Annotated in this window: 60 protein-coding genes (2 of these 60 running past the window's edge); 17 read left to right on the forward strand and 43 right to left on the reverse strand. The window is 53.4% G+C overall.

The features are described 5' to 3' along the window. The 6 genes in view from OMQ46_RS10980 to bioB are tightly spaced (at most 9 nt apart) and all read right to left on the reverse strand, a layout consistent with a single transcriptional unit that may run on beyond the window. Positions 1–228, reverse strand: partial view of a transglutaminase-like cysteine peptidase gene (locus tag OMQ46_RS10980; protein WP_266236921.1) — the beginning only. 453 nt of this gene lie to the left of the window's left edge; the window shows 228 of its 681 coding nt (coding positions 1–228); the start codon lies at positions 226–228; its stop codon lies off the left edge, out of view. 3 nt (positions 229–231) lie between these two features. Continuing rightward, a complete protein-coding gene (bioD, locus tag OMQ46_RS10985) occupies positions 232–897 on the reverse strand; it encodes a dethiobiotin synthase (RefSeq protein ID WP_266236923.1) in 666 nt (221 codons plus the stop codon). Continuing rightward, a complete protein-coding gene (gene bioC / locus OMQ46_RS10990; protein ID WP_266236924.1) occupies positions 894–1790 on the reverse strand; it encodes a malonyl-ACP O-methyltransferase BioC in 897 nt (298 codons plus the stop codon). The genes bioD and bioC overlap by 4 nt, the downstream gene beginning before the upstream one ends. Next, positions 1783–2544 (reverse strand): pimeloyl-ACP methyl ester esterase BioH, encoded by a 762-nt coding sequence (bioH, locus tag OMQ46_RS10995; RefSeq protein ID WP_266236925.1) that lies wholly within the window; start codon positions 2542–2544, stop codon positions 1783–1785. The genes bioC and bioH overlap by 8 nt, the downstream gene beginning before the upstream one ends. Then, the gene (bioF, locus tag OMQ46_RS11000; protein WP_266236926.1) at positions 2534–3709 is read right to left on the reverse strand and encodes an 8-amino-7-oxononanoate synthase; all 1176 of its coding nucleotides are present in this window, start codon (positions 3707–3709) and stop codon (positions 2534–2536) included. Before bioF ends, bioH begins: the two co-directional genes overlap by 11 nt. 9 nt (positions 3710–3718) lie before the next feature. Further along, on the reverse strand, positions 3719–4729 hold the full coding sequence (gene bioB / locus OMQ46_RS11005; RefSeq protein ID WP_266236928.1) for a biotin synthase BioB: 1011 nt from the start codon (positions 4727–4729) through the stop codon (positions 3719–3721). 43 nt (positions 4730–4772) lie between these two features. Here bioB and OMQ46_RS11010 point away from each other — a divergent pair, with 43 nt between their 5' ends. From OMQ46_RS11010 to OMQ46_RS11020, 3 genes are all read left to right on the forward strand, one after another. Next, complete coding sequence (locus OMQ46_RS11010) at positions 4773–5486, forward strand: ComF family protein (protein ID WP_266236929.1); 714 nt, start codon at positions 4773–4775, stop codon at positions 5484–5486. 167 nt (positions 5487–5653) lie between these two features. After that, positions 5654–6718, forward strand: a complete 1065-nt coding sequence (locus OMQ46_RS11015) for a DUF484 family protein (protein ID WP_266236932.1) — start codon at positions 5654–5656, stop codon at positions 6716–6718. After that, positions 6715–7146 carry an ion channel gene (locus OMQ46_RS11020; RefSeq protein ID WP_266236934.1) on the forward strand — a complete coding sequence of 144 codons (432 nt, stop codon included), beginning with the start codon at positions 6715–6717 and terminating at the stop codon, positions 7144–7146. Before OMQ46_RS11015 ends, OMQ46_RS11020 begins: the two co-directional genes overlap by 4 nt. 60 nt (positions 7147–7206) lie before the next feature. Here the strand turns inward: OMQ46_RS11020 and OMQ46_RS11025 are convergent, their stop codons facing one another. The 10 genes from OMQ46_RS11025 to OMQ46_RS11070 form a co-directional block, all read right to left on the reverse strand. Continuing rightward, entirely contained in the window at positions 7207–8028 is an 822-nt protein-coding gene (locus OMQ46_RS11025; RefSeq protein WP_266236935.1) for a thermonuclease family protein, read from the reverse strand. A 22-nt stretch (positions 8029–8050) separates the two neighbouring features. Further along, complete coding sequence (locus OMQ46_RS11030) at positions 8051–8551, reverse strand: hypothetical protein (RefSeq protein WP_266236936.1); 501 nt, start codon at positions 8549–8551, stop codon at positions 8051–8053. Beyond that, positions 8551–9423, reverse strand: coding sequence for a 4-hydroxybenzoate octaprenyltransferase (ubiA, locus tag OMQ46_RS11035; RefSeq protein WP_266236937.1), 873 nt, complete (start codon positions 9421–9423; stop codon positions 8551–8553). Before ubiA ends, OMQ46_RS11030 begins: the two co-directional genes overlap by 1 nt. After that, on the reverse strand, positions 9424–9963 hold the full coding sequence (locus OMQ46_RS11040) for a chorismate--pyruvate lyase family protein (RefSeq protein ID WP_266236939.1): 540 nt from the start codon (positions 9961–9963) through the stop codon (positions 9424–9426). Positions 9964–9977: 14 nt separating this feature from the next. Then, entirely contained in the window at positions 9978–12080 is a 2103-nt protein-coding gene (gene recG, locus OMQ46_RS11045) for an ATP-dependent DNA helicase RecG (RefSeq protein ID WP_266236940.1), read from the reverse strand. An 11-nt stretch (positions 12081–12091) separates the two neighbouring features. Beyond that, entirely contained in the window at positions 12092–12478 is a 387-nt protein-coding gene (locus tag OMQ46_RS11050; protein ID WP_266236941.1) for a RidA family protein, read from the reverse strand. A 36-nt stretch (positions 12479–12514) separates the two neighbouring features. Continuing rightward, positions 12515–14632: a RelA/SpoT family protein gene (locus tag OMQ46_RS11055; protein WP_323135160.1), complete on the reverse strand. Its 2118-nt coding sequence runs from the start codon at positions 14630–14632 to the stop codon at positions 12515–12517. 42 nt (positions 14633–14674) lie between these two features. After that, on the reverse strand, positions 14675–14935 hold the full coding sequence (gene rpoZ / locus OMQ46_RS11060) for a DNA-directed RNA polymerase subunit omega (RefSeq protein WP_266236944.1): 261 nt from the start codon (positions 14933–14935) through the stop codon (positions 14675–14677). A 96-nt stretch (positions 14936–15031) separates the two neighbouring features. Then, on the reverse strand, positions 15032–15643 hold the full coding sequence (gmk, locus tag OMQ46_RS11065; protein ID WP_266236945.1) for a guanylate kinase: 612 nt from the start codon (positions 15641–15643) through the stop codon (positions 15032–15034). Between the two features lie 258 nt (positions 15644–15901). Continuing rightward, entirely contained in the window at positions 15902–16768 is an 867-nt protein-coding gene (locus tag OMQ46_RS11070) for a YicC/YloC family endoribonuclease (RefSeq protein WP_323135157.1), read from the reverse strand. Positions 16769–16875: 107 nt separating this feature from the next. Here OMQ46_RS11070 and rph point away from each other — a divergent pair, with 107 nt between their 5' ends. From rph to OMQ46_RS11100, 6 genes are read left to right on the forward strand one after another with little or no spacing between them, the layout of a single operon-like run. Beyond that, complete coding sequence (rph, locus tag OMQ46_RS11075) at positions 16876–17595, forward strand: ribonuclease PH (RefSeq protein WP_266236946.1); 720 nt, start codon at positions 16876–16878, stop codon at positions 17593–17595. Continuing rightward, positions 17592–18197, forward strand: coding sequence for an RdgB/HAM1 family non-canonical purine NTP pyrophosphatase (gene rdgB / locus OMQ46_RS11080; RefSeq protein ID WP_266236947.1), 606 nt, complete (start codon positions 17592–17594; stop codon positions 18195–18197). Before rph ends, rdgB begins: the two co-directional genes overlap by 4 nt. A gap of 11 nt (positions 18198–18208) precedes the next feature. Next, positions 18209–18883: a hypothetical protein gene (locus tag OMQ46_RS11085; protein ID WP_266236948.1), complete on the forward strand. Its 675-nt coding sequence runs from the start codon at positions 18209–18211 to the stop codon at positions 18881–18883. Next, positions 18883–20043: a radical SAM family heme chaperone HemW gene (hemW, locus tag OMQ46_RS11090; RefSeq protein ID WP_266236949.1), complete on the forward strand. Its 1161-nt coding sequence runs from the start codon at positions 18883–18885 to the stop codon at positions 20041–20043. The genes OMQ46_RS11085 and hemW overlap by 1 nt, the downstream gene beginning before the upstream one ends. A gap of 33 nt (positions 20044–20076) precedes the next feature. Further along, on the forward strand, positions 20077–20376 hold the full coding sequence (locus OMQ46_RS11095) for a hypothetical protein (RefSeq protein ID WP_266236950.1): 300 nt from the start codon (positions 20077–20079) through the stop codon (positions 20374–20376). Between the two features lie 6 nt (positions 20377–20382). Beyond that, entirely contained in the window at positions 20383–21030 is a 648-nt protein-coding gene (locus OMQ46_RS11100) for an MOSC domain-containing protein (RefSeq protein ID WP_266236951.1), read from the forward strand. Here OMQ46_RS11100 and OMQ46_RS11105 read toward each other — a convergent pair. The 4 genes from OMQ46_RS11105 to alaC are packed head-to-tail and all read right to left on the reverse strand — an operon-like array spanning position 21027 to position 25235. Next, a complete protein-coding gene (locus OMQ46_RS11105) occupies positions 21027–21545 on the reverse strand; it encodes a hypothetical protein (protein WP_266236952.1) in 519 nt (172 codons plus the stop codon). The genes OMQ46_RS11100 and OMQ46_RS11105 overlap by 4 nt on opposite strands. A gap of 4 nt (positions 21546–21549) precedes the next feature. Then, positions 21550–22695: a threonine synthase gene (gene thrC, locus OMQ46_RS11110; protein WP_266236953.1), complete on the reverse strand. Its 1146-nt coding sequence runs from the start codon at positions 22693–22695 to the stop codon at positions 21550–21552. A 39-nt stretch (positions 22696–22734) separates the two neighbouring features. Further along, positions 22735–24048: a homoserine dehydrogenase gene (locus OMQ46_RS11115; protein ID WP_266236954.1), complete on the reverse strand. Its 1314-nt coding sequence runs from the start codon at positions 24046–24048 to the stop codon at positions 22735–22737. 8 nt (positions 24049–24056) lie between these two features. Beyond that, the gene (alaC, locus tag OMQ46_RS11120; RefSeq protein ID WP_266236955.1) at positions 24057–25235 is read right to left on the reverse strand and encodes an alanine transaminase; all 1179 of its coding nucleotides are present in this window, start codon (positions 25233–25235) and stop codon (positions 24057–24059) included. A 94-nt stretch (positions 25236–25329) separates the two neighbouring features. Between alaC and OMQ46_RS11125 the strand changes: the two genes are divergently transcribed. The 3 genes from OMQ46_RS11125 to OMQ46_RS11135 all read left to right on the forward strand — a co-directional run bounded on the left by OMQ46_RS11125 (position 25330) and on the right by OMQ46_RS11135 (position 27468). Further along, the gene (locus OMQ46_RS11125; protein WP_266236956.1) at positions 25330–26175 is read left to right on the forward strand and encodes an HDOD domain-containing protein; all 846 of its coding nucleotides are present in this window, start codon (positions 25330–25332) and stop codon (positions 26173–26175) included. Between the two features lie 166 nt (positions 26176–26341). Then, positions 26342–26875, forward strand: coding sequence for a recombinase family protein (locus OMQ46_RS11130; protein WP_266236957.1), 534 nt, complete (start codon positions 26342–26344; stop codon positions 26873–26875). Between the two features lie 50 nt (positions 26876–26925). Beyond that, positions 26926–27468, forward strand: a complete 543-nt coding sequence (locus OMQ46_RS11135) for an NlpC/P60 family protein (RefSeq protein WP_266236958.1) — start codon at positions 26926–26928, stop codon at positions 27466–27468. 13 nt (positions 27469–27481) lie between these two features. Here OMQ46_RS11135 and OMQ46_RS16645 read toward each other — a convergent pair whose 3' ends face one another. The 23 genes from OMQ46_RS16645 to parE form a co-directional block, all read right to left on the reverse strand. Beyond that, positions 27482–27766, reverse strand: coding sequence for a hydroxyisourate hydrolase (locus tag OMQ46_RS16645; protein ID WP_416234840.1), 285 nt, complete (start codon positions 27764–27766; stop codon positions 27482–27484). A 122-nt stretch (positions 27767–27888) separates the two neighbouring features. Further along, positions 27889–28209 (reverse strand): hypothetical protein, encoded by a 321-nt coding sequence (locus OMQ46_RS11140; protein WP_266236959.1) that lies wholly within the window; start codon positions 28207–28209, stop codon positions 27889–27891. A gap of 96 nt (positions 28210–28305) precedes the next feature. Beyond that, positions 28306–29337 carry a sodium:calcium antiporter gene (locus OMQ46_RS11145; RefSeq protein WP_266236960.1) on the reverse strand — a complete coding sequence of 344 codons (1032 nt, stop codon included), beginning with the start codon at positions 29335–29337 and terminating at the stop codon, positions 28306–28308. 488 nt (positions 29338–29825) lie between these two features. Beyond that, positions 29826–30005 carry a hypothetical protein gene (locus OMQ46_RS11150; protein ID WP_266236963.1) on the reverse strand — a complete coding sequence of 60 codons (180 nt, stop codon included), beginning with the start codon at positions 30003–30005 and terminating at the stop codon, positions 29826–29828. Then, a complete protein-coding gene (gene lysS / locus OMQ46_RS11155; RefSeq protein WP_266236964.1) occupies positions 30002–31495 on the reverse strand; it encodes a lysine--tRNA ligase in 1494 nt (497 codons plus the stop codon). The genes OMQ46_RS11150 and lysS overlap by 4 nt, the downstream gene beginning before the upstream one ends. 2 nt (positions 31496–31497) lie before the next feature. Then, a protein-coding gene (gene prfB / locus OMQ46_RS11160) for a peptide chain release factor 2 (protein ID WP_266236965.1) occupies positions 31498–32593 on the reverse strand; the annotation gives its coding sequence in 2 pieces (ribosomal slippage) (positions 31498–32520 and positions 32522–32593; 1095 coding nt in all). 90 nt (positions 32594–32683) lie between these two features. Further along, positions 32684–33496 (reverse strand): peptidoglycan DD-metalloendopeptidase family protein, encoded by an 813-nt coding sequence (locus OMQ46_RS11165; RefSeq protein WP_266236967.1) that lies wholly within the window; start codon positions 33494–33496, stop codon positions 32684–32686. A gap of 2 nt (positions 33497–33498) precedes the next feature. Then, positions 33499–34074 carry a YqaA family protein gene (locus tag OMQ46_RS11170; RefSeq protein ID WP_266236968.1) on the reverse strand — a complete coding sequence of 192 codons (576 nt, stop codon included), beginning with the start codon at positions 34072–34074 and terminating at the stop codon, positions 33499–33501. Further along, on the reverse strand, positions 34074–34736 hold the full coding sequence (locus tag OMQ46_RS11175; RefSeq protein WP_266236970.1) for a protein-L-isoaspartate(D-aspartate) O-methyltransferase: 663 nt from the start codon (positions 34734–34736) through the stop codon (positions 34074–34076). Before OMQ46_RS11175 ends, OMQ46_RS11170 begins: the two co-directional genes overlap by 1 nt. Position 34737: 1 nt before the next feature. Beyond that, the gene (surE, locus tag OMQ46_RS11180; RefSeq protein ID WP_266236972.1) at positions 34738–35484 is read right to left on the reverse strand and encodes a 5'/3'-nucleotidase SurE; all 747 of its coding nucleotides are present in this window, start codon (positions 35482–35484) and stop codon (positions 34738–34740) included. Positions 35485–35598: 114 nt separating this feature from the next. Then, the gene (fdhF, locus tag OMQ46_RS11185; protein WP_266236975.1) at positions 35599–38397 is read right to left on the reverse strand and encodes a formate dehydrogenase subunit alpha; all 2799 of its coding nucleotides are present in this window, start codon (positions 38395–38397) and stop codon (positions 35599–35601) included. Then, the gene (locus OMQ46_RS11190; protein WP_266236977.1) at positions 38397–40094 is read right to left on the reverse strand and encodes an NAD(P)H-dependent oxidoreductase subunit E; all 1698 of its coding nucleotides are present in this window, start codon (positions 40092–40094) and stop codon (positions 38397–38399) included. Before OMQ46_RS11190 ends, fdhF begins: the two co-directional genes overlap by 1 nt. 368 nt (positions 40095–40462) lie before the next feature. Next, on the reverse strand, positions 40463–41485 hold the full coding sequence (locus OMQ46_RS11195) for a formate dehydrogenase subunit gamma (RefSeq protein ID WP_266236978.1): 1023 nt from the start codon (positions 41483–41485) through the stop codon (positions 40463–40465). Positions 41486–41495: 10 nt separating this feature from the next. Then, positions 41496–41675: a hypothetical protein gene (locus OMQ46_RS11200; protein ID WP_266236980.1), complete on the reverse strand. Its 180-nt coding sequence runs from the start codon at positions 41673–41675 to the stop codon at positions 41496–41498. Then, positions 41672–42265, reverse strand: a complete 594-nt coding sequence (fdh3B, locus tag OMQ46_RS11205; protein ID WP_266236982.1) for a formate dehydrogenase FDH3 subunit beta — start codon at positions 42263–42265, stop codon at positions 41672–41674. The genes OMQ46_RS11200 and fdh3B overlap by 4 nt, the downstream gene beginning before the upstream one ends. A gap of 17 nt (positions 42266–42282) precedes the next feature. Beyond that, the gene (locus OMQ46_RS11210) at positions 42283–45177 is read right to left on the reverse strand and encodes a formate dehydrogenase subunit alpha (RefSeq protein WP_266236984.1); all 2895 of its coding nucleotides are present in this window, start codon (positions 45175–45177) and stop codon (positions 42283–42285) included. 16 nt (positions 45178–45193) lie between these two features. Further along, positions 45194–45406, reverse strand: coding sequence for a twin-arginine translocation signal domain-containing protein (locus tag OMQ46_RS11215; protein ID WP_266236985.1), 213 nt, complete (start codon positions 45404–45406; stop codon positions 45194–45196). 152 nt (positions 45407–45558) lie between these two features. Next, positions 45559–46122, reverse strand: a complete 564-nt coding sequence (locus OMQ46_RS11220) for a TorD/DmsD family molecular chaperone (protein ID WP_266236987.1) — start codon at positions 46120–46122, stop codon at positions 45559–45561. Between the two features lie 19 nt (positions 46123–46141). Then, positions 46142–47689, reverse strand: a complete 1548-nt coding sequence (locus tag OMQ46_RS11225; protein ID WP_266236988.1) for a 4Fe-4S binding protein — start codon at positions 47687–47689, stop codon at positions 46142–46144. After that, positions 47682–48128: a DUF3306 domain-containing protein gene (locus OMQ46_RS11230; RefSeq protein ID WP_266236989.1), complete on the reverse strand. Its 447-nt coding sequence runs from the start codon at positions 48126–48128 to the stop codon at positions 47682–47684. Before OMQ46_RS11230 ends, OMQ46_RS11225 begins: the two co-directional genes overlap by 8 nt. After that, on the reverse strand, positions 48125–48598 hold the full coding sequence (locus tag OMQ46_RS11235; protein ID WP_266236990.1) for a DUF3305 domain-containing protein: 474 nt from the start codon (positions 48596–48598) through the stop codon (positions 48125–48127). Before OMQ46_RS11235 ends, OMQ46_RS11230 begins: the two co-directional genes overlap by 4 nt. A gap of 31 nt (positions 48599–48629) precedes the next feature. Beyond that, on the reverse strand, positions 48630–50873 hold the full coding sequence (gene parC, locus OMQ46_RS11240) for a DNA topoisomerase IV subunit A (RefSeq protein WP_266236991.1): 2244 nt from the start codon (positions 50871–50873) through the stop codon (positions 48630–48632). 18 nt (positions 50874–50891) lie between these two features. After that, on the reverse strand, positions 50892–52793 hold the full coding sequence (gene parE / locus OMQ46_RS11245; protein WP_266236992.1) for a DNA topoisomerase IV subunit B: 1902 nt from the start codon (positions 52791–52793) through the stop codon (positions 50892–50894). A gap of 153 nt (positions 52794–52946) precedes the next feature. On the opposite strand from parE, the gene OMQ46_RS11250 reads away from it, so the two are divergent. The 5 genes from OMQ46_RS11250 to cydX form a co-directional block, all read left to right on the forward strand. Continuing rightward, the gene (locus tag OMQ46_RS11250) at positions 52947–53153 is read left to right on the forward strand and encodes a DUF2892 domain-containing protein (RefSeq protein WP_266236995.1); all 207 of its coding nucleotides are present in this window, start codon (positions 52947–52949) and stop codon (positions 53151–53153) included. A gap of 135 nt (positions 53154–53288) precedes the next feature. After that, positions 53289–53474 carry a cytochrome oxidase putative small subunit CydP gene (gene cydP / locus OMQ46_RS11255; protein ID WP_266236997.1) on the forward strand — a complete coding sequence of 62 codons (186 nt, stop codon included), beginning with the start codon at positions 53289–53291 and terminating at the stop codon, positions 53472–53474. After that, entirely contained in the window at positions 53467–55029 is a 1563-nt protein-coding gene (locus OMQ46_RS11260; RefSeq protein ID WP_266236998.1) for a cytochrome ubiquinol oxidase subunit I, read from the forward strand. The genes cydP and OMQ46_RS11260 overlap by 8 nt, the downstream gene beginning before the upstream one ends. 1 nt (position 55030) lies before the next feature. Beyond that, positions 55031–56170 carry a cytochrome d ubiquinol oxidase subunit II gene (gene cydB / locus OMQ46_RS11265; RefSeq protein WP_266237000.1) on the forward strand — a complete coding sequence of 380 codons (1140 nt, stop codon included), beginning with the start codon at positions 55031–55033 and terminating at the stop codon, positions 56168–56170. Between the two features lie 9 nt (positions 56171–56179). Then, positions 56180–56267, forward strand: the 5' portion of a protein-coding gene (gene cydX, locus OMQ46_RS11270; RefSeq protein WP_266237001.1) for a cytochrome bd-I oxidase subunit CydX. Its footprint extends 17 nt past the window's final position; 88 of the gene's 105 nt are visible here — the first part of the coding sequence; the start codon lies at positions 56180–56182; its stop codon lies off the right edge, out of view.

The raw sequence follows: 56267 nt of genomic DNA on the forward strand, positions 1-56267 counted from the left end.
GTAATCCTGCTGTTTCCAGTGCTTGATATCGTCGACAAACACCAGCTGATTAACAAAATCATTGGCCGCTTTCAGGCGGCGCGCATCCGACCAGCGCTTACCCTCATCAATCAGCTGATTCCAACTGGCGACACGGGCCTCAATCTCGGGGCTGATCCCGGATTCTTTTTTGGGGGAAGATGAACAGCCGGCTAATAGTGCCAGCATCAAAACGATCAGCCATTTCATTTTTCAGTCCTCCCGGCAAAGGAAATCGGCAGCGGATTGACCGTCGAGGAGTTTTGGAACCACACCCAGACAGGGTGCGGAGATATGCTGTTTGAGTGTGTCAATAATTTCTGCCGACTCATGCTGCGCGTCAAGGTGATTGGCGACCCAGCCCGCGATTCGAAGGCCACGCTGCTGAATCGATTCAATACTGAGCAAAGCATGATTAATACAGCCCAGTTTGATTGCCACCACCAGCACCACTGGCAGATCCAGTACCACAGCGAGATCGGCCATGGTTTCGGTCTGATTCAGTGGCACCAGCCAGCCACCGGCGCCTTCCACTACCACGGCATCTGCCTCAGTTTTGATTTGTTCAAAGTGCTGCTTTATTTCACTGATATCAATCCGTGTATTGACCCGACTGGCGGCAATGTGAGGGGCTATGGCCGGTTCAAAAGCATAGGGGTTGATCAGCCGATACGGCAGTGACACATGACTCTGGGCAATCATGGCCAGTGCATCCTCGTTCTGCCACTGACCGTCGATCCAGTCACAACCACTCGCAACCGGTTTCATCCCGGCCGCTTTCAGTCCCTGCTTTTGCAGAACAGCGATTAAGCCCGTGCTGATTCGGGTTTTACCGACTTCAGTATCGGTACCGGTTACAAAAATATGTTTAGGTATCATCGACGTTGAATCTCGCTCAGGGGAACATGCACACTGCCATCAGCAGCCGGACGCTGACCTGCCTGCGGCAGTTTCCAGCCATGGCCGAACACGACTTCATAACTCGCCGGTATCAGTCCTTCGATGCGAAACTGTTCATACTCGGCAATAACCTGACGCATCAGCTTTTTGCCAGTGAGACCACGGCGGCGGCCTTCATTGACATTGCGTGCCCCCAACATTTTGAGGTCACGCATCATTGCCATCGGTGTCGGATAGGTCAACACATAAGGCTCGACATCGAGCACGCAGTCCGCTAAACCGCAGGATGTCATGGCATCGCCCACGTCATGCATATCGTAAAACACATTCACATGCGGATAGGCATCTACCGCGGCCCAGGCCTGTCTTAATTCGGTCAGGGTATCGGGTCCCAGTGAGCTGAACAGCAGTAATCCATCCGGTCTCAGCACCCGCTGAATTTCAGTGAAACTGACAGACGGCTCACACCATTGCAGGGCCAGATTGGCGAAAACCAGATCAACACTGTTATCAGCCAGCGGAATCGACTCGGCGTCGCCGGCCAGTAATTGCAGTTTCTGACTGCTGCCGGGCAACCAGCGCTTGAGTCCGAGATCCTGACGGTAGCGTTTGCGCGCCTGTTGCAGCATATCGGGGGCGATATCCATGGCAAACAACCTTGCCTGCGGAAAATGTTTTTGCAGCAGTGAAAGATTTCGACCGGTCCCCGCGCCCAGATCCAGTATCGACTGCGGTGCAATCTTCATCAGGCTCAGGCGATCCAGTAATTCATCCGCCGTCTGCCGCTGCAGAATCGCCACATCATCATATTTCGCGGCGGCAGCTGCAAAGGAACGGGCCACTTTGGCTTTGTCGGGACGATATTCAATCATCTATAAACTGTTCTATCTGTTGCTGACATGCCGCTGGTTGAGCAATAAACGGGGCATGCCCAAGTCCTTCCAGCATCGCCACCTGTAATGAAGGCTGAAGCTGGCGGGCATAGTCAGGCATGGCGACAGGTATCAAAGTGTCGCGACTACCCAACAACATTTGCACCGGGCAGTTCAAACCCGCCAGCGCCTCACGTAGATCCCATTTCAACAGGCAATCCAGGCCGGCGTGTAATGCTTCAGGTTCCGGTGCGTGCTGCGTCGCCAGCCGCTCGCTTAACTCACGGATGGTTGCGCGGCTCCGATCCGCACCTTTCGCCTGCAACATCAGAAAACGCTGCAGCGTCTGCTGTTGATTGACATCAAGACTCGCTGCAAAATTCTCAAACACTTCGCTTTGCATCGCGCATGGCCAGTCATGGGTCTCGATAAAGCGTGGTGTTACTGCCATCAGGCTCAGTTTGCTGACCCGTTCGGGATAACGCTGGGCAAAAGCCAGACTAATCAAACCACCGAGTGACCAGCCCAGCCATAGCGCTGTTTGGGGTAGCTTGTTTGCCAGCGCCGGTAATAGGTTGTCTGGGTCAAACCCCTGCTTCTGCCAGTCGCTGCGTCCGTGTCCCGGTAAGTCCAGCAGGTGCAGCGTAAAGCGTTTCGCCAGACGCTCTGCCAACTCGTGCCAGACACCACTATGCATGCTCCAACCATGCAACATCACCAGATCCGGTCCGTTACCCCGCTGTTCAATGTGCAATGGCCTGCTCCAGCGCACTGAGTAATTTGTTGACGTCCTGTTCGCTATGCGAGGCAGAAAAGGTAATTCTCAACCGCGCTGTCTTTTTAGGCACAGTGGGAGGACGAATCACACCGACCAGGATACCGGCCTGTTCCAGATGCTGACCGACAGCCAGGGCAGTTTTATCATCGCCTATCAATACCGGTTGAATCGGTGTTTCTGACGGCATCAGATTCAGGCCCAGTTGCTGCGCTCCCTGTCTGAACTGCTTTATCAATGTATTCAGCTTGTCACGGCGCCAGTCTTCCTGTTCCACCAGTTTCAAACTGGCCAGGGTTGCCGCCGCGACGGCGGGTGGCTGCGCCGTGGTGTAGACATAGCTGCGGGCCTGCTGAATCAGGGTTTCGATCACGGTTTCATTCGACGCGACAAAAGCACCGCCGGTGCCAAAGGCCTTACCCAGGGTACCGACCTGGATCGGGGCCTGATCCGGGGCCAGCGCAAAGTGTGACACCGTACCGCGACCGCCTTTACCAATGACCCCGAAGCCATGGGCATCATCAATCAGTACAGCAGCACGATGCTGTCTGGCCTGCGTCATAATCTCCGGCAACGGTGCAATATCACCATCCATGCTGAAGACGCCGTCAGAGACGATAAGGCGATGTTTGGCCGTGGCTGCGTTATGCAGACGTTTATGCAGCAATGCCATATCCGCATGAGGATAACGTAGTTGATCGGCTTCAGTCAGTCGGCCGCCATCAAGCAACGAGGCATGATTCAATTTATCCTGAATCACCGCATCGCCACGCTTCAGCAAACCATCAATGGTACCGAGGTTGGCCATGTATCCCGTGGAGAACAGCAATACTCGCGGCTGGCCGGTAAACTCCGCCAGGGCCTCTTCCAGCGCCTGATGATAATAACTGTGACCAGTCAGCAGATGTGCAGCACCACTACCGACCCCTTCCCTGTCAATAGCCTGTTTGAAGGCCTGTTTAATATCGGGATGGGCGGCCAGACCGAGGTAATCGTTACTGCAGAATGACAGCATGGCTTTGCCGTCAACAGTGATAGTCACGCCCTGGTCACCCAGTCGCAGGCGAGGCTGGCGGTAACGACCCGCCGCTTTACGATCGGCTAAAGCGGCGGTTAATTCCTCATGCCAGGGGAGTTGTGACACTCTTGGCTATCAGGCCGCCGAACACTGTTTTTTTTCGGCTTTGTCGTCACCGACCCAGGGTGTAATGCCCAGACGTTTGAACAGTTGCTGATCATGGTTGGTGTCCGGGTTGTCCGTGGTCAGCAGTTTTTCGCCGTAAAAAATCGAGTTGGCGCCGGCCAGGAAACACATCGCCTGCATTTCATCGCTCATATTTTCGCGACCGGCAGACAGGCGCACGAAGGATTTGGGCATCATGATGCGGGCCACAGCAATGGTGCGGACAAACTCCAGGGCATCGAGGTTATCTGTGCCGTTAAGCGGTGTACCTTCAACTTGCACCAGCAGGTTAATCGGCACGCTCTGAGGCTGGCTCGGCAGATTGGCCAGGCTGATTAACAGCCCGGCACGATCGGTGCGGGTTTCGCCCATGCCGACAATACCGCCGCTGCAGACATTGATCCCGGCATCACGCACATGGCTCAGGGTATTCAGGCGGTCTTCGTAGGTACGGGTAGAGATAATTTCACCGTAAAATTCAGGCGAGGTATCGAGGTTGTGATTGTAGTAGTCAAGGCCGGCATCCTTGAGACGCTTGGCCTGGTGCTCTTCCAGCATGCCTAATGTGACACAGGTTTCCAGCCCCAGGCTTTTGACGCCCTCGACCATTGCGGCAACCCGCTCCAGATCACGGTCTTTCAGGTTACGCCAGGCGGCGCCCATACAGAAACGGCTGGCGCCGGCATCTTTAGCATCATTGGCCGATTTCATCACTTCTTCCAGCGGCATCAATGGCTCGGCTTTCACCGCTGAGGGATGGTGAGCGCTTTGCGGGCAATAACCACAGTCTTCAGCGCAACCACCGGTTTTTATGCTGAGCAGGGTACTGATTTGTACCGCATTCGCATCAAAGTGCTCACGGTGAACGGTTTGAGCTTGATACAGCAGATCATTGAAAGGTAGAGCGAACAGGGCTTCAACCTCTTCCTGCTTCCAGTCTTGACGAATCGTCGCTTGGGTTTCTGCTACATTCTCAGGCATGATGACTCTTCACTGATTTAAAGGATTAAATAGGGTGACGGTCATGGCTGGCTTTAGCGCGCTGACACATCGAATTGGAGAATTATACAGGAAACTGTTTCCAATACCTTGCCTGCTCTGTGGCCTGCCCGGTGATCGGGAACCGCTTTGTCAGGCCTGTGCCGCGGAATTGCCTCTGCTGGGCCCAGCCTGTCCACGCTGTGCCAAACCGCTGGAATCTGCGCAAATCTGCGGTCAATGTCTGCAACAGCCTCCGGCAGCCGATCTGAGTTTTAGCCTGTTTCGATATCAGGATGCCGTTAAACGTTGCATCACTGGCTTTAAATTTCACCAGCAACTGCAGTTTGCCGATTTTTTTGCCGCCCGAATGCAGTCATCTCTGGCGTCCAGGTCGACACTGCCGGACTGCCTGGTGCCCATCCCTCTGCATCCTCTGCGGCTACGTCAGCGGGGATTTAATCAGGCGCAGGAAATCGCCCGTAGACTGGCAAAGGGCTTGGGTATCCAGTGCTGTCCCGAGTTATTGCAAAGAGTCAGGTTCACCCGCTCTCAAAGCCAGCTATCTTTTAAACAACGACGCAGTAATGTGCGCCGGGCATTTCGTTGTACTGATGCGGTCCCAGCACCTCACGTCGCGATTATCGATGATGTAATGACCTCCGGGCACACGACAGCAGAAGCCGCTGAAGTATTACAGCAAAATGGGGCTAGGACGATTGAAGTATGGACAATCGCACGTGCAATAAGCCATTATTAATGTTAGGGCTTGTTGCTTTTTCATATCCACCACTGCTGGCGACTATTTTTATGTCCGGCAAGGCGGGAAAGCGCACGGCGTAGCTGTTCTACATAAGCGATTGATATCGCAGCCGGGCGCAAAAATAGCCCTAGCCCTGGACAAAATACCGCTCATAAGGCGCCTGGATGCACGATATCGCCACCTTACAAGCCCGACTGGATGAATTGCTTCGTATCGCCAAAAGTAATGAGCGGAAACAAGAGAATTTCCAGCAATACGAGCTGGCTCTGCTCAACAGCACCAGTCTGCATGAACTTCTGAGCATTATTCTGGATCAACACAAAGAACGATTTCAGCTAACCGAAGTCACCCTGATGCTGTATGACCCTGAGTACGAAATCCAGCGACTGGTGGAATCCAAGATCGCCCAAAATGCCTGGGCAGGCAGGCTGTTATTCACCGATGCGGCACATCGGGTCAATCAGCACTTCAGTCCACTGAGAAAGCCACGGTTGCTAAAATACTCTCCACATCAACATGCCTATCTGTTTCCGGAACAGGAAGAGTTGGGCTCAGTTGCCTTGCTGCCACTGGCACGCCAGAATCATCTGTTCGGCAGCCTCAATCTCGGCAGCCGTAACCCCTCCCGATTTCAGGGCCAGATAGGCACCCTGTTTCTGGAGCATCTGGCCGCCGTGGTCTCAGCCTGTATTGAAAATGCCCGTCTCCATGAACACATTAAACTCGTGGGCCTCAGAGACGCACTGACCGGCATTAACAACCGGCGCTTTTTTGACCAGCGCCTGAGTGAGGAAGTCAGCCGGGCACAGCGTTCAGGTTCTCCCCTGTCCTGCCTGTTTATCGATCTGGATCATTTCAAACGGGTTAATGACCAGCATGGGCACCAGGCAGGTGATGCGGTACTTAAGCAGGTCTCAAAACTGCTATCAGATCGATTACGTCAGACCGACGTGCTGGCCCGTTATGGCGGCGAAGAATTCATAATCCTGCTGGCTGATACAGCGCAGGAAGATGCCACATTGATTGCCGAACAAATCCGTGATCGTGTTGCTAAAGCCTTGTTTGCTATCCCCCCGGGGAAATCTCTGCATGTCACCCTATCTATCGGTGTTGCAACCATGGCGGTACCTGGTTCCATCAAGGATGGCAGACAGCTAATCGCGCTGGCCGATCAGGCCGTTTATGCCGCCAAACTATCCGGACGCAACCGGGTAAAAACCGCGCGATGATGTTACTGGCGACCCTGATCATTAACAGCATTATTGTGCTAACCACAATACTGATCCACTATCAGACCCTGTTCCTGTTGGCGAGAAAACTGCCCAAATTGCGGCTCATCCACCATTACCGTGTATTACTGGCCGTCATTGTGATTGTGCTGGCCCATATCATCGAAATCTGGTTGTTCGCTATCGGCTACTATCTGATGATCCACACTGGTGATTTCGGCACCTTGAGCGGTAATATCAATTTAAGCCTGCTAGATTGCAGCTATTTTTCTTTCACCACTTACACCACCCTGGGTTATGGCGATATTGAACCTTCCGGATATCTTCGTTTTCTCAGCGGCCTGGAGTCACTGGCGGGACTGGTCATGATCACCTGGTCTGCTTCGTTTGTATTCCTGGAAATGCAAAAATACTGGCCTAAACGCTAGCTTGTCTGATCGCTGCTCCCAGCCTCTGTTGTGACCGGCCGCCACGGCATGCATAAGGCCTCAGCGTTGTTGAATCGCAGAAGGGTGCTGAACAATCATGAAATACTTATTGCCCCGTCGGCGTAGCCAACCCCGCACTTCCAGCGGCTGTTTCAGATAGGTCGTCAGCGACGGAAAATAGGATTGATGGGACTTGGCAATTTTGATCACAAAGTGGTCAGACACGACCAGATTCATATACTTGCGGGTCTCGTTAATACGGCTGGGGGTGACCAGCCAGCGCTGCCAGCCGCGATAATCACGACCAGGTTCTAAATCGGCCAGTTTTTTGAGCGCAAATTCGGTTCTTTGCCAAATCCCCTTATTCGCAGTCTGCGCCTGCTGCTGGGCTGTAATCAGTGATTGGCTGTAACGCAGGTTAGGCGGGGTTAAGGTCAGCATAGCCAATCCCTGTGCCAGCAGACTGGCATTGAGGTATTCGCCGGATGCCAGGAAAAGGTGGGCCAGTTTCCGGTCATATTTATCCAGTTGCTCGGCATCGTACTCCAACCAGACTTCCGCAGAATGCAGCCGGTTTTGCAGCCAGCTACGGGCAAGCTCACCACCCGCTTCAGCGCGGGTGAAGCGGCTCTCAACCTCGGGCGTGTTGATCCCGATCAATCGGATTTTGTCACCGTTTTCCAGCACCACCGTGTCACCGTCAATGATATGTGTGACATGGACTTTATAACGGTAAGGGGCCGTATCCAGCTCGATCTCTTCTGCACCACGCGAAGGCCTGTCACTGAAAGTGGTGCGCCCAAAACGGTCCTCACTGCGGTAGATATCTGCCTGTGAGTTGAAAGCCAACAACAGCAGGACCATGCCAATCCATGAGCACATATCATCTCTCCCTGAGCTGCGATTAGTTTGCGGTTAACAGACGTTCAAGACACTCCTGCTGCTGAGTCACCTGATGGCGGCAATCCTCGACCAATTGCTTGAGCATGGTAGCCACCGCATCAAAACTACCACCATGTTCGCTGGCATGGGCTGCTTCCACCGCGCAGCAAATCGCCAGATATTCACCTTTTTTGACCGATTGCGGCATATCCGAGAGCGACAGCGCCAGCTTTTTGAGTAATTGCTCTGCCTCATCCCAGTTGTCCGTTTGCAGAATGCCTGTCAGCCAGCTTTGCGCCTGCTGGCAATCCTGGTTAATCCCCTGGCCTAACTCCTGAATGCTCTGGGTCAGCACCCGAAAGGCATCTCCCTCGCTACCAGCCCGGGCCGCAGCGCTGACTGCGTTGGATGACAATAAGTGCATCTGCCGCAGCAAGGGTTGCATCGCTGTCAGTTGCTGTTCCAGCAGTTCGAGTTGCGGTTTGATCTGTTGCAGCCGGTTTTGCCCTATCTGCCCGGTCATCACTCAGCCCAGAATAAGTAATGCAGAACCAGACTGGCGAAAATCACCAGGCCGACCCAGTTATTATTAAGAAAGGCACGCAAACACGCCTTTGGCGCTCGATGGTGGCTGAGAAACTGCTGATAAACAAATAAACCGGCCGCGATGGCAAGTCCCAGATAATAGACCGTACTCAGTTGCAGTTGCTGGCCGATCAGGACCATCACGATCAGGTAAGCGACCTGCAGAATCCCCTGAATCACCAAATCATCATCCCCGAACAGAATGGCCGTGGATTTCACGCCGATTTTCAAATCATCCTCTCGATCAGCCATCGCATAAAAGGTGTCATAGACGGTTGTCCAGATAATATTAGCCATGAACAGCAGCCAGGCGATGATAGGCAGACTCCCGGTCTGCGCGGTAAAAGCCATCGGGATCGCCCAGCCGAAGGCCATCCCCAGATAAATCTGCGGCAGATAGGTGTAGCGTTTCATAAAGGGATAGGTTGCGGCCAGAAATACCGCCACCAGCGACAGCATGATGGTCATGATATTCAGTAGCAGTACCAGCCCCAACGCTGTCAGGGCCAGTACAACAAAGACCATGATAGCGTCACGCGCCTGCAATTCACCGGTCGCCAGCGGTCGGCCCTCGGTGCGCCAGACATCGCCATCAACCTCACGATCGGCAAAATCATTAATCGCACAACCGGCACTGCGCATGATAATGACGCCCAGAATAAAGACGGTTAACACCGTTAAATCCGGCAGGCCTTCGGCCGCAATCCATAAAGCGCTCAGTGTCGGCCACATCAGAAGCAAAATGCCGATGGGTCGATCCAGGCGGGTCAGGCGCAGATAGGGTTGCAAACGGAGATGTTTGACACTCACTTAATCACTCCACTTGTCCGAGGGCAAAAAGATTTCATTCACCAGCAAGCCTTTGTCCTCCAGATAAAAACAGGAACGGCGTGCCCACAATCTATCAGGACGTTGCGTTAAATGCCGGGTAGCCATTTTAAACAGACTGTCCTGTGGCTGCAGACAGGCGACCTCGATCTCACCTCGGCGCAGCGAGGGGTCATTAAATAACAGTTGCCCCAGCGAACGGTTTCCCAGGGTTTCAAAGCGGGCCTGCATTGCCTGATAGGTGCGCATAGGCACCATGGTGCGGGCATAGACTTCAGCTTTATTGCCGTCGAGCAGATGCACTTCACGACTGAACATCAGCTGCCCCAGGGGTTGTTCCAGCAACAACGACTCATCAGCCAGCGGTCGCTGCCAGCCACTGTGCAGCAGTTTGACGGAAAACGACTGTTCACAGGCTTTGGTTAACTGCTGTGTCAGTGATCCACTATCGGTCAACCAATCGCGTAAAGCCGGTGGCAAAGATTGAACGATCGGGGGTTGCCAGTGGCTACGAAAATTCATTAAAGGTCCATTCATCACACATTGCCGAAATCGAGTTTATGCGCGAACCAGCGGTTAACCAGTGCCTCCGCATGCTCTGGCGCGTCTTTGAGTATCGCTCTGGCCGCCCGGTCCATCACGGCCAGCAGGTCCTGATCCTCGATTAAGTCAGCAACCCGGAATTGTGGCAGCCCGGTCTGGCGGGTACCAAGCACTTCGCCGGGACCACGGATTTCAAGATCACGCTGGGCAATCACAAACCCATCATTGGTCTCACGTAAACATTTCAGTCTAGCCTGACCATTTTCGGATAAAGGCGGATGGTACATCAACACACAATGACTCTCGATCTGGCCTCGCCCCACCCGACCGCGCAACTGGTGCAACTGCGCCAGACCCAGTCGTTCAGCATTTTCAATCACCATCAGACTGGCATTGGGCACATCGACACCGACTTCGATGACCGTGGTCGCCACCAGCATATCCAAAGCACCGGTTTTGAAAGCATTCATCACGGTATCTTTATCCACCGTTTTCATCCGACCATGCACCAGACCGATTTTGAGGTCCGGCAGGCTGTCCTGCAATAGGGTGGCTGTGTCTTCTGCCGCCTGACATTGCAGATGCTCTGACTCCTCAATCAGCGTGCAGACCCAGTAAACCTGACGCTGCTGCTGACAGGCGGCATGCACCCGGTCGATGACATCCTGTCGACGGTTATCGGGCACGACCACGGTGGTAACCGGGGTGCGACCCGGTGGCATTTCATCGATGATCGAAACATTCAAATCGGCATAGGCCGTCATTGCCAGCGTGCGTGGAATCGGTGTCGCTGTCATCACCAACTGATGCGGCATCGAGTTCACATCGCGACCCTTGTCCCTCAAGGCCAGACGTTGATGTACGCCAAAGCGGTGCTGCTCATCGATAATCACCAGACCCAGGTTATTGAATACCACTTCATCCTGAAACAGGGCATGGGTGCCGACCGCCACTTTAATCTCGCCAGACTCCAGTTCAGCCAGGACCTGTTTGCGTTGTGAGGCGGTCTGTTTACCGGCACACCAGCCGACCTGAATGCCCAGTGGGGTCAGCCAGTTGGCAAAGGTACGGTAATGCTGTTCAGCCAGTAACTCTGTGGGCGCCATCATCACCGCCTGACAGCCGGCAGAGACCGCTTCAATCGCCGCCAGCGCCGCGACCACCGTCTTACCTGAACCGACATCGCCCTGCACCAGCCGCTGCATCGGATGCGGCTCGGCCATATCCTGCAGGATCTCATCAATGACGCTTTGCTGCGCGCCGGTCAATGGAAACGGCAAAGCGCTGAGTAATTGCTGACGATACTGCTTATCCCCTCTCAGGATGGGCGCGGTGTGATGCTGGGTCTGGGCACGTAGTTTTTTCATTGTGAGTTGCTGTGCCAGTAATTCTTCATAAGCCAGCCGTTTCTGAGCCGGGTGTTTACGTTCCAATAACTCGTCGACAGCCGCGTCCGGTGGCGGCTGATGCACATATTTCAGCGCATCGACCAATGAAAAGTCGGCTGCCTGGTGCAGTCTGGAAGAAACAGGCAGCAGCTCTGGCATTGAGTCCTGATCCAAAATCGCCAACGCCTGTTTCATCAATTTACGCAGGGACAGTTGATGCAGCCCTTCCGTGGTGGGATAAACCGGGGTCAGTTCGTTATCGACCGGCACAATGCCCTCTGCGGCGATAAGCTGATATTCAGGGTGGACCATCTCCAGAGAGGACGGGCCATTTCGGACCTCGGCAAAACAGCGGATCCGGCGACCTTTGGCGAGCTGTTCCTGCTGAGCTTTGGAAAAGTGGAAAAAGCGCAGTACCACCGCGCCGGTGCCATCAGAGATATGGCATAAGAGCGATCGGCGGCGGCCGAACTTGACCTGGGACAACTGGATAGTACCTTCTATCAGCACTTCCTGCCCTGGCCTCAATGCCCCCAGCGGCATCAGCCGGGTACGATCCTGATAACGCAGGGGTAAATGGAATAGCAGATCCTGAACCTGCTCAATGCCGATTTTACTGAGGCGCTCGGCGACTTTGCCGCCGACGCCTTTCAATGAGGTAACCGGCTGTGATAACCATTCACCCGCCATCACAGCCGTTGATTCCATGACTGATTGGTTTATGCGCCCAGGTGCAGCACCGCGTCCATTTCAACCGGCACATCCTTGGGCAGAGAAGCGACACCAATCGCGGCACGCGCCGGATACGGCTGTTCAAAATACTCAGTCATGATCTCGTTGACCGTACCGAAATGGCTGAGATCGGTCAGAAAAATATTCAATTTGACTACATCCTGCAAACTGCCACCAGCGGCTTTGGCAACAGCAGAAAGATTGTCGAACACACGACGTACCTGGGCAGAAAAATCACCATCCAGCACCGTCATCGTTTCCGGTACCAGCGGAATCTGGCCAGACAGATAGACAATATCGCCAACCTTGACTGCCTGTGAGTATGGACCGATAGCTTCAGGCGCATCAGCGGTATGAATAATTTCGCGGGTCATTGAGTTCTCCATTTAAAGCCGCCTGCGCGGCATCAATTAATTAATACGGGAAATTCTCTCCACCATATCGAGCAGACGCAGACGACGAATCACGCGTGCCAAGTGCTGACGGCTCTGCACCTCAATAGTGAGCCTGAGATCGGAATAGCCGCCGTCACGCTCATCCACGACCACATTGTCGATATTGGAGTCGGCCTCAGACACCACGGCTGCCACCGTTGCCAGCACACCACGCTGATTTTTGACATGAACCATAATATCAACCGGAAATTCACGATCGACATCCGGCGCCCAGGTAACATCCAGCCATTTCTCGTTCTGTACACGAAGGTGGGAAGTATTCTTACAACTACGCTGGTGAATGATAATGCCACGGCCGGTGCTGACATAACCATGAATCGGATCGCCTGGAATCGGATGACAACAACGGCCAAAACTGACTACCATGCCTTCAGTTCCGGCGATCATCAGTGCCTGCGGCTCTTTGTTCGGCGTCGATTCATTGACCAGTTTCTGGGCAATTAACAGGGCTGAATGGTTACCCAGACCAATATCCTCCAGCAAATCATCGAACTGTCTGAGTTCAAACTCGTTGACCAGTTCATTGATCCGTTCTGCCGGAATATCATCCAGATGCGTCGAAAAAGCCGTCAGATGTTTGTTGAGCAAGCGCCGTCCCAGCAGCGTCGCTTCTTCAGTTTGCAGATGACGCAAATAGTGACGGATGCTGGTACGCGCCTTGGCTGTCACGACAAAGTTGAGCCAGGCCGGATTCGGATGCGAATTGGGAGAGGTAATGATTTCGACCGACTCACCGGTTTCCAGTTGTGTGCTGAGCGGCACCAGATGCCGGCCGACACGGGCAGCGACACAGTTGTTACCGACATCGGTATGCACTGCGTAGGCAAAATCGACGGCAGTGGCGCCGCGCGGCAGGGTCAGGATTTCGCCTTTTGGCGTAGAAACGTAAATTTCATCCGGGAACAAATCGATGCGCAGGTTTTCCAGGAACTCCATCGAGTCACCGGAGCCTTTCTGCATCTCCAGAATGCCTTGCAGCCATTGGCGCGCCTTGCGGTGGGCCAGATTATCGCCTCCGGATTCACCGGTTTTATATAACCAATGGGCGGCGACACCGGCTTCCGCCATGTGATCCATATCGCGGGAGCGGATCTGTACCTCTATCGGCACACCATAAGGACCGAATAAAACGGTATGCAGCGATTGGTATCCATTGGCCTTGGGAATCGCAATGTAATCTTTAAACTTACCCTGCACCGGTTTGTAGAGGTTATGTACTACACCCAGCATCCGGTAGCAGGCATCAACATCATCGACAATGATGCGGAAGGCATAGACATCCATGACTTCGGAAAACGACAGCTGCTTGCTGGACATTTTCTTGTAGAGGCTATAAAGGTTCTTTTCACGCCCCTGAATATCAGCACTCAGCCCTTCCTGTTCCATCCGGTTGAGAATAGAGGCCGTAATCTGACTGACAATTTCCTTGCGATTACCGCGTGCCTTTCTGACCGCATCCTGTAACACCCGGTAACGAATCGGATACAACACGTGGAAGCCCAGATCTTCCAGCTCACAACGCATCAGGTTCATCCCCAGACGCTGGGCAATCGGCGCGTAGATATCCAGCGTTTCATGGGCGATACGACGGCGTTTCTCCGGTCGCAGATGGCCGAGCGTACGCATGTTGTGCAGGCGATCAGCCAGCTTGACGATGATGACACGGATATCACGTGACATCGCCAGTAACATCTTGCGCAGGTTTTCCGCCTGCGCATGTTTGGTGGTTTCAAAAGCGGCCTTGGCCAGTTTGGTGACACCTTCCACCAGTTCAGCCACTTCTTCACCGAACTCAGCCGCGAGATCATCGCGGCTCAGCGCCGTGTCTTCAATCACATCATGCAGCAACCCGGCCATGATGCATTCATAATCCATATGCATCATCGCCAGCACATGGGCTACCGCCAACGGGTGTGTAATGTAGCGTTCGCCGCTGCGGCGGGTCTGGCCTTCATGTGCATTATCCGCAAAATGATAGGCACGCCGAATCGCATCCACCTGTCTGGCATCCAGATAATTGGATGTCGCAAAACACAGATCGTCAATCGTGAGCTTTGGCTCAGACTCCTGGATGAAATCCAGTTCGGAGGCGACTGAAGGCTTGGCGCTCACGGCTTATTCTTGGCTTTGCAGCTCTTCATCAGCCACGATGCTTTCTTCAGCATGCTGGCGGGCACTGGTTTTGGTCAGGATATCGGGGCCGACCAGACCTTCTGCGATTTCACGCAACGCCAGTACCGTTGGTTTGTCGTTATCAACATCAACCATCGGGTCGTCACCCAGTGCGATCTCGCGCGCGCGTTTGGCAGCGACCAAAACCAGTTGGAAGCGGTTATCAACATTTTCTAAACAATCTTCTACAGTAGTGCGAGCCATCTGTGTTTTCCCGTGAGTTAAAAGAAGTAATTCTACGTAATATCAGCGTTTTAAGCTAGGTAAATGGCTTTACGCCATTATCGTTAATGCGACGTATCAGCCCAGTAATTCGCTGATCAAGCCGGCCTGTTTCTGCTTTTGCATGGACAGTGTATGTCGTTTGGCCATGATGATCGCGGTCAGACTGTCCAGCGCCTGGCTGAAATCATCATTGACAATGAGATAGTCGAATTCGACGTAATGGGAAATCTCGTTTTCGGCATCCCGCATGCGGCGCGCGATAATCTCTTCATTATCCTGACCGCGATTGCGTAAACGTTGTTCCAGTGTGGTTTTCGACGGCGGCAGAATAAAAATGCCTGTGGCATCTTTCAGATTATTGCGAACCTGCTGCGCGCCCTGCCAGTCGATTTCCAGGATGACATCCAGTCCCTGCGCCAGCATCTCCTGTACCGCCACAGAGGAAGTGCCGTAGCTGTTGTCAAACACGGTGGCGGACTCAAGAAAATCACCTTTGTCACGCATATCGGCAAAGGTTTCCTGACTCACAAAGTGATAATCGCGGCCATCAACCTCACCTTCGCGCGGCGGCCGCGTAGTATGAGACACGGACAAACGAATATCATCGTGACGAGCGACCAGCGCATTCACCAAACTGGTTTTTCCTGCACCTGACGGAGCGGCGACGATAAATAAACTTCCTATCATGCAAGCAGACCCTGGACTCAACTGTTTTACCGGCAGGCTGCCGGTGACAATTCAAGCTGACATTATACTGATGCTGACTCATTCTGCAGTGAATTGCTCCCCAATTGCGTGAGAGGCTAATCACCATCAGTCAGATCAATTTGCCTTCATCAGCGTTTGAGGGTAAACGGCGTATGCTCAACACCATAGCACTCATTGCTTTTATAGCAGATATTCTGGCTATAAGAATGAAGTCATTCAAAGGCTTGCTGACCGCCTTTATTCGATATTCTGAATCTGTTCGCGCATCTGTTCGATAAGGACTTTCAGATCGACCGAAAAACGGGTGGTATCAGTATCGATTGATTTTGAGCCCAGCGTGTTGGCTTCACGATTCAGTTCCTGCATCAGAAAGTCCAGGCGGCGACCAATCGGCTCATCGCGCTGTAACACTGATTCTACTTCCCTGACATGGTTTTGAAGGCGATCCAGTTCTTCGGCAACATCGCTTTTCTGCGCCAGTAAGACCATTTCCTGTTCCAGCCTTTCCGGCTCCAGATTCACGGCCAGGTCCTGTACTCTTTCCCGTAATTTCTGACGCTGTGTCTGCAGGATTTCCGGCATGCGTGCGCGAACCGCTTCAGCAATCTGGTGGATTTGCTGGCAACGCTGTTCAATCATATTCTGCAGGGCCGCCCCCTCACGCTCACGGGTGTCGACAAGATCAATCAAGGCTTTTTGCAGTGAGGCCATCACCCGCTCGCTGAGGGCCTCCTGATCGAGGCTTGGGGATTCAATCACACCCGGCCATTGCATGACTTTCATCAAATCCAGTGCTGCGGCATTCTCACTGAGCGCAGCCAACTGCTGATAACGGCTGATCACACGCTCGGCCAGCGCTTCGTTGATTTCCAGGCTTTCCTGTTGTTGCTCGGGCGATTTGTAGCGCAATGTCACTTCCACTTTGCCCCGTCCCAGTGCATCACTGATAAATTTGCGCATCGCCATTTCCAGCGGCCGGAAGCTATCGTCGAGGCGGAACCCCACCTCGAGATAACGGTGATTCACCGAGCGAATTTCCCAGCTCAGGGTACCCAGGTCTGTTTGCTCCTCATAGCGGGCAAACGCGGTCATGCTTCGTGTCACAGATTGATTCCAGCGTTAGATAAAACCCTAATCTTACCCAAATCGCTCTGCGGCCGACAGTCACGATCAGTATAATGAGCCAAATTTGATTGGGAGAAATACCGGTTATGCGTCCAAGTGGTCGTCAAGCGAATGAATTAAGACAAATCAACATCACCCGCAATTACACCAAACATGCCGAGGGCTCGGTGCTGGTCGAATTCGGTGACACCAAGGTGCTGTGTACCGCTTCTGTTGAAGAGCGCATCCCTCCCTTTCTGCGCGGCACCGGTGAGGGCTGGGTAACCGCTGAGTATGGCATGCTGCCGCGTTCGACCGGTTCGCGCATGCAGCGGGAAGCGGCCCGCGGCAAACAGGGTGGCCGCACCATGGAGATTCAGCGTCTGATTGGCCGCTCTTTACGTGCTGCGATTGATCTGAAATCACTGGGTGAACGTACTATTACCATCGACTGTGACGTGATTCAGGCAGATGGTGGCACCCGCACTGCATCCATCACCGGTGCCTTCGTTGCCCTGCAGGATGCCATTAACTACCTGCTCAAAAACAAGAAGATTAAATCCAGCCCGCTCTACGGACAGGTGGCATCCATTTCGGTTGGTATCTTCCAGGGTACACCGGTACTGGACCTGGACTATGCTGAAGACTCTTCTGCCGAAACCGATATGAATGTGGTCATGAATGAAGCCGGGGCGTATATTGAGTTACAGGGCACCGCTGAGGGTCATGCCTTCCGTGCCGATGAACTGCAATCCATGCTGGAACTGGCCAAAAAAGGGATTGAAGAACTGATGGAAAAACAACGGGAAGCACTGGCAGTATCATGAGCCAAATCGTACTGGCCACCGGGAACCAGGGTAAGCTGCGCGAATTCGTGCAGCTACTGGCCCCGCTCAATATCGACGTGGTGACCCAGTCTGAAATGGGCGTCAGCGAAGTGGCCGAAACTGGTCTGAGCTTCGTCGAGAATGCCATTCTCAAAGCCCGTAACGCCTGTGCCCAGACCGGACTGCCGGCCATTGCTGATGACTCGGGCCTGGAAGTAGATGCCCTCCTGGGTGCGCCCGGCATCTATTCTTCCCGTTATGCCGGTGAAAATGCCAGTGACGCTGACAATATTGAGGCTTTACTCACTGCATTGCAGGATGTGCCGGATACAGAACGTCAGGCTCGCTTTCAGTGTGTACTGGTATTTATGCGCCATGCCGACGATCCAACACCACTGATTTGTCAGGGGACCTGGCATGGTCAGATCCTGAGTGCCCCGGCCGGTGATGGTGGATTCGGCTATGACCCGGTATTTTTTGTCGCGGAAACCGATTGCAGCGCGGCTGAACTGAGTGCCCAGCAGAAACATGCGATCAGCCACCGTGGCCAGGCCATGCGTCGGTTTATCGAGGAGTTTCAGTATGCGAGGCATTTGCCCTGAGGCACACCGGTTTGAAAAGCCTGTTCGGTTTGCCCCTGCTGACTTTTCTGTTGGGCCTGCTGTTAGCCGGATGCGGTCACAAACCTTATCAGGATCAGCCGATTAAACCTATCTGGCTGCAACAGAACGTGCATGAAAGCTGGCAGCTATCACACCGCTATTTTATCGGGTTTCCCAAACCCGATGCGTTTTCGGTCTGTCATGATTTGAGTTGTCGTAGTGTGACCGATACCCAGCTTTCCAGCAGCGAATGGCAACAGATTCAACAACTTTTCGCAGACACCAGCGGCTCCCCTGAACAGGAACGAAAACAGATTCAGCAAGCAGTCGCATTGATGGAAAAACTGGTCGGGGAAAAGGTGGGTACCAGTCAGGATCTGCCTCAGAATGCGCTGCGCGGCAGTCGCATCGGCCAATTGGATTGCATTGATGAAGCGACCAACACCTCGGTGTATCTGCGCATACTGGAAAACCAGGGGTTACTGCAGTGGCACCGCACTGCACCGCGCACGTCACGCGGCATTTTTATCGGCCGAGCACCACACAATACGGCCACCATTGTCGATTTGGACACCGAGATTCGTTATGCCGTCGATGCCTGGTATTTTGATAACGGGGAACCACCCGCCATTGTGCCGCTCACAGCCTGGAAACAAGGCTGGCGGCCGGAATCTGTTGACGACTGATGTTTAATTTTACTGCCCTGCCACCGCTGAGCCTTTATATCCACGTGCCCTGGTGTGTTCGTAAATGCCCTTACTGCGACTTTAACTCGCATAAGAGTCCACAGGAGATTCCGGAGCAGGCTTATGTCGATGCACTGATCCGCGATCTGGAACAGGAAGTCCCGCTGATCTGGGGCCGCTCTGTGCAAAGCATTTTTATTGGTGGCGGCACCCCCAGCCTGCTGTCGGCAGAGGCTTATGACCGTCTGTTCTCGGCCATTCGTGCCCTACTGCCTCTACAGCACAATGCTGAAATCACACTGGAAGCCAACCCGGGTACGGTCGAAGCCGGCCGCTTTGAGGCCTATCGAAATATCGGCATCAACCGGCTTTCCATCGGCATCCAGAGTTTTGATAATGAGGCACTGAAAGCCCTGGGCCGGATTCATGACAGTCAGCAGGCCATCGCTGCAGTGGAAACTGCTCGCCAGGCCGGCTTTGATAATTTTAATCTGGATCTGATGTTCGGTTTACCGGGTCAGGATGAAGCTAAAGCCCGTCATGACGTCGAAACCGCCATTGCACTCAACCCGGCTCATATTTCCTATTACCAGTTGACCATCGAGCCCAACACCCTGTTTTACAGCCAGCCGCCGGTATTACCGGAAGATGATCCGATTTATGACTGGCAATTAGCCAACCAAGCCAGACTGGCTGCAGCCGGTTACCAGCAATATGAAACCTCAGCTTATGCCCGTAAAGGCAAACAATGCCGGCATAACCTCAATTATTGGCAATTCGGCGACTATATCGGGATTGGCGCCGGTGCCCACGGCAAAATAAGCAGTGCTTCACCGCAGCAGATTGAGCGCCGGGTCAAACAGAAACAGCCACAGACCTATCTGGATACCGCCGGCAGCGACAACTGTCTGCTGGAACGAAGCTGGGTCGATGAAAAAGAAGTCGGCTTTGAGTTTATGCTCAATGCCATGCGCCTGCTCGATGGTGTGCCCACCCCTTTATTCCAGCAACACACCGGGGTGCCCATATCACTCATCAAAAAACCCCTCGCCGAAGCAGAACAGCTGGGCCTGATTGAGCACGACATCCATCGCCTTCGCCCCACAGAAAAAGGACAGCGTTATCTCAATACGCTGATTGAGCAATTTCTGGGCGCGTAGTATTCTGTTGATAATCACCCAAGGAGTCTATTGATGCGGAACATCAGCCTAATGCTAGCAGCGTTTTTTCTGAGTTTGACGGCGTCGGTTCAGGCAGAAGTTATTTCCATCGCCGACCCGCGTTATGACGTGCCTAACAGCGATGCTGGTGTCATGCGGCCGACTCAGGGCATGAATATGACCCAGGTTGAGCAGAAATTCGGCACACCCGGCACTAAAATGCCGGCAGTCGGAGAGCCTCCTATCAGCCGCTGGATTTACAGTGAATTCGAAGTCTTTTTTGAATACGACAAGGTGATTCACTCCGTCGTCAAACGCACCGAACAACCTTAAACCATCGTGCTCATCCGTTCCGTTAACGTTTCTCTGCCGAAACAGGTTCAGCACAAAAACAAAACCGTCTCCACCGGTATCTTCAAGCAGCCGGTGACAGGCCGCATAAAAATTAATCCACTCAATCTGGACGGTGATAAGCAGGTCGATTTGGTCAATCACGGTGGCGAGCATAAGGCCGTTTATGGATTTGCTGCTGAGCACTATTTATTCTGGCAACAGAAGCTGGGCCTGGCCACATTGCCCTTTGGCAAATTCGGTGAAAACCTGACTGTTGAGGGCCTCGACGAAGCCGAGCTGTGTATCGGTGACCGGCTCAAAGTCGGTCAGAGTCTGCTGGAGATTTCCCAGCCCCGGGTTCCCTGCTTCAAGCTGGGCATGGCCTTTGAGCGACATGACATGCCGAGACTATTCGTAGAACAGGCAGCAACGGGTATTTACTTCAGAGTCATAGAAACCGGCTTAGTCGCCGCTGGCGATGTGGTCACCCTGGCTGAGCCTCATCCGGCCAAACTCAGCGTCCAGCGTTTATTCCGCGCCTATTTCGATAAAAGCCTGCCGCTAAACGAAAAAACGCCTGTTTTGGAACAGGCGCTTAAGATTGGCGCGCTTTCGCACGAGTGGCGCGAGAAACTGGAAAAACGCCTCGCCTAGTCCTCAACCGGTGACGGCTCAACACCCAGAAAACGGCGTAAGGCCCAGCCTGGAAGCGTGCCAACGCGGGCATGATGCAGTGAATCAGACTCAATCACGATCAGCACCAGCACCGACACCAATGTAGGCAACAGGCTAAGGCCACCCACCATGCCGTATACCATTTCTTTCATCATGCCCAGATAGGTTTTACCCACCCAGCCCAGAATGGCAACGCTGGTGACGACCGACAGTACAATCAGAAAGACCTTACTCCAGCGACGGGCAATCTGCCAGTGAGCCCAGACAAACTCACTGTCCTCGCGTCGGATATGACCCGAGCGGAAGTAGGTATAACCCAGCGCAGCGAAAGAGAGCAGTGGTACCAGCAGAAGATACTTGATATAAGCCGGTCCAAACGTCGAAATCGCGGTAAAAATGAGAATATGATTACCGATGAGATTACTCAGAAAAATATCATGCGGCCGCTTGGCCAGCAGTCTTTCTGTTTCGCTTGGTTCCGGCAGATTGCTCATGACGCTACTGTGCCATATTTTGAATGATCGCGTCACGCACTGATTCAAGGTTGGCATCAACGGTGACGACCGCTGACGTGCTTTGCTTGATGGCGGTATCGGGATCTTTCAGACCATGGCCGGTCAGGGTACAGACAATCGTGCTGCCTTCCGGAATCTTGCCATTTTTAACATCACGCAGGGCGCCGGCCAGTGAAGTCGCTGAAGCCGGTTCGCAGAATACGCCCTCTTTTTCCGCCAGTAGTTTCTGTGCTGCCAGAATTTCTTCATCGCTGCACTCATCGAACCAGCCACCGGATTCTTCCTTAACCTGCCAGGCTTTATCCCAGCTCTGTGGGTGACCGATGCGAATGGCAGTGGCCACAGTTTCCGGATCGTCCACCATGTGACCACGCATAAACGGCGCGCTGCCGGAGGCCTGATAACCAATCATTTTCGGACGGTTACCGACAATGGCACCACCGGCATATTTGCATTTACCGTCACAGTAAGCACAGGCATCGGTGACATGGTCGCCGGAATCGCAGGAATATTCGCAGTAGCCAATCCAGTGGGCGGTGATATTACCGGCGTTACCGACCGGCAGACAGTGGTAATCCGGTGCCCGTCCCAGTTCTTCGACGATTTCGAAGGCTGCCGTTTTCTGTCCCTGCAGACGATAGGGGTTAATCGAGTTAACGATAGTGACCGGGGCATGGTCGGCGACTTCCTTGACAAGGCGCATACCCTCGTCAAAGTTGCCTTTGATCTGAATCACGGTGGCGCCGTGCATCATTGCCTGTGCCAGTTTGCCCTGAGCGATTTTGCCATCAGGAATCAGTACGAACGCCGCAATACCGGCACGGGCCGCATACGCGGCTGCCGCCGCCGAAGTGTTACCGGTAGAGGCACAGATAATCGCTTTGCTGCCTTCCTCTACGGCTTTGGTCACGGCCATGGTCATACCACGGTCCTTGAACGACCCGGTCGGATTCAGACCCTCAAATTTGACATAAATATCGACATCCTTACCCAGCTCTTTGGCAATGTGGTTGAGCTTGATAAGCGGTGTATTCCCTTCGCCCAGGCTAATCAGGCGAGTGTCGTCATTGACCGGCAGTCGATCGCGATAGCGTTCAATCAGTCCAGTGTAACGGGGGCGAAATGACATAGTGTTTTCCTCTAAACTAAATTCGGTGGGCGGACTTCATTAACCACCCAGAGATTCCATGCGAATGCGCATTATGGAATCAGGCACAGTATCCAATGCCTCAATCTGACTGATGGCGCGGTCCATATTTTTCTCGACCACGGCCTGCGTCAGCATGATGATGGGCACCATGCCTTCGTGTTCTTCGGGTTGTTTCTGCAGGATGGCTTCGATATTAATTTCTTCTGCACTCAAAATACGGGTGATATCGGCCAGCACGCCTGGTTTATCCAGGGTATGAATGCGCAGATAATAAGAGGTGACCACCTCATCCATAGGCAGAATCGGTGTGTCTTTCAACGCATCGGGCTGGAAGGCCAGATGCGGCACACGATTTTCCGGATCAGTAGTCAGCGCACGGACGATATCAACAATGTCGGCCACTACAGCTGATGCGGTTGCATCGGAGCCGGCACCGGCACCGTAATATAACGTGGGACCGACCGCATCACCTTTTACGACAACGGCATTCATCACGCCGTTCACATTAGCAATCAAGCGACGCTGCGGGATGAGCGTCGGGTGTACTCGCAGTTCGACACCGGAAGCGGTTTTCTTGGCAATACCCAGATGCTTGATGCGATAGCCGAGTTCAGCGGCATACTGCACGTCTTCCTGCGAAATCTTGCTGATGCCTTCGGTATAGCATTTGTAATACTGCAGCGGAATACCAAAGGCGATGGACGCCATGATAGTCAGCTTGTGGGCCGCATCGATACCCTCGATATCAAAGGTAGGATCGGCTTCCGCATAGCCCAGTGCCTGTGCTTCTGCCAGCACATCGGCAAAGTCGCGGCCTTTCTCACGCATTTCGGTGAGAATAAAGTTACCGGTGCCGTTAATGATGCCGGCCAGCCATTCGATACGGTTGCCTGCCAGGCCTTCACGCATGGCCTTGATGATGGGAATACCACCGGCCACGGCGGCTTCAAAGGCAATGGTGACGCCTTTTTCCTGTGCCAGTTCAAACAGTTCGTTACCGTGCATCGCAATCAGCGCCTTGTTGGCTGTCACTACATGCTTGCCGTTCTCAATGGCTTTCACCACCAAGTCTTTAGCAATACCGGTGCCGCCGATGAGCTCAACCACGATCTGAATGTCGGGATCATTGATGACCTCAAAAGCATCATCCGTCAGGTTGATGTTTGAGGTATCGCAACTCTTGGGTTTATCCAGATCACGGTCAGCAACGCGATAAATTTCAATATCACGACCGGCACGACGACTGATTTCTCTTGAGTTGCGGGTCAGCACATTGACGGTACCACTACCGACCGTGCCCAGACCCAGGATTCCGATTTTTACTGATTGCACACAGCCCCCTAAGCTTTTCTCATCATGTCACGGATCCCGCGGATCGCCTGACGCGTACGATGTTCATTTTCAATCAAGCCAAAGCGAACATATTCATCGCCATATTCACCGAAACCGATACCGGGTGAAACAGCGACTTTCGCTTCTTTGAGTAGTTTTTTACTGAATTCCAGCGAGCCCATCTCACGATAACGTTCCGGAATGCGGGCCCAGACAAACATGGTGGCTTTGGGTTTCTCCACCTGCCAGCCAATGGCATTCAGGCCATCACAGAGCACATCACGGCGGCTCTTGTAGGTCGCCACGATCTCATCGACGCATTCCTGCGGACCGTCCAGCGCGGTAATCGCGGCCACCTGAATCGGTGTAAACATGCCGTAATCAAGGTAAGACTTCATCCGGGCCAGTGCCGCGATCAAGGTTGGGTTACCGGACATGAAGCCCACCCGCCAGCCGGGCATATTATAAGTCTTGGACAGCGTGTAAAACTCGACTGCGACTTCTTTGGCACCGGGTACCTGCAGAATGGACGGCGCTTTATAACCATCAAAGCAGATTTCGCCATAGGCCAGGTCGTGTACGACCCAGATCTGGTGTTCCTTGGCAAAAGCGACAATACGTTCGAAGAAAGGCAGATCCACGCATTGTGTCGTTGGATTGCCCGGGAAGTTTAACACCAGCATCTTGGGTTTAGGCCAGGAATCCTTGACCGACTTTTCCAACTCGGCAAAGAAGTCGACATCCGGTGTTAACGGCACATGGCGGATATCGGCACCAGCGATAACAAAGCCGTACGGGTGAATGGGGTAAGCCGGGTTGGGCACCATAACAGCATCACCAGGCCCCATAGTCGCCAGGGCCAGATGGGCCAGACCCTCTTTAGAACCAATGGTGACGATGCATTCGCTGTCCGGATTCAGATCGACATCGAACTTACGCTTATACCAGTCGCAACAGGCCTTACGCAGACGCGGGATACCCTTGGAGACAGAATAACGGTGAGTATCCGGTCGCTGAGCCGCCTCGACCAGCTTATCAACAATGTGGGCCGGAGCCGGTTTATCCGGGTTCCCCATGCCAAAGTCGATGATATCCTCACCACGCGCACGTGCTTTTGCTTTCAAATCATTTACAATGTTGAAAACATAGGGCGGGAGGCGTTTGATTCTCGGAAACTCGTCGTTCAACTGAATACCTGCGATTAGCTAAAACTGTCGGCAAACTAAGCAAAATAACTGAAATTCATCAACACTTCAAATTCATTTATCAGAAGCGAAACTCATGAGCGAACAAGACGTATTTTACACCACTATCCTGGAGGAACTGGACAGCGGCAAGCTTGTCCTGCCAACCCTTCCCGAAGTCGCGCTGCAAGTTCGGGAAGTCGTCGATGATCCCGAAGCCACTGCTAAACAACTGGCCGATATCATCACCACAGATGCGGCGCTGTCTGCACGTCTGCTGAAAGTCGCCAACAGCCCGTTATACCGCGGCCGGGTGGCTATCGACAGTGTACAGATGGCGGTTTCCCGGCTGGGGCTGTCGATGGTACGCAACCTGGTCACCAGTCTGGTGATGGAACAGATGTTCCAGGCAACCAACAGTCGTTTAGACAAACGTTTGCGCAGCCTTTGGGAACAAAGCACCAGAGTCGCGGCGGCTTCTCAGGTCATTGCTGCCAAACTCAACGGCATCAGAACCGATGAAGCGATGCTGGCCGGTCTGATTCACGCCATTGGCGTGCTGCCTATCCTGATGAAGGCCGATGAAGATGGTGATCTTATCAGAGACAACAAAAAACTGGATCAATTGATTGATAATCTTTATCCGCGTCTGGGTTCTGCCATTCTGAAGAAATGGGAATTCCCGGATAATCTGGTGGCTGTGGCCCGTGAGCATGCCAATCTTAACCGTAACAGCGGAGACAACGGTCCGGATCTGGTTGATGTGGTCCAGGTTGCTGTCCTGCAAAGCTACAACGGCACGGACAAAGCGATTGATCCGGTAAGGTTGAACGACGTGGTCTCATTCAAACAGGTTGGTGCCGATACTGGCTTCAGCGTTGAAGAACTGGATGAAGACAGCGAGGAATACCGTGAAGCCCTCGCCCTCTTTAACATGACCTGATTCACTTCACTGATCACGAACCCAAACCCGGCCTGTGCCGGGTTTTTTATTGCTGTGATGAAGCTGGCAGAGCTTGATGCGCAGGCCCGGCTGCATTTTCAATACGAACGATAGACCGGTTTTTGTTGACTATTTTAATGAAGCTCAATAAAGCAAGGAGTGATGAATGAGAATAGGCTACGCACGAGAAAGCCGGCAGGGTCAGCCTCTGCAGATGCAAATCGACAAACTCAAAGACTGTGACACTGTGTTTAAAGAGAAAACCGGAAATAGCGACCAGCAGGAAACACTGGACGCCTGTCTGGACGCCCTTCACAACGGTGATGTGCTGGTGGTGACCCGGCTTGACAGACTGGCTGATAACACAGTCAAACTGGCACAAATCGCCGAAAGACTGCAGAAGCAGGGAATCGATCTGGTGGTTCAGGATCAGGCCATCGACACCCGTAAGGACCCCAATGATGCCGCGCTGAAGGTAATGAGCGCGATGACGGCCCTGCGCGAACCTGACGCTGAGTCAGTGTCCGCCAGTGTCACACCGATACACAACGGCAAAGCCATGGCTAGTCACACCGGTGTTCAACTGTCGAAAGAACAGATCGCCGAGATGCAGTATCGAATCGCCTGCGGTGAGGAAGTTTCGGAGCTTTGCGATGAGTACAACATCAGCATTCCAACTTTTTACCACCTGACCGATTAACCGGGGCTATGTCAGCAAAACTGGTTATTTCAGTATGGGCTGTGTAATTTATGCTGAAAAGCCACCTACAAACGCTGCTGATTAAGATGCCCAAAATCCCTGCTTCCCTGCCACCGTTACGCTGTGTTTCTGTGTTACTGCTTCTGACACTGCTCACAGGCTGTAGTAGCAGCCCCAAAATCACCTCACCGGCTTTTGAACCGGAATTCCATTCATCGACACAGGGGGCAGAGATAACGCTGTCCCGACTTTATCAGCAGCATGATAACTGGCGCGGCACCCCCTACCGCCTGGGTGGCCAGAGCCGGAGTGGTATAGACTGTTCGGCCTTTGTACAAATTACCTATCAGGATGTATTCGGGCTCAGACTACCCAGAACCACGTCACAGCAAATCCGGGCGGGTCAGCAGATTAATAAATCCGACCTTCAGGCCGGTGACCTGGTGTTTTTCCGCAACGGGAATCATGTCGGCATTTACCTGGAAGATGATCGCTTTCTGCACGCCTCAACGCGTCTGGGCGTGACGATTTCCAGCCTGAATAATATCTACTGGTCGCGCAAGTACTGGCGCTCCATCCGGGTCAGGGATTAGAGGCTGTCTGACATCAACGCCCTGTTGTTGACACACTGTATCCGGTTGCCGACACATTGAGTGACAGTGACACCGGTTCCTCTGTTTCAAGACTGATCACCACAGGAATCAGGGGATAAGACGTCTTTTGATTTCGCTGCTGAAAAAATAGCTGATTTCTCAACACCAGCCGGTATACTCCGCGATGATCGTGACCGGGCAGAAATCCCGCTATTTGACCCTGATTATCTGTGACCTGACTGTCTACCAGCCGCCAGGTTGAGGGGGTCTCACTGAAGTGAAACAGAACTACCTGCATCCCCTCGGCCGGTTACCCCGTCTCGTCGATCACCGTCAGACTGAGTTGATAGTCCGACTCCTCCGCCATTAGCGGCGACGCCACAAGCAGAAACCCCGTTAATAAGAGCGCGCTAGACCCAATCACTGGGAGCGATAAATGGTTTCATATTCCGCATTTTCCAGTCGCGGATCATCAATCGCTACACACTGGAAGGTGATGTCATAGCGATAACGCACTTGGTGCTGTTTGAAAATTTTGGTCACCAGCAGCGCCTTATTCATTTCTTTGCAGTGATGCTCAGCCAGCCCCAGCGCGGTGCCTTTGGCAGTAGTATCATCCATATCGCTGACATTGATGGTATAAGTGTCGCCGGCCAGAGTGCGGACACCGGACGTTTTAACACCACAGGCCGTAACCATGATTAACGCCAGCAAAGTGGCGGTGACAGTAATTGTTTTCATTGTGACTCCTCAATTAACAGCCACTCCCCGGTGGCAGCGTTACGGTGATTATTATCATCGTAAGCGCAGGCGGCGACAATGCTTTTCCATACTGGCTCAGTGAAAGAAAATCACCGTCACACCTGCGGCATAACTCAATAGCACCAGCACGCCTTCAAAGCCGATATTGCCGAGTCCGTGCCGCTCTCGTCGCAACAGACCCAGTAATAAAATGCCCACCAGCAGGATATTCAAAGCCATCCAGAAAGCCAGCGTGCCTGACACCGCCTGGTAAATCGAGCCCGGCCGGTAGGCCATATCTGACAACACCAGAAACAGTACATCAAAGGTATTGCCGCCGATAATATCGCCCACTGCCAAAGCAAGCGCACCCCGTCGGACGGCGGCAATTGCTATCACCAGCTCCGGTACCGAGGTGACCACAGCTGTAAACAAGGTGCCGAACAGTGTCTGACTCAGCCCGGTCTGGCGGGTTATAGCTATCCCGGTTTCGGCAATTAACCAGCCGCTCACTGCAACCATCAATGTCAGTAATAAAAATGGCAGCCACAATGCTAATCCGGCGGAAGCCATATCCGCAGAGGGTGGAGACGGTTGTTCAGACTTCGTTTCGCTGGTTTCTCTTGGAGACCACATCGGCATATTATGCGACTGGCGCAGTAAACGCAGGCCAAACAGATAGGCCGCCAGGATCACAAAAGACAGAATATCAACTGACCAGAGAGTGATGCCGGGGCCGGCCATCGCCAACATCGGCAGCGACAGCATCACCACCAGCAATACGCCCTGCATCAGGTTTTCTTCCGATGCCGCCGCATGCTCAAGATTGGCTTTGCGGTAGAGCATATCGGCAATCACCAGAAAGGTGGTCTGCGCCGCAATGCCACCAATCGCATTACCGAAGGCGAGTTCTGCCGCACCTTCCCAGGCAGAGGTAACTGAAGTAATCGTCCCTGCCAGTGAAGTGATAATGCCGAGAAACACCGCGCCCAGAATCGCCTGACCCAGGCCGGTGATATAGGCCAATTGTTCAGCCCGCGCGGTCAGCCAGACACCACAGACGCCGACTACGGCGCCGGCGGCGAGGAAGATAATGATATTGATGCCTAAACTGAGGTCGACAAACATGTGACTCCGGTTTGGGTTGAGGTTTTGGTTCTATCCTAGCGGGTGGGGTTGGGGGTTGTCATTGTTGGCCTTTTTTTATGCCAATTTAATACTCTATATAAACGACTAATGCTCGGTCTCAACTCAAAGTATTGATTTCGCCTTGAGGGCGAGTCAGGGAAATGCGTGCCCATTTCCCTAACAACCCTAGGGCACCCCAATGTGCTGGCCTGCGGCTCCACTGCGTTGCTCGATTTATCTGGGGATTGGGCAAAACTCGCTACGCTCAGACACTGCCCAATCCTAATCCAGATAAACCTGCGCTACTCGTCAGCACAAACGGGGAATGAGGGGATGGTCCGCATAGACGGATAGTAGTTGCCCCCTCTCCCTCGAAGGGAGAGGGCTGGGGTGAGGGTGAAACCGCCCTTTTGCGTAGCCGAGCATCGCAGGCGGGACTGGATAAGCAAGAGCGCATGCCTGAGCGCAGCGAGTTCGCGAGTGCCCAGTCACGGCGAGAAGCGCAGGGAACCGGCAGGGCAAGCATCGGGCCGGCCTTTTTTGGTCCGTTTTTTTGCCGCGCAAATAATGACCTCGCCACTGAGGCGAAATACTCGGGCTAAAATAAAAAAACGGGCAGATGAAAAATCACCTGCCCGTTTTTTGAGAAGTTTTTCTGAAAAACTCATTCTGGCCGCATATGCGGGAATAACAACACATCCCGAATTGACGGTGAATCCGTCAGCAACATCACAAGACGATCAATCCCAATCCCCTCACCCGCCGTCGGCGGCATACCGTACTCAAGCGCACGGATGTAGTCGGCATCAAAATGCATCGCCTCATCATCGCCGGCATCTTTCTCAGCCACCTGTGCCTGGAAGCGTTCGGCCTGATCTTCGGCGTCATTCAGCTCCGAGAAGCCATTGGCAATCTCACGGCCACCGACGAAGAACTCGAAACGTTCGGTGACAAACGGGTCATCATCACTGCGGCGGGCCAAAGGCGAAACTTCGGTCGGATAGGCGGTGATGAATGTCGGATCCATCAGACGGTGTTCGACCGTTTTCTCGAAGATTTCGATCTGTACTTTTCCGAGACCATAAGTCTGCTTGATGGGAATATCGAGACCGGCGGCAATCTCACGTGCGGCTTCCAGCGTTTCCAGTTGCTCCGGCTTAATGCCCGGATTGAAGTGCAGGATCGATTCCTTGACGGTCATACGGGTGAACGGCTTGGCGAAGTCGATATCCAGGCCCTGGTAATGAACTTGTGAAGTCCCCAGTACATCCTGGGTGACCGTGCGCAGCATGTCCTCAGTCAGATCCATCAGGTCGTGGTGGTTGGCATAGGCCTGGTAGAATTCGACCATGGTGAATTCCGGGTTATGACGGGTCGACAGCCCTTCGTTACGGAAATTACGGTTGATTTCAAATACCCGTTCAAAGCCACCGACAATGAGACGCTTGAGATAAAGTTCGGGGGCAATCCGCAGAAACAAATCCATATCCAGCGCATTGTGATAAGTCGTAAATGGACGTGCGGTCGCACCACCCGGAATCGCCTGCATCATCGGCGTTTCGACTTCGAGATAGTCCTTGCTCATCAGGTAGCGGCGAACGCCATCAATAATACGGGTACGCAGACGGAAAACGTCTCGGCTCGCTTCATTCATGATGAGGTCAACATAACGCTGACGATAACGGGTTTCCTGGTCCGACAGACCGTGGAATTTTTCCGGTAGAGGGCGGAGCGATTTAGTCAGCAGGCGGATATTGTCCACCAGCACCGACAGTTCCCCTTTCTGAGTACGGAACATCACACCTTCAGCGGCGATAATATCACCCAGATCCCAGCGTTTGAACTGGGCATAGACACCTTCCGGCAGGTCATCACGTTTAACGTAAAGCTGCATATCGCCGGACATATCACGGATATTGGCAAAGCTGGCTTTGCCCATCACCCGTTTGGTCATCATACGGCCGGCAATACTGACACGACGCGGCGTTTCAGCCAGTTTTTCAGCGCTCCAGTCAGCATACTCAGTGCTGAGCTCGGCATTCATCACATTACGACGAAAGTCGTTGGGAAAGGCATTGCCCTGCTCACGCAGTTCACTCAGTTTTTCGCGACGCTGCGCGATCAGTCGGTTTTCGTCCAGTTCGGTTTCGTTGCTCATGCTTATAATCCTGATTTCAGCGACGCTTCGATAAATTGGTCCAGATCGCCATCAAGAACGGCCTGGGTATTGCCGGTCTCAACATGGGTGCGTAGGTCTTTAATACGCGATTGATCCAGCACATAAGACCGGATTTGATTCCCCCAGCCGATCTCCGATTTTGATTCTTCCGCAGCCTGTTTGACTTCGTTCTGTTTCATCAATTCAAGCTCATAAAGCTTGGCCCGCAGCTGGTTCATCGCCCGGTCCCGGTTCTGATGCTGACTGCGCTCGGTCTGACATTGCACCACGGTGTTGGTCGGGACGTGGGTGATACGCACCGCCGAATCGGTGGTGTTAACGTGCTGGCCACCAGCCCCACTGGAACGGTAAGTATCGACACGCAGATCGGCCGGATTGATTTCGATTTCGATGGTGTCATCGACTTCCGGATAGACAAACACCGAGGCGAACGAGGTATGCCGGCGGGCACCGGAATCGAACGGCGATTTTCGCACCAGGCGATGGACACCGGTTTCGGTGCGCAGCATACCGAAAGCGTATTCGCCTTCGAAACGCACGGTCGCACTCTTGATACCGGCGACCTCACCGGCCGAGACTTCCATCAGCTCGACTTTGTAGTCGTGGTCTTCCCCCCAGCGCAGATACATGCGCAGCAGAATATTGGCCCAGTCCTGCGCTTCGGTACCACCAGAACCGGACTGAATGTCCAGATAGGCACTGTTTTTGTCCAGCTCGCCGGAGAACATGCGCTGGAATTCGAGTTTTTCCAGACCGGCTTCCAGTTCATCCAGATCGGCGATGACGGCATCGAAGGTGTCTTGATCCTTTTCTTCTGCCGCCAGTTCCAGCAGATCCTGGGCATCGTTCAGGGTGTCACGGTGTTTCGACAGGGTACTGACAATTTTTTCCAGGCTGGCCCGTTCCTGGCCCAGTTTCTGGGCCCGCTCCGGATCGTCCCAGACAGCAGGCGATTCGAGTTCGCGGGTAACTTCGATTAAGCGTTCAGACTTTTCATCGAAGTCAAAGATACCCCCTAAGATCGTCACTGCGATCACGAAGGTCTTTAATACGTTGTAATGGCGCGCCGAGTTCCAAGGTTAACCTCTGATATTGAGTAAAAGGTGAAACGCCGGATAAAACCGGCAAAACGCTATATTGTAACGGATTAATCGCGTTTTTTGTGGTTCAGCGCTTGGGCAGGAAACGCATCGGGTCGACCGGCTTGCCGTTACGGCGGATTTCAAAATGCAGTTGGTCGCGCTGAGTGCCGGTGCGGCCCATCAGGGCGATTTTCTGACCGCTTTTGACGACTTCGCCCTCTTTCACCAACAGCCGGTCACTATGCGCATAGGCACTGAGGTAGACATCATTATGTTTGATGATCAACAGGTTGCCATAACGCGGCAGGCTGTTACCGCTGTATACCACTTTACCGGACGCCGCTGCATAAACCGGCTGCCCTGACTTTCCGGCGATATCAATGCCTTTGCGCCCCGGACTGCTGTTGGAGTATGTCGATACCACACGCCCCTCTGTAGGCCAGCGCCATTGCAGGTTCTGATTGCCCACAAAAGGTTCTTTCGATACCTTGGGCTCAGCTTTGGTCGCGGTGGCTGGTTTCGGTGCAGGGACGGGTTTCGCCTGGGGCGATGGACTGGGTTTAACCGCTTGGGTCTGGGGCGACGTTGAACTGCTGGGACGCTGGGTCACAGTCCTCTGACTGCTGGATTTGAAGCGGATTTTCTGACCCACATAAATCGTATAAGGCGGTCTGATATTGTTGATGCGTGCGACATCCTTGTAATCCATACCGTAACGCCAGCTGATGGAATACAGGGTATCGCCCTTTCTCACGGTGTAATAGGCTGGTGGAGAACTGATTTTGCGCTCACTGCGCGGCGCATCATTACTGTAGGAACCGACCGGTGCAACAGCCCGACCACCACCGCCACAGGCGGTCATCGTGATCATCAGCAGTAGCGGCAGAATCCATTTCATCTCTATGTAAATATCAGGTAAGCCATCACCAAAATCAATACCGTCAGCCAGCCCAGCTTGTCCACCCAGAGGTGCAGACTGGCCTCCAGCTCCGGCCCGCCCCAGCGCATCAGACCTGCAACCATAAAGAAGCGCATACCACGCCCTATCAGCGAGCCGATTACAAAAGGCAGCAACAACATATTGGCAGCCCCGGCAGCGATAGTAAAAACTTTATAAGGGATGGGAGTGAAACCGGCAATAAATATTGCCCAGAATCCCCACTTATCAAACCAGGCCGCAGCCTGCTGATAGGCATGCATATAGTCCAGTGAAATCAGTAAGGGTTCCGCCAACTGAAAAGCAAATAAGCCAATCGCATAACCGAGCAGCCCCCCCAGCACAGAGCTGATCGTTGTCACTCCGGCATAGAACCAGGCCTTCTCGGGCCGCGCCAGACTCATCGGTGCCAGCATCACATCGGGGGGGATCAGGAAGAAAGACGACTCACTGAAGCTGACCAGCGCCAGCCAGTAGGTCGCATATTGGTGACGCGCCCAGCGCATCACCCGGGTGTACAGGCCTGAAAACAGGCGCATCAGATCTGACCGCTCAACAGCGGTACAAAACTGACCGGATCCAGCTCGGTCTCTTCGAAACGGTCACCGACACGATCGATGACCCGCAGTGACTGTCCCATACTACCGCCAACCGGTATCACCAGACGGCCACCCGGAGCCAGTTGCTTGAGCAGTTCATGCGGCACCTGCTCCGGCGCGCAGGTGACAATAATACCGTCATAGGGGGCATACCATTCCCAGCCCCAGTTGCCATCGCTGTGCTTGAGTTTGATATTGTTCAGTTTGAGCTGATAGAAACGCTCGCGGGCCTGGTTTTGCAATGGTGAAATACGCTCGACGCTAAATACACGGTTCACCAACCGGGATAACACCGCAGTTTGATAACCGGAGCCGGTCCCCACCTCCAGAACCTTTTCTCTGTCACCGGCACCGGCCAGCAGAATTTCGGTCATTTTGGCGACGATGTAAGGCTGGGAAATGGTTTGACCATGGCCAATAGGTAAAGCGGTATCCTCATAGGCCCGGCTGGCCAGCGCTTCATCCACAAACAGATGCCGCGGCATTTCACGGATAACAGCAAGGACTTCCGGATTAGCAATACCCCGCTCCTGCAGCCGCGCAACCAGACGGTCACGGGTGCGTTGTGATGTCATGCCTATACCGCGGTAATCCGTGTTCATATCAGCAGTCTTTCAGCCACCTGGCGACACCATCGATCGCATCATAACGGGTTAAATCGATTTGCAGGGGCGTGACAGAGACGGCACCGCGGCGGATAGCGTCAAAATCGGTGCCGGGTCCGGCATCCTCTTCTCCACCGGCAGGCCCGATCCAGTACATCGGCCGGCCACGGGGATCAAATTCTTTAATCACCGGTTCCGCTTTGTGACGGTGACCCAGACGGGTGCTCTCGATACCGGTAATTTGATCAATCGGTAAATCAGGGACATTGACGTTGAGAATCGTGTCAGCAGGAAGCGATGATTGTTTGAGCCGGGAAACCAGCTTCTGCGCCACCCAGGCTGCAGTCTCGTAATGCGTGCCGGTGTGAGAGGTCAGCGATATTGCAATGGCCGGCAGCCCCAGAAACCGGCCTTCCATAGCGGCAGCCACGGTACCGGAATAAAGCACATCATCCCCCAGGTTAGCGCCAGCATTAATGCCGGAAACGACCATATCGGGGTCTTCCTCCAGTAAACCGGTAATCGCCAGGTGGACACAGTCAGTCGGCGTTCCCTCTACACGGTAGACGCCATCCTCCTGCTTCTCCAGCCGGAGCGGGTTTTCAAGGGTAAGCGAGTTACTGGCACCGCTACGATTCCTATCGGGTGCCACCACCGTAATCTCACCCAAACTGCCTAGTGCATCGGCCAGGGTACGAATCCCCTGGGACATGTAACCATCATCATTGCTGATCAGGATTTTCATTATGCTTGTAGCCTGTTGGGAGCTTTAAAAATACGCTCCATATCTTAGCAAGAATGTGAAGCACTAGTTAAAAAAAAGGCATCCTGAGATGCCTTTTTTAGTTGGAAATGCCGGTTACAGCAGCACGTTTTTCGACTGACCGCCACCGTAACTGTAAAACTGCATCGGTTCACCACCCGGCGTGACATTGACCGCGCAGTACTTGAACTCCGGTATCTTGGCCGCCGGATCCAGTGCCGCATTGGACAATTTGTTGACCGCCGCTTCGTAGTAACAGAAGGCCATAAAGATAGCCCCGGTCGGTACCCCGATATCAGCACGCGCAATCGCAGACACACTGCCACGACGGGTGGAGAGGGTCATCAGCTCACCGGGTTTAACGCCGATTTCATCCAGTGTCATCGGATTCACTGTCGCTACCGCTTCAGGCTCCAGTGAGTCGAGCACATTGGAACGCCGTGTCATCGAACCGGTATGCCAATGCTCCAGCATACGACCGGTAATCAGTACAAACGGGTAGTCTTCATCCGGTCTTTCATCCGGCGGTACAATATCGGCCGGGACAAACAGGCCTCGGCCATCCGTGGTTGGGAAGCGATCGGTGAAAATGACTTCTTCACCCGGGTCGCCCTCGTTCTCACAGGGGTAAACCACACTGTGTTCACGTTCCAGTCGTTCCCAGGTAATACCGGCCATTGATGGCACTGCTTTGCGGATTTCGCTGAACACATCCTGTGGCCCCTGGTAATCCCAGGCAAGCCCCATCCGCTTGGCAATTTGCTGAATGATCCACAAATCCTGACGCGCATCACCAGGCGGATCCAGCGCCTGACGTCCCATCTGAACTTGCCTGTCGGTATTGGTGAAGGTCCCGGTTTTTTCGGGGAAGCCGGAGGCTGGCAGAATCACATCGGCCAGGTAGGCTGTTTCGGTCAGGAAGATGTCCTGTACCACCAGGTGTCTCAATTCAGACAATGCCTGACGGGCGTGATTCACATCCGGATCCGACATCGCCGGGTTTTCCCCCATGATGTAGAGACCATGCAGTTTACCCGCATGGATCGCATCCATGATTTCGACGACGGTGAGGCCTGACTTGGGATCGATTTCGCCGCCCCAGAGTTCTTCCAGATGTGACCGCGCATTTTTATCCTCGACCTTGTAATAGTCGGGCAGACGCATCGGAATCAGGCCCATATCAGAGGCCCCCTGTACGTTATTCTGTCCACGCAGTGGGTGTAGACCGGTACCGGGACGACCAATCTGGCCGGTCATCAGTGCCAGAGAAATCAGACAACGCGCATTGTCTGTGCCATGCACGTGCTGGGACACCCCCATCCCCCAGAGAATCATCGAGGCTTTGGATTTGGCATACAGCCGGGCTACGGCACGCAGTTCCTCAGCCGGGATCCCGCAGACGGGCTCCATCAGTTCGGGAGAGTATTTCTCCAGATGTTTTTTCATGCTGTCAAAGCCGACCGTGCGATCAGCGATGAACTTCTCGTCCATCAGCCCCTCTTCGACGATCACGTGCATGATGGCATTCAGCATGGGGACATCTGAGCCAGGTTTGAACTGCAGGTGATGGGTGGCCTCACGCCGCAGTTCGGTCCCGCGCGGGTCCATCAGGATCAGTTTGGTACCATCGCGAACCGCATTTTTCATCCAGGTCGCACCGACCGGGTGATTCACCGTCGGGTTGGCACCGATGAGCACAATCACTTCCGCTTTTTCAACATCGGCAACCGGGTTGGATACCGCACCGGAGCCGAGTGTTTCCAGCAACGCCACAACCGACGAAGCGTGACACAGGCGGGTACAGTGATCGACGTTATTGGTTTTAAAGCCAACGCGGATCAGTTTCTGGAACAGGTAGGCTTCTTCATTACTGCCTTTGGCACTGCCAAAACCGGCCAACGCGTTAGGGCCATCCTGGTCCCGGATGTCGAGGAAACCCAGCGCTGCACGTTCCAGTGCCTCTTCCCAGGTCGCTTCCCGGAATACCTTGTCAATATCGCTTGGATCCATTTCAAAGTCAGGATACTTGGGCGCATCCTCACGACGAATCATCGGCTTGGTCAGGCGGTGCGGATGGTGCACATAATCGAAACCATAGCGGCCTTTCACACAGAGGCGACCATGATTCGCCGGCCCATCTCTGCCCTCAACATGCAGAATTTTGTTGTTTTTGATGTTGTAGGTGAGCTGACAGCCAACACCACAGTATGGGCAGACCGAGTCCACTTTCTTATCGGGTTCGACCATGCCTACCTCATTGGCTGGCATCAGAGCACCCGTCGGACAGGCTTCCACACACTCACCACAGGCAACGCAGGAGCTGTCGCCCATCGGATCATCCAAATCAAACACAATCTCGGTGTGATGACCGCGCATCGCGAGCCCAATCACATCATTATTCTGCTCATCACGGCAGGCCCGGACACAGCGGGTACACTGAATACAGGCATCCATATTGACCGCAATCGCCGGGTGCGACAGATCGGACTGTGGATTCTCGCGCGGTTTGAAACGCGGGGTGCTGACTTCCAGTTTCCCGGCCCAGTAGTCGAGTTCGGAATTCAGGGTATGCGGCTGTTCCGAGACATCTGATTTGAGCAGCTCCAGCACCATCTTCTGCGATTGCAGCGCACGCTCACTCTGCGACTGCACTTTCATGCCTTCAGTGGGATAGCGGCAACATGATGGGGCCAGTACACGCTCGCCGTCGATTTCAACCATACAGGCACGGCAATTACCATCCTGACCCTGGCGCTCCGAATAGCATAAATGCGGAATTTCCACGCCATGACGTTGCGCCGCCAGCAGAATAGTCTCACCCTCTTGGGCAAAGACTTTCTTGCCGTTCAAATCAAAGGCAATCAGTTCGCTTTCAATTTCCGGGTTGATAGCCATTATGTCAACTCCTCAGGGAAATACTTAATCACGCAGCGCAAAGGATTGGGGGCTGCCTGGCCGAGACCACAGATGGAGGCATCCACCATCACCTGTGATAACTCTTCCAGTAAGTTTTTATCCCACTGTTTCTCTTTCATCAGGGTCACAGCCTTGGCTGTGCCGACGCGGCAGGGCGTACACTGACCGCAGGACTCGTCTTCAAAGAATTTCATCGCATTGACCGCCAGATCACGTGCCTTATCCTTATCGGAAAAGACCACGACTGCCGCGGAACCGATAAAACAGCCATATTCATTCAGCGTATCGAAATCGAGCGGAATATCCCCCATTGAGGCGGGTAGAATGCCACCCGAGGCCCCACCCGGGAAATAACCGTAAAATTCGTGGCCTTCTTGCATGCCGCCGCAGTATTCATCAATCAGCTCACGCATGGTGATACCGGCCGGCGCCAGATGCACACCGGGCTTGTTTATACGGCCACTGACCGAGAACGAGCGCAAGCCCTTACGACCATGGCGACCGTGATCAGTCAGACATTGAGGACCTTTTTCCAGAATATCGCGGACCCAATACAGCGACTCCATGTTGTGTTCCAGCGTCGGTCGCCCGAACAGCCCTACCTGTGCCACATATGGCGGACGCAGACGTGGCATGCCACGCTTACCTTCAATCGACTCAATCATGGCCGATTCTTCACCGCAGATATAGGCGCCGGCACCGCGACGCAGATAGAGCTTGGGCATATTGGCGACCGGTGGGTTGGCCTCCAGTTTGGCAATCTCGACTTCCATCATCTCGCGAATCGCCGCATATTCGTCACGCAGATAGATGTAGATTTCATCAATACCCACTGCCCAGGCGGCAATCAGGCTGCCTTCAAGGAAGCAATGCGGATCACGATCCAGGAAGTACTTATCTTTGAAAGTGCCAGGCTCGCCTTCATCAATATTGACGGCCATCAGTTTGGGTGCCGGTTGGTCGCGGACAATTCGCCATTTACGGCCGACCGGGAAACCCGCGCCGCCAAGACCACGCAAACCGGAGTCATCCATGGTGTCGAGCACTTTCTCGACATCATATTGACCTTCCATACAGAGTCGGTAGGTGTTGTAACCGCCCTGCTCCACATACTGTTCAAAACGAATCGGCTCAATGGCTTCCGGTTGGGTCTGTTTGTTTTCAACCAGCTCAGAGACACGGGCAGTATCAGCATTTTCTACCGGATGCATGCCGACGACCGCGACCGGCGCTTTATCACAGCGGCCGATACAGGGAACGCGCTGCACCCGAACATCACTGCCAAGCCCCTGTTCCAGCGAATCAATCAGCGCATTGGCGCCCAGCATTTCACAGGTCATTGAGTCACAGACACGCACGGTCAATGCCGGCGGTGGGGTCTGGTCTTCTTTAATGACATCGAAATGATGGTAGAAGGTGGCAACTTCGTAGACTTCAGCCCGGGATAGCTTCATTTCATAAGCCAGCGCCACCAGATGAGGGGCTGAAATATACCTGTAGTGATCCTGAATTTTATGCAGATGCTCAATAAGCAGATCTTTACGGCGAGGTTCATCTCCCAGTAATGCCTGGACTTCAGCCAGGGCTTTGGGATCCACCTGTCTCCCCTTGTTGACCGCCCGCGGCAATTTAAGCTCTTTGCCCAGCTTTTGAGCACTGATTTGCTGCCCACTCATGAAAAAGGCCTCTCTCTAATCTTCTATGCCATCTTTGGCTATTGTGGTTATGTATCAGACAAAAATTAGCACGGCTAAGTTTTGCTGTGAAGCAGCACTCGCCGGGATAACTGCCTGTAAAACAGACATTTGCCATGTTTTGGTGCAGATCCCGGTCAATTCCGCTGTTAGCGTCAATGAATCGACCGGCTTCACGCCTGTTTTCAACCTCAGCATAAACTTAGGGGAGTTTGTAAGTCATTGAAATGACTAAAAAGTGGTAGTTGAGTCAGAAAGCAGGCAAAAAATTGATTTATTTACAGAAATAATTTGCTCAAAAAAGCATAACTGGTTACTGACAACCAAAAATTATGCATACTTGCGCAAAATCAGTCCGTTTTACTGCGCGATTGACCCGCTTGCTGGTCTCGCATCTCCTGCAGCCAGAGATCATGATGCTGTTCCGCCCAGGCTACATCCACCTGCCCGGTAGTCATGCCTTCCAGCGCACCTTCGGTGCCGATAGTACCAATATAGATATGACCGAATGAGAAGGCGATCAGCATCAGGGCCGTAGACAGATGGATGACATGGGCCAGTTGAATAACTTCACGTTCCTGACCAAAGTTGGGAAAATCCAGTACCAGCCCGGAAAAACACAAGGCCACACCGGCAGTCGCCAGTGCCCAGTACCAGACCTTTTCACCACCATTCATACGACCGGCAGACGGGTGATTGTCCCCCACCATACCGCCAAAAGCCTTGAACCATTCCAAATCGACTTTATTAAAAAAGTTATGCCTGAAGAACTTAATCAGAATCCCAAACAGGGCAATCATGAACACCGGGCCCAGCGTGTTATGCATGAACTTGGCCACAGTGGCATAAGCAGAGAAACCGGGATAACCCAGTAAAGGAATTAACACTGCTCGGCCATACAAAAGGCTTAAACCTGTGATGGTCAGCAGGATAAACAGGACTGCTGTCGTCCAGTGCAGTCGTCGTTCGTTCAGGGTCCAGCGTTCAACGGTTTCACCGGTGCGGGGATGGGTCAGTTTCACCTGACCGCGCATCGTATAAAAAGCCAGAATCGCGACTAATACAAAGCCCAGAAACCAGCTGCCATAGGTTGCCATCGGTCCGTTACGCACCTGACGCCAACTTTCGCCCGAGCCCTGAATCAGTTCATTGGCCTCCTGGCCGGTGACCGCGGTGTAACCTTCATTGCCGCGTCGTACCTGACGCCAGGTATCAGCGCGGGGATTGGTAGGCTCAGCTGATTGCTGCTGTGACTCATTGAAACCGGTCACCAGGTAACCGCTCATCGGCAGAACAACAATGGCGAGCAGAATAATAATTCCACTCCAGAGCATCATTTTCTTGCGTTTATTCAGCGAGTCTGCCACTGCCATGTCGCCTCCGCTAGCGATCGGTCTGCACTTGTTGGAAACGGGTTGAAAGAATATCTTCCCGCTCTTCATAGGATTTCACATGACTATCCGGTTTGCCCTTGTAAACGCCGGGTTCATGGATAGTGACATCAGTGTCCTCATAACAGGCACTGAGTACAGACAGGGCAATAATTGGCAGAAGATATTTCATAGCTGTTCTTTATAGGCGGTATCCCAGCCCCAGTTATCCGGACGGCCACCGCGGCGAACCACGCGGTTGCGGAACAGGTCGGCAACGATATCCCCGTCACCGGCCAGCAGGGCTTTGGTTGAACACATTTCGGCGCAGAGTGGCAGTTTGCCCTCAGCAAGCCGGTTGCGACCGTATTTGTCGAGTTCCGCCTGGGAGTTGTCTTCTTCCGGGCCGCCGGCACAGAAAGTACATTTATCCATTTTGCCACGGGCACCGAAAGCGCCTTCCTGCGGATATTGCGGTGCGCCGAACGGGCAGGCGTAGAAACAGTAACCGCAGCCGATGCAGATATCCTTGTCATGCAACACGACCCCTTCCGGCGTGGTGTAGAAGCAATCTACCGGGCAAACCGCCTGACAGGGGGCATCACTGCAGTGCATGCAGGCCACGGAAATCGACTTTTCGTCACCATGATGACCATCATCGATAGTCACCACCCGGCGCCGGTTGATACCCCAGGGCACCTCATGCTCGTTTTTACAGGCCGTGACACAGGCGTTGCATTCGATACAACGTTCGGCATCACATAAAAACTTCATTCGAGCCATGATTTGACCTCTTTAAATTAAGCTGCTCTGACCCGACACAGCGAGACTTTCGTTTCCTGCATCATGGTCACGGAATCGTAGCCGTAGGTGAAAACGACATTACAGGACTCACCCAGAATGTGCGGATCCGTTCCTTCAGGATATTTGTCCCGCAAGTCTTCCCCCTGGTAATGACCACCGAAATGGAATGGCATAAACACGGTACCTCGCTCAACCCGCTCGGTAACAAAAGCCATCACTTTGATTGAGCCTCCTTCAGGACCATCGACCCAGACACTATCGCCGTGCTTAACATCAGCATTATTGGCATCGGCCGGATGAATCTCGATAAACATGTCCTGCTGCAATTCAGCCAGCCAGGGGTTGGAACGGGTTTCATCACCGCCGCCTTCGTACTCCACCAGTCGGCCACTGGTCATAATCAGCGGAAATTCCTGGCTGAAGTCCTTGGCCTGCACGGAACCATAGCGTGTCGGCAGACGATAAAAACTGCGGCGATCTTCATAGGTGGGATATTTCTCTACCAGGTCACGGCGGTTGGTATACAAAGGCTCACGATGAATCGGTACCGGATCCGGGAACTGCCAGACAATGGCTCTGGCCTTGGCATTACCGTATGGTGCGCAACCATGGTTGATAACGACCCGCTGGATACCGCCGGACAGGTCGGTCTTCCAGTTTTTGCCTTCGGCTTCTTTCTGCTCTTCCGCCGTCAGTTCATTCCACCAGCCCAGCTCCTTCAGCATATCGGCGGTGAACTCCGGATAGCCGTCTTTGATATCAGACCCTTCAGTGAAGGAATCTTCGGCCAAGAGATTAACCCCATCGCGTTCAATACCGAAACGGGCGCGGAATGGCAGGCCGCCGTCTTTGACCGGCACCGAGGTGTCGTAAAGAATCGGGCTGCCCGGATGTTTCATGTCACCGGTACCCCAGCATGGCCACGGCAAACCATAATATTCACCGTCACAGGGGCCCCCCTGGGCTCTCAGCGTGGTCTTATCAAAGGTGTGCAGATTTTCAAGCTGCCGTTTCATCCGCTCCGGTGTCTGACCGGTGTAACCCACCGTCCACATACCACGGTTATATTCGCGGGTGATGTCTTCAATCAATGGCTCTTCACCATTGACCTGAATATGTTTGCAAAGCGCTTCGGCAAAACCGAATTTCTTGGCAAACTTGTACATGATGGTGTGATCAGGCAAAGACTCGAACAGCGGGTCGATGATTTGCTCACGCCACTGAACCGAGCGGTTGGATGAGGTCACAGAGCCATAGGTTTCAAACTGTGTCGCCGCCGGCAGCAGATATACCCCGTCGGTGCGGTCGTTCATCACCGCGGAAACCGTGGGATAAGGGTCGATGATGACCAGCATATCCAGTTTTTCCATCGCCGCTTTCATTTCCGGACCGCGGGTCTGGCTATTGGGCGCATGGCCCCACAGGACCATGGCACGGATGATTTCGTTCTGGGCGATATTTTCCTTGTCTTCCAGAACACCATCTATCCAGCGGGAAACCGGAATACCATTGGTGTACATCGGTGATTTGCCCGCTTCGGTGGGACCGTCTTCGCCCAAGCCGGCTTCCGGCTCATAGACTTTCTGGTCAAAACGGTTTTTCAGCCATTCGTAATCGACATCCCAGACCCGGGCCCAGTGCTTCCAGGCACCTTCTGTCAGGCCGTAATAACCGGGCAGGCTGTGAGACAACACACCAAAGTCGGTCGCACCCTGCACATTGTCATGACCGCGGAAGATATTGGTACCGCCGCCGGAGACGCCCATATTGCCCAGCGCCAACTGGAAAATGCAGTAAGCACGGGTGTTGTTGTTACCAATCGTGTGCTGGGTACCGCCCATGCACCAGACAAAGGTGCCGGGACGATGATCGGCCATGGTTTTGGCGGCCTGATAGACTTCCGCTTCTTTGGCACCGGTGACCCTTTCGACCTCAGCCGGTGTCCATTTGGCGACTTCTTTACGGATTTCATCCATGCCATAAACCCGCTGACGAATGAATTCCTTGTCTTCCCAGCCGTTTTCAAAAATATGCCAGAGCATGCCCCAGACAAATGGCACGTCGGTACCTGGGCGGATGCGGATAAACTGATCCGCATGGGCTGCGGTGCGCGTCATCCGCGGATCCACCACGATCAGTGGCGCGCCGCGTTCTTTACCACGGAAAATATGCTGCAGGGAGACCGGATGTGCCTCGGCCGGGTTGGCGCCGATGATGAAAATCGCTTTGGCGTTGTGAATATCGTTGTAGGAATTGGTCATCGCCCCGTAGCCCCAGGTATTGGCTACGCCGGCTACGGTAGTGGAATGACAGATCCGCGCCTGATGGTCGACGTTATTGGTGCCCCACAGTGCGGCAAATTTACGGAACAGATAAGACTGCTCATTGGAATACTTGGCACTACCCAGCCAGTAAACCGAATCCGGGCCTGACTGTTCGCGGATTGATAGCATGCGGTCACCGACTTCCTCGATGGCCTGCTCCCAGCTAATCCGCTGCCATTTGCCGTTGACCTTTTTCAGTGGATATTTGAGCCGCTTGTCGCCATGGCCATGCTCACGCACCGAAGCCCCCTTGGCACAATGGGAACCGAGGTTGAAAGGGTGCTCGAAGCTGGGCTCCTGACCGGTCCAGACTCCATTTTGCACCTCTGCAACCACACCACAACCAACACTACAGTGAGTACAGACACTGCGTTTGGTGGTGATTTCGCCATCATCGTAGCTGATGCGTTGCTCACCAGCGGCTTCGGCTTTCTGCATCATCGCCGGCGGCAGTACAGACAGGAAAGCGGCCCCCCCTGCGGCGATGCCGGAACCTTTCAGAAAGGCACGGCGATTGACACCATTGGATTTGTGGCTGGAAACGGCGGCTCGTTTGGTCAGTTTCATGGCTGGCACTCAGGGCTTAGAAATCGGCAAGGCGGTAGTAAGTCTCAACATGCTCGGTGTGTTGATAGCCTTTCTGACTAGGTGAGGATTTTGTTTCTGCCTGCGGCGCTGGCTTGGTCGGCTCGGCCTGAGCCATACCTGAAGACACAGCCAAAGCGGCACCGCCACCGACTGCCGAAGTCAGCTTAACCAGAAAGTCCCTGCGTGAGCGACTGTCTTGCGTACTCATAACGCCTCCGAAAAACCGAGTGCCAAGGTGTCTCCTCAGCAAGATTGCTTGCAAACAATTTTTTTGTTCGCTTTTTATTTATTTTGACTACGAGTATCGCGCAGCTACTGAGCACTATCAAGGGTTTATTGATGAAATATGTCAATCATTGCCTATTTCATCGACTGCGTCTCCGACTGCATAAATACTTTGCCGAAGTGTGCAAGGTGGCGATAGAAAACTGCGCTGTCTGCCCGCGCCAAATCGTCAAAAAACCGATTAGCCCAGGGGGAAATATGTTTGCTGAAGAATGTAGCAGCATCAACAACCGGCGTTCCTTGCGCAGAGAGAATCATGCGCATCACGTCACATTCCGCGGCGATGTGATCTTCCGGCTCTTTTCTGTCCTGCTGCCTTTCCAGTCCCAGCAAAGCCAGATCCTGGCGCAGTTTCGCCAGCGGTTTTTCATGCAGGAAGCCGGTCTGATAATAGGAACCATAGGGAATCACTTCGCCCTGGGTCAGACCGATAAACAAGTCATCAAATTCCTGCTTTAGGGCATCGGCTTCGGCAGCGCCAGCAGCCTGTTTGAGCTGTAGCCAGGCCCTGCCCATCTCAGATTCCGGATCGCTAATCTCCACTGCCGCGATGTTTTCCAGCAGGCTTTGCGCCGGTGGTGCAGCCAGCAGCGTTGCCAGTAAAGCATAATGCTGCGCCCGCCATGCATCCTGTTCCATTTCTCAGACCTTTGTCGCTTTAATGTTTAAACATGGATTTGACCCGGCAGTCTTCACACATTTTCAGCCGCTCCAGTGCCTGGCCCTGAAACATCGGATGATCAGCCAGTTTGCCGATCATGGTGTCGATCATTTTCTGGGTTGCAAACGGTTTGTTACAACTGATGCAGTTGAATACCGGTTCTTCGTGTAACAGACGTTTCTGCCGTGCCTGGTTTCTGTCGAAAACATAGCGCGGTGACAAATCGATCGCGTCCTCAGGGCAGGCTGTCTCGCACATGCCGCATTGCACGCAGAGATCCTCAATAAAATGCAGTTGTGGTTTATCAACGCCGTCTACCACCGCCCCGACCGGGCAGACAGACACGCAGGACATGCACAAGGTGCAGGCCTGTTTATCGACTAGAATTTCACCGAAGGCAGCATCTGCAGTCAGTGTCATTGTTTCAGGTTTTTCAGGTGCCTGCTCATGCAGATGCGTCAGCGCCATGGTGGTCATCCGGCGTTTGTCGTTAATGCCGGCAAAACGGGCAGCCTCAATCTCAGTGACCTGCGCCGGCTGTGACAGTGCTGATTGCAGGGTGTCGATATCCCTGCTGTGAAAATACTCAATGCGGCGATCCGACAAGCCCAGTTGAGCCAGCATGGCATTGCTTTCCTGCATACTGCGCTGCAGTTCCTGCCAGTCATGATCGTCGTGGCTGCCTGCATCCCAGACAACAATGCGTGAAACACCATAGGCAAAGGCCGACAGCCAGAACGGCTGACCCAGCGCACCAATTTCTTCAATCGAAAACGGCAAAACATCATCAGCAAAAGGATAGTCATAGGCTTCCAGTTGCTGCTGTCCCAGATTTTCATCATGAATCAGCAACTGCGGCGGCTGAGATTGATACAAGTGGTATTCCTGCAGCATCTGCCGCAGACGCTTGACACTGACATCCAGTGTCGGCAAGGCATAGCTGATGGCGCCGGAAGGACATACCACAGTGCAGCTGCCACAGCCCTGACACAGATTCGGATTCACATTAATCAGGTCACCACCGCTACTGATGGCTTTAGCCGGACAGGCTGCAATACAATTGCTACAGCCTGTAACGCCGCGGCGGCTGTGGGCACAGATATCCGGTTTGTAATCAAAAAAACGGGGCTTATCGAATTCGCCCACCAGCTCCGGCAACTGTTGCAATGCTTCAGCCAAAACCTGCGGATCATCGCCGGGTGCGAAATAGCCGAGGGGGGCCACTTTGCTTTGAATCCCGGGCGATTCGCTGAGATCCAGCACCAGGTCTACGCTCAGCTCATGCTCACCGAAACGGGCATGAAACGCACCCAGCCAGCCACTCAGCTCGGAAAGCCTCTGCCGGATTACCGTCACCGTTTCACTGTCTTCAATCTGATGCTCATCGGTGGCCGCGGCATACAGTTCCAGTGGCGACAGACGAGGAATGAGCCGGTTCAGGACAGCCGCCGGGCCAATAAGCAGGCATCGACCACGGGATTCAAAGCTGATCTGTTCTTCAGGCTCAATGGCTATCTCACCGGCTTCTACCACGGCTTTAAGCAAGGTCTTTATCCTCTTTATCTTGGTTGTCCGACTGCTTATCAGTCTGTTTTGGGGCGCTGTTTTCAGGCATCTGTGGCGGCCGGGTTTTCTCTTCGGCCAGTTTCAGCATCCGCTTCATTTCATGAGTGACGACATTACCCAGACTGGCAAACTTGGTGAAGTCATCATCGTATTCGTTAAGACCATCACGGACATTGAATTCGGGCTTGCGAAACAGCGCGCGCAAGGCCGATTTTCTGGTTTCCTCATCAACATCATCGCGCTGCCAGATTGGTTTTTCCTGCTCCGAATCAGTATCTGTAATCTGGTCAGACGCTTCGACAGTTTCAACCGGCTCTTCAGTTGCCGGCGTCAGAGACTGCTCCTCCTCAGCGCTGTCTTGGTCCAGTTTGCGCCTGGACCAGCGGCTCAGAAAGCCCTGCTCATGCTCGTCGCTCATTGTGCGTCCCCTTTTTCCGCCGCATGCCATTTGCGGCGACGACGTTTTTTGGGTGCTGCCGGCTGGTAATGAGCGACCACAAAATGCTCCAGCCAGACGCACAAAGCATCGGCCAGCGGGGCATCGAACACGACTTCATCGGTTTCCATAAAGGAAGCGGCCTCATCAAAATCGACCGTGGCCAGCATCGGTGCCAGCTTGTCTCCTTCTTCGCTGCAGATAAGGTAGCCTTTGGGTTTACCTGACATCAGGTTGTGATAGTAGGCATCACAATGCTGTTTGTGCAGTTGAAACTGCAATTCGGTGAGATAAACCAGTTCGCCCTCGCTGGCAGCTTGTTGCAGCGTGATTTCATCGAGTCCAGGCATAAAACCGAGTAGCTTCCATGAGGTTTTCAGCCAGCGATGCTGACTGGGTTTTCTCAGTAATACCGCGGTGACCGGAAAATGAGCGGAGGGTGTGTCCTGCATAAATTCTGTGACTGCGAAAGCGAACTAAAGTTTACTCAGCCACTTCAACGTCGCTCACCTTCTGCAGGCCGCGCGGCAGTTTATGACCACGCTTACCGCGCTCACCGGCATAATGCGCCAGATCCGCCGGTTTCAGGGTCAGGTGACGACGTCCTGCATGCAGGGTCAGACTGCTTTCCTGCGGCACGATAATCACAGATTGCATCCATTCCTGACCGGCACTGAAACGGGCCTGTGGAATATTGATCAGGCGTACACCCTTGCCTTTATTGAGCGGCGGAATTTCTTTAACCGGGAACACCAGCAATCTGCCATCGCCTGAGGCGACCGCAATCTGATCCTGCTCCGGATTATCCAGCATCAGTGGCGGCAGGATCCTGGCACCTTCAGGCACATTGAATACCGCTTTACCGGCCTTGTTCTTGGCCAGCAGGTTCTCCAGCGTGGTGACAAAGCCATAGCCGGCGGTGTTGGTCAGCAGTACGGGCTTGTCGGCATCATCGACTGCCAGCACCGCAACAAAACGCACTTCCGGTGGTGACTGCAGCCGACCACTGAGAGGCTCGCCCTGGCCTCTTGCCGAGGGCAATGAGTGAGCTGACAGCGAGTAACTGCGACCACTTTCATCGAGGAATACAATCTGCTGGTTACTGCGGGCTTTGACTGAAGTCAGATAGCGATCACCGGTACGGTAATTAAGTGACACCGGGTCCACATCGTGCCCTTTGGCGGCGCGTACCCAGCCGCTCTCAGAGAGCACAATGGTTAACGGTTCGGTCGGCAGCAGCTCAGTGGCATCCAGCGCTTTGGCCGCCTTGCGTTCGACGATATGGGATCGACGGTCATCACCGAATTTTTCGGCGTCGGCGGTCAGTTCCTTACGAATCAGGGTTTTCAGGCGGTTATCCGAACCCAGCAGCAACTCGAGCTGTTTGCGCTCTTTCGACAACTCATCCTGCTCACCGCGGATTTTCATTTCTTCCAGCTTGGCCAAATGGCGCAAACGCAGTTCCAGAATCGCTTCTGCCTGGCGGTCGCTGATGCCGAAACGTTCCATCATCACCTGTTTGGGTTCATCCTCATTACGAATGATGGCAATGACTTCATCGATATTGAGATAGGCAATCAGCAGGCCTTCCAGCACATGCATGCGGTCCAGCACTTTATCCAGCCGGTACTGCAGGCGCCGACGTACTGTGGTGACACGGTATTCCAGCCATTCCAGCAGCATATCGCGCAGGTTCTTAACCTGCGGACGGCCATCCATGCCGATCATGTTCATATTAACGCGGTGGCTGCGCTCCAGATCGGTGGTCGCAAACAGATGCGACATCAGGCCTTCAATATCGACCCGGTTGGAGCGCGGCACAATCACCAGCCTTACTGCATGCTCGTGATCCGACTCGTCTCGCAGATCCGCCACCATCGGCAGTTTCTTTGCCTGCATCTGGGCCGCGATCTGTTCCAGAATTTTGGCACCGGAAACCTGGTAAGGCAGCGCATCAATAATGATTTCGCCATCGACTTTGTCGTAAGAGGCGCGTTGTTTGATGGAGCCATTACCGGTTTCGTAAATCTTGCGGATCTCATCGCGACTGGACACGATTTCGGCACCAGTAGGAAAATCCGGACCCTGAATATCTTCCAGAATCTCATCCAGGGTGGTGCGGGATGACTTAAGCAGTTTAAGACAGGCTTCGACGACTTCGCGCAGATTATGCGGCGGGATATCGGTGGCCATGCCCACCGCGATACCGGTGGTGCCGTTGAGCAGAAGATTGGGCAGTCGTGCCGGCAATAAGGACGGTTCATCCATGGTGCCGTCAAAGTTCGGTACCCAGTCTGCGGTGCCCTGTCCCAGCTCACTCAGCAGCACCTGTGCATAGGGTGCCAGCCGCGCTTCGGTATAACGCATCGCGGCAAAGGACTTGGGATCATCAATCGAACCCCAGTTGCCCTGGCCGTCAATCAGCGGATAGCGGTAAGAGAAAGGCTGGGCCATCAGCACCATGGCTTCGTAACAGGCCGAATCACCATGCGGGTGGTATTTACCCAGCACGTCACCCACGGTACGGGCTGATTTTTTGTGCTTGGACAGCGCGCTCAGGCCCAGTTCCGACATCGCATAAACAATGCGTCGCTGAACCGGTTTCAGGCCGTCGCCGATATGTGGCAGCGCCCGATCCAGAATGACGTACATCGAATAATCCAGATAGGCTTTTTCCGTGAAGTCACGCAGTGACAGCTGTTCCAAATCATCGACAATGGCAGTCATGGTCTTATCTCTTGTTGCTTACAGGGCAGCCAGATCGGCAAGATCGCCGTGCTGTTCCAGCCAGGCTTTTCTATCCGAGGAACGTTTCTTGGCCAGCAGTTTATCCAGCGTCATCAGGGTATCGTCCTCGGCCAGAATCGTGAGCCGGACCAGACGCCGGGTGTCCGGTGCCATCGTGGTTTCACGCAGCTGCATCGGATTCATCTCACCCAGGCCTTTAAAGCGCTGAATACTCAGTTTGCCCTTAATGTTCTCTCTTTCGATACGGTCCAGAATGATTTGCCGCTCTTCATTATCCAGTGCGTAAAACACCTGTTTACCCACATCGATTCGATACAGCGGCGGCATCGCGACACAGATATGGCCTGCTTCCACCAGTGGCCGGAAATGACGCACAAACAGGGCACAGAGCAGCGTTGCGATATGGGCACCATCCGAGTCGGCATCAGCCAGAATGCAGATTTTGCCATAGCGCAGACCGCTTAAGTCGTCCGAGCCCGGATCGACACCGATGGCGACGGCGATATCATGCACTTCCTGCGAGGCCAGCACCTGGGTGGGTTCCACCTCCCAGGTATTCAGAATCTTACCGCGCAGCGGCATGATGGCCTGAAACTCTCGATCCCGGCCCTGTTTGGCTGAGCCGCCGGCTGAATCTCCTTCTACCAGAAACAGTTCAGTGCGGGTCGGATCCTGTGAGGTGCAGTCTGCGAGTTTACCCGGCAGCGCCGGTCCCGACTGCACCCGTTTGCGTACCACTTTCTTGGCCTGCTTAAGCCGCGACTGGGCATTGCTGATGGCGAGATCAGCAATCTTCTCTCCGTCTTCAACATGATGGTTCAGCCACAGGCTGAAAGCATCTTTAACTGCGCCGGAGACAAAACCCGCACATTGACGTGAGGACAGACGTTCCTTGGTCTGACCGGAAAACTGCGGGTCTTCCAGCTTGACCGACAGTACATAGCAGCAGCGTTCCCAGACATCTTCCGGTGTCAGCTTGACACCACGGGGCAGCAGGTTGCGGAACTCACAGAATTCTCTTAAGGCATCCAGAACGCCACTGCGCAGACCATTAACATGGGTACCGCCCTGCGCCGTCGGAATCAGGTTGACATAACTTTCCGCCAGCACTTCGCCCGGCTCCAGTTGCCACATAATCGCCCAGTCGACTTCTTCATTTTCTTCACTGATATGACCGACGAACGGTGAAGCCGGTACACAGGGCTCGTCTGTCATGGCAGAAGACAGGTAGGATTTCAGTCCGTCTTCATAGCACCAGCGATCTTCGACTTTCTCTTTACCGCTGAGATCAGTGAAAGTGACCACCAGCCCCGGACACAAAACAGCCTTGGCACGCAGCACATGACGCAATCTGGCCACAGAATATTTAGGGCTGTCGAAAAAGGACTCATCTGCCCAGAATCGCAGGCTGGTACCGGTGTTACGTTTGCCCACCGTGCCGATTTCAGCCAGCGGCTCCTTTAGTGCTCCGCCTTCAAAAGCGGTGGCGTACTCAATACCGTTTCGCTTGATTTTGACTTCCAGCCGGGTAGACAGGGCATTGACAACCGACACACCGACGCCGTGCAGACCACCGGAGTATTTGTAGTTCTTATTGGAGAATTTACCGCCGGCATGCAAACGGGTCAGAATAACCTCGACGCCCGGCACGCCTTCTTCCGGGTGAATATCCACCGGCATGCCGCGGCCGTCATCACTGACTTCCAGTGAATTATCTTTATGCAGGGTGACCTGAACCTGGCGGGCGTGACCGGCTATCGCCTCATCCACGCTGTTATCGATGACTTCCTGGGCAAGATGGTTGGGTCGGGTGGTATCGGTGTACATGCCCGGTCTCTTGCGGACCGGCTCGAGTCCTGTCAGGACCTCAATCGCCGAAGCATCGTAGGTATTTGTCATCGTTTACAAATCAAGTTGAATTTATTCCCACCGAAGATTATCAGTATCAAAGCCTAACACACAACATTTAAGCTTTTTTGATCGGGATGCTTGACAGAAATAATGATAAATAGAATATTAGTATTTAATTATTATCTAATTGTAGAGGCTGAAATGAATATCGATCGTGTTGTCATGGTTTTTGCCGGTTCAATGATTCTGCTGAGTCTGGTTTTATCGCAGTTACATCATGGTTACTGGCTCTGGCTTACGGCTATCGTCGGCGCCAATTTATTACAGGCGGCATTGACCGGTTTTTGTCCACTGGCTCGTTTGCTGAAAAAAATGGGATTACCCGCCGGTGCTGCTTTTAATCAATGAGTCATGCTGCGATGTAAGACTTTGATTTAGATCAACTTTGCGCGAGTTACTGCTTGCATAAGCTATAACCGGGTATATCTTAAACACAGTGAGTTTTCTCACTTTAAACACGATCGCTAAGACAGGAGGTTGCTCATGACAGGCAAACGTCTCACCGATAAGCGCCTACTCACAGAACTTGCTCTGATGCTGCTGCTGAAACTGATGCTGCTGTTTGTCATCTGGAATCAATTCTTCAGCACGCCGCCCGGACTCGACAACAGCAACGCAACCGCTCAGAAACTGCTGTCTTCCACTTCACAAGGAGAAAACCGTGATTAGTGAACACCTGGTGGACCTCTCGCGGCTACAATTTGCCATTACGGCAATGTATCACTTTCTATTTGTGCCGCTCACCCTTGGGCTCTCCTGGATTCTGGTTATTATGGAATCCATCTATGTCATGACCGGTAAAGAGATATACCGGGATATGACAAAGTTCTGGGGCAAGCTGTTCGGTATCAACTTTGCACTCGGTGTCACAACCGGCCTGACACTGGAATTTCAGTTCGGTACCAACTGGGCCTATTACTCACACTATGTCGGCGACATATTCGGGGCACCACTGGCTATCGAGGGATTGATGGCATTTATGCTGGAATCAACTTTCGTTGGCATGTTTTTCCTGGGCTGGGATCGACTGAGCAAGCGGCAACACCTGATGACGACTTTCCTGGTCGCACTGGGATCGAACTTGTCGGCATTGTGGATTCTTATCGCCAATGCCTGGATGCAGAACCCGGTTGGTGCCGATTTCAACTATCAGACCATGCGCATGGAGCTGACCAGTTTCGCCGAGGTCTTTTTCAATCCGGTGGCGCAAGTCAAATTTATTCATACCGTGGCAGCCGGTTATGTCACTGGCGCCATGTTTGTGCTTAGTATCAGCGCCTGGTATCTGCTGAAAAAACAGGATATCGCTTTCGCCCGACGCAGTTTCGCTGTGGCAGCAGGATTTGGGCTGGCATCAATCTGTTCCGTCATTGTCCTGGGCGATGAGAGTGGCTATGAGCTGGGAGATGTTCAAAAAACCAAACTGGCTGCCATTGAAGCTGAGTGGGAAACCACTGAACCGCCTGCGGCATTCACCCTGTTCGGCTTACCCAATGAAGACACGATGGAAACTGATTATGCGATAAAAATTCCTTATGTCATGGGATTAATAGCCACTCGTTCCGTTGATGAACCGGTAACCGGTATTAAAGAGCTGATTGAAGAAAATAAGGAACGCATCCGTAATGGCATGCATGCCTATGCCCTGCTGGAAAAACTGCGTAACGGTCAAACCGATAGCAATACTATCGCCGCCTTCGATGCGGTCAAAGATGATCTCGGTTACGGGCTACTGCTGAAACGCTATACTGAGTCCATCAGTGATGCCAGTGAAGAACAAATTGCGGCTGCGGCGCGAGACTCTATTCCTGGCGTGGCCCCCATGTTTTGGGCTTTCCGGGTAATGGTGGCTTCCGGTTTTGCGATGCTGATTATTTTTGCGCTGGCTTTCTACCATTGCGCTAAAAGGCAGGAATCCCAACAGAGAGGGTTTCTCTGGCTGGTGGTGTTTGCCCTGCCTTTACCCTGGATTGCAGCTGAAACTGGCTGGTTTGTTGCCGAATACGGTCGCCAACCCTGGTCTATCAGCGGCATATTACCCACCTTCCTCTCCACCTCAACACTCGCAGTGAGTGATGTCTGGAACAGTTTGATTGCGCTGATCAGCTTCTACACGCTGTTACTGATTATTGAGATGTACCTGATGATTCATTTTGTCAGACAGGGCCCGAGTAGTCTTCATACCGGTCAGTACCACTTTGAAACGACCATTAAGGAGGCCTGAGATGTTCGATTATGAGACTTTGAAACTGATTTGGTGGTTACTCATCGGCGTGCTCCTGATTGGCTTTGCGCTGACAGACGGCTTCGATATGGGTGTCGGAACACTGTTGCCTTTCCTTGGCCGTAACGATGAAGAAAGACGTATCATGCTCAACACCGTGGGTCCGCACTGGGAGGGTAACCAGGTCTGGCTGATTACCGCCGGTGGCGCTCTATTTGCCGCATGGCCACTGGTTTACGCAATGGCTTTCTCGGGCTTTTATCTGGCCATGATGCTGACATTGTTTGCCTTGTTCTTGAGGCCGGTCGGTTTTGATTACCGCAGCAAAATTGATCACCCGCGCTGGCGGCGAAGCTGGGATTGGGGTCTGTTTATCGGCAGTGCCGTACCGCCGCTTATTTTCGGCGTCGCCTTTGGCAATCTGTTGCTGGGCGTGCCATTTCATTTCGATGACTTTATGCGGCCTAATTACACCGGCACATTCTGGCATCTGTTAAGCCCTTTCGCCCTACTCTGTGGCATTACCAGCCTGTTGATGGTGATCATGCATGGCGCTGTCTGGTTACAGGCACGTACAGTCGATCAGCTCGAATCACGGGCAGCAATGGTTGCCAAAGTCAGCGCTGGGGTTCTCTTGATCTGTTTTGGCATCGCCGGAGTCTGGGTCGCCACCGGGATTGAGGGTTATGTGGTCAACAGCATGCCGGATGCGGGCTCAAGCTTCACCCCCGAAATGAAACAGGTCAGCACTGAGACTGGTGCCTGGCTTAATAATTATGTTCTCTATCCATGGACGATGCTGGCACCGGGCCTGGCGTTGCTGGCCATGCTCATGGTGTGCCTGGCTTCTCATATCGGCCGGGCTGGACTGGCTTTTATCAGTAGCTGTGTCGTGCTGACAGGCATCATTCTCACTGCAGGTTTTTCTCTTTTCCCATTTGTCATGCCCTCCAGTTCGGATATCAACAGCAGCCTGACAATGTGGGATGCGACCTCCAGCAAACTGACACTGGAAATTATGTTCTGGACCGCAGCGATATTTGTGCCATTAATTCTGGGCTATAGTTACTGGACTTACCGTCGGATGTGGCAACGCCTGGATGTGCAATTTATCCGCGACAATCAACACTCGACTTACTAGGGGGCCCCAATGTGGTATTTCGCATGGATTCTGGGCGTTTTGCTCGCAGTGGCTTTTGGTATCATCAATGTCATGTGGTTAGAATTAAATGATGGGG

The organism is Methylophaga sp. OBS1 (assembly GCF_026319365.1).

What these genes read in the sequence shown, in the direction of transcription:
- bioD (WP_266236923.1), bottom strand. Translation starts at nt 897, where the DNA reads ATGATACCTAAACATATTTTTGTAACCGGTACCGATACTGAAGTCGGT.
- bioC (WP_266236924.1), bottom strand. Translation starts at nt 1,790, where the DNA reads ATGATTGAATATCGTCCCGACAAAGCCAAAGTGGCCCGTTCCTTTGCA.
- bioB (WP_266236928.1), bottom strand. Translation starts at nt 4,729, where the DNA reads ATGCCTGAGAATGTAGCAGAAACCCAAGCGACGATTCGTCAAGACTGG.
- OMQ46_RS11010 (WP_266236929.1), top strand. Translation starts at nt 4,773, where the DNA reads ATGGCTGGCTTTAGCGCGCTGACACATCGAATTGGAGAATTATACAGG.
- OMQ46_RS11015 (WP_266236932.1), top strand. Translation starts at nt 5,654, where the DNA reads ATGCACGATATCGCCACCTTACAAGCCCGACTGGATGAATTGCTTCGT.
- OMQ46_RS11020 (WP_266236934.1), top strand. Translation starts at nt 6,715, where the DNA reads ATGATGTTACTGGCGACCCTGATCATTAACAGCATTATTGTGCTAACC.
- OMQ46_RS11025 (WP_266236935.1), bottom strand. Translation starts at nt 8,028, where the DNA reads ATGTGCTCATGGATTGGCATGGTCCTGCTGTTGTTGGCTTTCAACTCA.
- OMQ46_RS11030 (WP_266236936.1), bottom strand. Translation starts at nt 8,551, where the DNA reads ATGACCGGGCAGATAGGGCAAAACCGGCTGCAACAGATCAAACCGCAA.
- OMQ46_RS11040 (WP_266236939.1), bottom strand. Translation starts at nt 9,963, where the DNA reads ATGAATTTTCGTAGCCACTGGCAACCCCCGATCGTTCAATCTTTGCCA.
- recG (WP_266236940.1), bottom strand. Translation starts at nt 12,080, where the DNA reads ATGGAATCAACGGCTGTGATGGCGGGTGAATGGTTATCACAGCCGGTT.
- OMQ46_RS11050 (WP_266236941.1), bottom strand. Translation starts at nt 12,478, where the DNA reads ATGACCCGCGAAATTATTCATACCGCTGATGCGCCTGAAGCTATCGGT.
- rpoZ (WP_266236944.1), bottom strand. Translation starts at nt 14,935, where the DNA reads ATGGCTCGCACTACTGTAGAAGATTGTTTAGAAAATGTTGATAACCGC.
- gmk (WP_266236945.1), bottom strand. Translation starts at nt 15,643, where the DNA reads ATGATAGGAAGTTTATTTATCGTCGCCGCTCCGTCAGGTGCAGGAAAA.
- rph (WP_266236946.1), top strand. Translation starts at nt 16,876, where the DNA reads ATGCGTCCAAGTGGTCGTCAAGCGAATGAATTAAGACAAATCAACATC.
- rdgB (WP_266236947.1), top strand. Translation starts at nt 17,592, where the DNA reads ATGAGCCAAATCGTACTGGCCACCGGGAACCAGGGTAAGCTGCGCGAA.
- hemW (WP_266236949.1), top strand. Translation starts at nt 18,883, where the DNA reads ATGTTTAATTTTACTGCCCTGCCACCGCTGAGCCTTTATATCCACGTG.
- OMQ46_RS11095 (WP_266236950.1), top strand. Translation starts at nt 20,077, where the DNA reads ATGCGGAACATCAGCCTAATGCTAGCAGCGTTTTTTCTGAGTTTGACG.
- OMQ46_RS11105 (WP_266236952.1), bottom strand. Translation starts at nt 21,545, where the DNA reads ATGAGCAATCTGCCGGAACCAAGCGAAACAGAAAGACTGCTGGCCAAG.
- thrC (WP_266236953.1), bottom strand. Translation starts at nt 22,695, where the DNA reads ATGTCATTTCGCCCCCGTTACACTGGACTGATTGAACGCTATCGCGAT.
- OMQ46_RS11125 (WP_266236956.1), top strand. Translation starts at nt 25,330, where the DNA reads ATGAGCGAACAAGACGTATTTTACACCACTATCCTGGAGGAACTGGAC.
- OMQ46_RS11130 (WP_266236957.1), top strand. Translation starts at nt 26,342, where the DNA reads ATGAGAATAGGCTACGCACGAGAAAGCCGGCAGGGTCAGCCTCTGCAG.
- OMQ46_RS11135 (WP_266236958.1), top strand. Translation starts at nt 26,926, where the DNA reads ATGCTGAAAAGCCACCTACAAACGCTGCTGATTAAGATGCCCAAAATC.
- OMQ46_RS16645 (WP_416234840.1), bottom strand. Translation starts at nt 27,766, where the DNA reads ATGCAGGTAGTTCTGTTTCACTTCAGTGAGACCCCCTCAACCTGGCGG.
- OMQ46_RS11140 (WP_266236959.1), bottom strand. Translation starts at nt 28,209, where the DNA reads ATGAAAACAATTACTGTCACCGCCACTTTGCTGGCGTTAATCATGGTT.
- OMQ46_RS11145 (WP_266236960.1), bottom strand. Translation starts at nt 29,337, where the DNA reads ATGTTTGTCGACCTCAGTTTAGGCATCAATATCATTATCTTCCTCGCC.
- OMQ46_RS11150 (WP_266236963.1), bottom strand. Translation starts at nt 30,005, where the DNA reads ATGAGTTTTTCAGAAAAACTTCTCAAAAAACGGGCAGGTGATTTTTCA.
- lysS (WP_266236964.1), bottom strand. Translation starts at nt 31,495, where the DNA reads ATGAGCAACGAAACCGAACTGGACGAAAACCGACTGATCGCGCAGCGT.
- OMQ46_RS11165 (WP_266236967.1), bottom strand. Translation starts at nt 33,496, where the DNA reads ATGAAATGGATTCTGCCGCTACTGCTGATGATCACGATGACCGCCTGT.
- OMQ46_RS11170 (WP_266236968.1), bottom strand. Translation starts at nt 34,074, where the DNA reads ATGCGCCTGTTTTCAGGCCTGTACACCCGGGTGATGCGCTGGGCGCGT.
- OMQ46_RS11175 (WP_266236970.1), bottom strand. Translation starts at nt 34,736, where the DNA reads ATGAACACGGATTACCGCGGTATAGGCATGACATCACAACGCACCCGT.
- surE (WP_266236972.1), bottom strand. Translation starts at nt 35,484, where the DNA reads ATGAAAATCCTGATCAGCAATGATGATGGTTACATGTCCCAGGGGATT.
- fdhF (WP_266236975.1), bottom strand. Translation starts at nt 38,397, where the DNA reads ATGGCTATCAACCCGGAAATTGAAAGCGAACTGATTGCCTTTGATTTG.
- OMQ46_RS11190 (WP_266236977.1), bottom strand. Translation starts at nt 40,094, where the DNA reads ATGAGTGGGCAGCAAATCAGTGCTCAAAAGCTGGGCAAAGAGCTTAAA.
- OMQ46_RS11195 (WP_266236978.1), bottom strand. Translation starts at nt 41,485, where the DNA reads ATGGCAGTGGCAGACTCGCTGAATAAACGCAAGAAAATGATGCTCTGG.
- OMQ46_RS11200 (WP_266236980.1), bottom strand. Translation starts at nt 41,675, where the DNA reads ATGAAATATCTTCTGCCAATTATTGCCCTGTCTGTACTCAGTGCCTGT.
- fdh3B (WP_266236982.1), bottom strand. Translation starts at nt 42,265, where the DNA reads ATGGCTCGAATGAAGTTTTTATGTGATGCCGAACGTTGTATCGAATGC.
- OMQ46_RS11210 (WP_266236984.1), bottom strand. Translation starts at nt 45,177, where the DNA reads ATGAAACTGACCAAACGAGCCGCCGTTTCCAGCCACAAATCCAATGGT.
- OMQ46_RS11215 (WP_266236985.1), bottom strand. Translation starts at nt 45,406, where the DNA reads ATGAGTACGCAAGACAGTCGCTCACGCAGGGACTTTCTGGTTAAGCTG.
- OMQ46_RS11220 (WP_266236987.1), bottom strand. Translation starts at nt 46,122, where the DNA reads ATGGAACAGGATGCATGGCGGGCGCAGCATTATGCTTTACTGGCAACG.
- OMQ46_RS11230 (WP_266236989.1), bottom strand. Translation starts at nt 48,128, where the DNA reads ATGAGCGACGAGCATGAGCAGGGCTTTCTGAGCCGCTGGTCCAGGCGC.
- OMQ46_RS11235 (WP_266236990.1), bottom strand. Translation starts at nt 48,598, where the DNA reads ATGCAGGACACACCCTCCGCTCATTTTCCGGTCACCGCGGTATTACTG.
- parC (WP_266236991.1), bottom strand. Translation starts at nt 50,873, where the DNA reads ATGACTGCCATTGTCGATGATTTGGAACAGCTGTCACTGCGTGACTTC.
- parE (WP_266236992.1), bottom strand. Translation starts at nt 52,793, where the DNA reads ATGACAAATACCTACGATGCTTCGGCGATTGAGGTCCTGACAGGACTC.
- OMQ46_RS11250 (WP_266236995.1), top strand. Translation starts at nt 52,947, where the DNA reads ATGAATATCGATCGTGTTGTCATGGTTTTTGCCGGTTCAATGATTCTG.
- cydP (WP_266236997.1), top strand. Translation starts at nt 53,289, where the DNA reads ATGACAGGCAAACGTCTCACCGATAAGCGCCTACTCACAGAACTTGCT.
- cydB (WP_266237000.1), top strand. Translation starts at nt 55,031, where the DNA reads ATGTTCGATTATGAGACTTTGAAACTGATTTGGTGGTTACTCATCGGC.